Consider the following 57,671-nt stretch of genomic DNA (forward strand, 5'->3'; position numbering starts at 1 on the left):
TGAGGTTGAACATGTTACTCGTCTGTTAAGCATCCGGTCTCATCATTTAAGTGGAATGCAACTCGTTTAGTCGGATCTGTAATCATAGAAATCAGTTCTCGTATATTTACATCAACAACATTTATTTATGCCAGCACTTCACACCAAAAAAAACCAGACGCATGAACGTCTGGTTTTTCTCTTCCACTTATCCTGTCGTTACTTCACTACAAACTTCACTCGTGTTCCATCCGGATATATACTTAACTGATTCCCTACCCATGAACCTGCACCACGATTATCCTTCGGGGTAATGTACTGGATATCTGCACCTGTTCCTCCCTCAGCACACATCGCCATGGGCCACTCGTCACGATCCTTACCTTTTTTGACCGGAACACCCTTAAGTGATAAATCCCGATTGCCTTCCGCTCCATTACGATCAATGGTGCATACATCCGAATGCCCTGCCTTGATAGCAGCTTTAATATGTTTGGCTGTTTCGGGATAACGCTCTGAAGGGAACGTAATAGTATGGTCTACACTCTTATTAGTCCCAGCGAATGGATTAGGTATCTCCTCGGGCCATTCTCCCCCAGCCCAGGCATAGAGGGCTACCAGCAGCATCGCTACCACCGTCAGAACCTGCTTTTTGAAACCTTGTTTACCTTTACGCTTTCTTCTTGTGCGTCTCTTACTCATGCTGTGTCTCCCCCATTCAACACTTGCATTATAACAGAACGCCCGTTCGTAAAACAATCCAATATAATAAAAAACAGCCGAGACCGCCCGGCTGTCATGCTTGATTCATTATCCTACATTGGGAATGGCCTGTTGGCGCAGCAAGGGCAGTGTCACCTCAAACTGTGTACCTTTCCCTTCTGTACTCTCCACCGAAATCTGACCATTCATCAGTTCCAGCAGTTCTTTGCAGATGGTCAGACCAAGACCGCTTCCGCCAAATCGGCGCGCATGGGAGATGTCGGTCTGGGTAAATGCGTCAAACAATTGTTCGATCTGATGCTGAGGAATACCAATTCCCGTATCACGCACAGAGAATACCAGTACAACGGTATCCATCAGTTGTTGCCTCACATCCACCTGTAACTGCACTTCACCCTGTTCCGTGAACTTGATCGCATTACTCAGCAAGTTATCCAGTACCTGCCGAAGTCTTAGCGGATCACCGATAAGCACATCAGGAACACTCAGATCAGCATGGCAGAGCAAACGTATTTGTTTGTTCTGCGCCGCAGGCTCATGTGTCTTCACAATCTGTTGGATCAGCTTCAACGGCTGAAATTCAATGTTTTCGACATCCATTTTACCTCTGCCCAGCTTCGCCATATCCAGGCTATTGTTAACGATGTTCAGTAGTGCCTCACCCGATTGACGTGCAAGCTCCAGATATTCTTTCTGCTCATCCGTGGTTTCACCCATGCTGGCAAGTTCGATCATGCCCATAATGCCGTTAAGCGGGGTACGAAGCTCATGATTTAGCTTACCGATGAATTCCAATTGCCCTCTGCTGTTCATCTCAGCCATGGAAGTTGCAAACTTCAGCTGCTGATCGGCATACTTTCGTTCTGAAATGTCGTATTGAATCCCCACAAAATACAGACACTCTCCTGACTCATTAAAGATCGGATCAATATTCAGTTCGTTCCAGAACTTCTGGCCACTTTTTGTATAATTTAAGATATCAATCTTAATGGACTCTTGTTTTTTTAATGCATCACGAATCTGTATAACCGTCTCGGGGTCTGTATCCTGTCCTTGCAGAAACCGACAATTCTGTCCGACAGACTCTTCATACGTGTATCCTGTCAGCCGGGTAAAATGTTCATTTACATACATGAGCGGAAGCTCAGGCAGGGTAGCATCGACCACCGTAACGGAGGATTTCACCTTCGAGATGATAAATTCCCATTGTAATGAGAGTTGATTATGTTGGCTCATGCCTTCCTCCTTCATCTCACACACGTTCTTCCTCCTTCATCTCACACACGTTAATGTTTATATATTCAGCATTCGTACTTTATATGGAGATACAACTAACCAGATGGTATGTGTTGATATAAAAACAATATATTTTAATTGTAACACAGTTATTCAAGTCATGTGGTTTATGGGTAATAGTTGATAACTAACATTCGACAATAACCTAACTGTCATCAGGAGGAACATACATGAAATTTCTGTTAATTATCATCATTATTATTCTGATCGTAGTCATTTTTTCCAGACGCAAACGTTAAGATGAGATCCGTTATGTAAGTTAGGAAAGGAAGATGGGTATGAGAACCCTCTTTTTTATATTCATGGTACTATGCATCATCAATCTCTGTTTCCCAAAATTCGGCTGGTATCTGCGGTATGGCTGGATTTCCCGGGGTGAAACCGAGCCCAGCAGACCTTATATGGCTATGGTCAGAATGACCAGCCTGTTAATGTTGCTTATCGCCTTCACACTCGCTATGGCATGAACTATAGACATCCGAAGACAACTGTCCTATTGGGCAGTTTCTTTTTTTTGCGTTGAAATGACGGGAAAATGATAACTTTGTTTGTGGTGCAAAGATGACAATGCCCGTAATATAGACATATCGTTTCGGAAAGGACATCATTGGCATGAACATCGCATTTTATCCATACTGGGCCGCCAAAACGCTGCTCTCGCTCATTAATGTCATATATATCATGGTTATTACTACGTTTATTTATAGTCAGACTGGATCGGTACTCTACGCTGCCATGTTTCCATTCATTCGAATTATCGCACGCATAACAGCAGGATTTACTTTGCCATTACTTGTGAAGCGTTTCTCATTCTCCAGACTGCTGATCAGTATTCCCGTAGCCAAAGCATTCCTCATGACTGGGATAGCGATTTCGTTGAATCACTTGACCTCACAACTGCCACTTCTGTTGATCGGAGTTGTCATTCTATCCTTTTTGGAAGGCTGGGAATCTCCGTTACTGAATACTTTAACGCCACGGTTGGTTCAGGGAGAAGATCTGGTGAAGACCAATAGCCTCCTCTCTTTCTCCAATCAGACGGTGACCATTGTCGGGTACGCCATGACGGGATTTGCCGTGATGAACTGGGGAGCGTCACAGACCTTCTGGGCAGCTACAAGCCTGTCCTGGGCCGTTCTGATCTTCCTGATTGCTCTTGGATCGCTCACACGGGATATAGAACAACCCGAGAAATCGATCGTCACACAGAATGTACTGCGAAAAGGCTGGAGCATGCTTTGGAAGAATCCAACCTTACGACTGATCACACTTATGGACATCACCCAAGGTCTTGTGAGTTCCATCTGGATCGGAGCGATTACGCTGGCCTTTGCGAAAGAAGCTCTGGCACGAGGAGAAGGTTGGTGGGGACTCATTAACTCGAGTTACGCTGCTGGAACCATGCTTGGAGGTATTCTGGCTCTTGCTCTGGCCAAACGGATTCAGAAGCACCTGATCGCCAGCATGACCATGGGTTCTCTTCTCCTCAGCCTGATGACCATCGTTTATGGTCTCAACAGCCTGCCATGGCTCGCACTGGCGTTATGTATACTTATAGGCCCTGTCTACCAGATTCGTGATGTGGCTCAACAGACAGCGTTTCAGAGAAGGGTGCCCGCTGAATCCTTGTCTCAGGTATACGCCGCACATGGCGTCCTGATCTCCACGGTTATGAGTGTATCCATAGTCATCTTCGGTCTAGTCGTCGATCAACTAGACGTTCGATGGGTATACCTGATCGGTGGAGCCGTGTTGATCGTGTCTGCGATATGCTCTATATCGTTGAGCCGGGCTCACAGGAACGAGCATATTGCTAAACATACGAAAAATACTAGAGTAAAAGGCTGGGCAAAACCCAGCCCCTCCTCATCAAACCGTACGTGAGGTTTTCCCTCATACGGCTTTCCGATGTTCATCTTTCATGGGCATGCAGCATATTTGCTTTGGCCTCATGACCTAGTTTCCCCTATAAGAGTTGTTGAGTGTTTTCTAGCGTGTCGTTAGCCATTTTGGCATTCACGAACTCGTACCTCTTGGTGAAACGTGAACAAAGTAGGGCTCCTTCCCTCCCGCAGGTTGTGTTGTCCTGCGTTCCCAGGTAGTATGAGCCCCTCGGACTCCCTTCCTGCTGTTCACTCACTTCACCTTCTGGCTTATAGAGTACCACTTTACGGATTCATAAAAAAAAAAATCCGTGCAGGGGAGGGTCTCCCCAGTTCACTACATCCTCTTTCAGACCATGCCGCTCCCCTTACGCCGGAGGATTCTTCGCTGTCGCTCCAAGTTCAAAACAGCTTCCCTGGCCTTCGTCCATCTACACGAGACTCGGCTTCCTCTTTTCCCTCTTGCAAGGCCTTTTTGACGACGCGGCAGGATTCACTTGATGTTACGGCCTGGACTGTCGCTCGCCCTGTCTCTGACAGGTACTTTCGTCGATACGCTTTTACGCACAGATTTCTCCATACGCAAGTATCCTAGCTACACGGGGCTTGGCCTCTCCCGCGACCGGATTTTCATCGGCTAGAAGATGCGTGCTTAGCTGGGCACGCTGTAAATCAAAAAGACGAGCAACCTCTGCTCGTCCCTCACAATCTCAATCCAATCGATAATCTGTCAGCGGTTTTCCTTGTTTATAATACAAAGTGGGTGACAATATATTGAAGAAAATATGCACATCCGGCATGTACGCTTCTTCCAGAATAGCCTGCAACGACGATGCAATCCGATTATGAATCTCCTGATCACGTTGAAACATCAGAATCTCTATAGAAGCTGGAGAAGGTGTTAGCGCTTGTACATCATGACGCTCTGCCTTCATTCTCTCCTGTGGAATATGAGTAATTCGGGCCATCTGCTCTGTAATTTGGGGTACAACTTCCTCTAGCTGAGGACCTGTGAATCCTTTAAAGCGAATAAACGGCATTGCTATCCCTTCAATCTCTGTTAATAGTCTCTTATGTGATTTTAAGCACATTGTTTTCAGTTGTCAAATGTCATTGAGGGCATCTGTTGCTTCTTATAATAGGAAAAGCCCCGCTGGAGTCCCAGCGGAGCCATTGCCTGCACGATTTCTATACGTGACTTACAGCCAGAAAGATTTTGTGATGATCACGAGCAGGATGAAAAGCACGAGAATTGCACTTGTGGAAGTCCATCCGCCGCCGAATCCACCAACATTGCCACAACCGTATCCAACTTGACTCATTTGATTGGCCTCCTTTGAATTTCAAGGTATGCCATAACATATGCGTATTCCGCGGAAGTGACCGGGCGAATCGGCAAGTTCAGCAGCCCATTCATCTGGGATTCATGCTCGGTGACTTAAACGGATGGGGCGATGGTGATATTCACTCGGTTTTGTAGCGACTTCTGAGATGATAGGTCTGTACTCCCTCTTGCCAGAAGGATTGTACGAGTGCGTGTATCACTTCGGGATGCCAAAACAACTTCTCCATCAGGCGTTATACAATACGCGATCGGAATGGAGATCTCGCTATCACGATACGAACCATCCGCATGACTTGTCCCCATGACAATACATTGATGCTGCAAGGCAATCTGCCGAGCCTCTTCGACCCATTCACTATACTGCTCTTCACTGAACATCCCCACACCAATGGAATGCATAATGATATCCACACTTCCTATATTCTCGTTGCGAAATCCTTGCAGGACCAGCTCATCACACAACAACGTGCTTATTACCCAACCCTGTTCTTCAACCGTCTCAGCAGCTGTATACTTGGCTTTCTCCAATACAATCTCTCCAGCCTTATTAATGATAATAGATCGGTCCTTCGGACGTTCGTCCAGTCTACGATGACCTGATACAATCATGGTTCCATATTCAGCTGCCAGGCGACAAGCTTCCTCGACATTCTGGTTCAAATAACCTTCAGGAAAAAATAATACATCTGCATCTGGATATTGCTTGAGTTCGGCTTCAAGCTGCAGCACATGCTGTTCCAGCCTCGGTTGTGCAATGATAATCTTCATCTGGCATCCCCCATTCATAAATAAAAGCCGGTTCATACCCGAATAAGGTACGAAACCGGCTTAAAGGTTGTACGGACAGAACACTGCTCATCGTACTTCGCTTCAAGAGTAATTGGTTCTCATGTTATTGCTCGGTGAAACAATTACCTTTGCAGTTCAATGGTATGTAGTTAGGCATTTCTACGTTCAATACTATCATAGATGGCCTGCCCATCATAGCTTCGATCTGTAGAGATATCTTTCACAAAGAGGGCGCTGCCTGCAGCACTGTTTGCATTTCCAGACAGAACACTAAATGCCCCCACAACCCACATTAATGGATATAATGCAACGGATAAGGCTCTTTTCATGTCTTTGTCTCCTTTTCTGTTGAAATAGATGATTGGTTGAATATCCCATTAATACGATTACACCCCAATTAAGTTTCAATTTTATATACAACCATCACTATTTATAGACATATAGGAGACAAGATTTTAATTGTTGCGTTCAGCTCAACTCAAAACTCTGGAGTAACGCTGCCGCCTCTTCATGATCAGGTTCCAGGGCCAGTACTTTATGGGTATATGACAAGGTTTCTTCTTCCAGTTCAAGTTCATAACAGCACACAGCCAAATCGTACAAGACTGCCGGAGTATGGTTACTCGGATCTGCGACCAACGATATCTCCAGAAACCGTTTCGCATCCTCATACATATACATTTCATATAATAACTGCCCTGCCAGAAATGCCAGTCCCCCTTGCTGCTCCATCACATAGTAGGACGACCACATCGTATGAATGCCAGACTGAATATCGAGCATTTCCTCATCACTTGCATCAGGAAGAAGACTGGAAATGTGCGTAGCACTGTGAATCAAGAACTCAGCATCATATCCACCCAGACGCCAAAACGGCAAAATATGCTTCAACTCCATACTCTCTATTCGAGAGTCTACCCATTGTTTCATACTGAAAAAATCATCCGGTCCAAAACGTTCAACAAATCGATGGTAGGCCAGCCGAGTGTTCACATAACTGATCGGTTCGTCCACCATCAGCATGCACCCAACGTTCAGATCTTTATAATGATGCGTTGTGAATCGAGTATGTGCGCCCTGTTGTTCCAGGACATATTGAATGGCATGGTAGTTGGCCGTTAAAGAAAAACTCCCGTGAAGAACGAATTCAGGTGGCTCTGCGAACTTCCAGTTATCCAGTCGATGATCCCCTTTATCAGCGGTAATCAACACATAACCTGACTGAGACAGCTTGTTCAACCGTTCGAGACAGGACAAGCCGATTGCAGGGAAAAGGATGTGTGAATCCTCCAGCTCCGCCTTGTACAATGTGATCAGTTCCGAATACGGATAGTTATCTGCACTGTATTCGGGCGCCCGGCGATACTCGTAACTCAGTGTCATGTTCTTCAGCATCTCAGCGGGTTCAAGATCATGACGACGATCCGGAGACTGAACAAGCAGATCACACTCATATATCTCGCCGTCACCAATATAGATTAATTCCTGCGGAATGCTGTCAAAAAAGTAATTGGCAATCAACAACAACGGTTGTTTCAGATCGCCTGGCCGTATAACTGTACCCGCGACAACCAGTTTTAGCTCCGTATCCGCTACAGCGTCAAAACGCGCAAAATCCACTATACCTTGTTGAATAAAGGATTGCATGGATGGATGCTCTCTCCAACCTTGCACATTCTCCGCTACGAGATCCGTCATCACATATCTGAATGGAGGTAGCTCTATTCCAGCAAACTCCTTTAACTCAATCAGTTTAAGCAGGACTTGGTGTGCCAAACGCCCTACGCCCGCCCCAAGTTCCAGAATGGTCACGGTTTCGGTAATCTGTCCCTTGTTTGCGAGGTCCTGAAGAAATCCAAAAATCATCTCTGCATACGCCGTGGCAATCATCGGATTACTGGTAATATATTGAGGGACCTGATTCTCTGTCCAAGCCTCTAGCCCCTTCTGTTCATAATAAGCTCTCTGCCAATCCCAGACCGGAGCTTCGCTGTAACGAAAACGTTGACTTTCATTTGACGTCATTAAAATGGAAACCTGCTTTCTATAACTAATTTCATAAGATTCTCAGATGTTCACGGACTACTTGATTTCGAATACCATTCAGTCTCTGTAATGCATTATATCATAGAACCCTGTCTACTCGATGGAGTTGAGTTTTCCCCTTTAACAAGAAAAAAACCTGCTTTTGAGGGCAGGTCTGTGATGTCCTTCATTATTAGTCGGAAAACAAGACTCCGTCGAAGTTCTCAGGGCCTACACGCACTGTTCCCAACAAGTTGGAGCTAACAAATGCAGTGTACGTCAATTGAGGTGTAATTGGTGGGTTGAAGTCATCGGCAGAGAAGGTAATAATCTGAGGTGCCAGGATGCTCAAGCTAAACGTAGACGTTGCGGAATAGATAACAGGGTCTGTTGGCAAAGTTCCTCTGACAATCGTAATGGTTATACCAGCGACGGCTAATGGAAGTTGTACAGACACAGTTCCCTTGAACTGCACCCGCGGGTTTGCTCCAATGCCAGCAGTGGTTATCAAACCGATTTGTCCAAATAATTGAGGTGTGTTAATCACAAGGATTGGTATGGCAATTGAGTTAGCCAAACTCGCATTCTGCGAGGTTCTTGCATCAATAAATTGACTCATGAAATCTACCTCCTATTGGTTGGGATAGGATAGTATATGCGAGATTTGGTGTACGGCGTGGACATACACTGAATTGCGCAAAAAAGGGCAGATTAGAAAGACACTATTAACAAGTTACCTTTTTGACTCTAGCACCTAAATGAAGACAGAAAAAAACCCTTGCTAGGCAAGGGTTTTAAGAGTATGGGCCCTACAGGACTCGAACCTGTGACCAATCGGTTATGAGCCGACCGCTCTAACCAACTGAGCTAAGGGCCCTAGACATAATGTATAACGTGAAGATGATGGCTGTGAATCATCCAAGTGAAACTAAATTGCGGGGGCAGGATTTGAACCTGCGGCCTTCGGGTTATGAGCCCGACGAGCTACCGGGCTGCTCCACCCCGCGCCAGTAAGAAATATTAAAACAGCGACTTAATTAATATACACCATTCTATCCTAATCAGTCAAGGGGTAATGTCAGGGAATAAAACGAACACCATAACGACCTTTGCGTGAACGATAAACTTCGACTTCTGCCGGTTCATTGTGACCGTAGATCCACCCGTCCTGCTCCATTCGTTTAGCCAGACATCCTGCTTGAAATTTGGTTGCATACAACTTGCTGAAATATACCCAGTGCATACCGCTCGTCCTTTCCGGAGTCGTCATTTATTCCTGCTTTTTGTAGAATACCCCATTTCCATAAAAATAGCCGCCAAAGATTAAAATCTTCAGCGGCTATCCTTAAAATGTTGATGTGACTACATCATCAAATCTTATTGAAACGTAGCTTTAGGGTCTTTTTTCAATTTCTCTAACATCTCGTTACCTTTAGCTGCCCATTCGCCAAGCGCTTCTTTTGGTGTCTTTTTGTTCTCAAGTACTTGATTGAAATATTCCATGCCTTTTTCGTTTACTTGCCATAAGCCTGGGGATTTTTGATACAGTTTATCCAGGTTCGTATTCGTTGGTGGGATCGGCTTCAAAGAATAGAATGCTTGAATGTTATAATCCAGGCCATCTTTTGGCTTGATGAAGCTCTTCCGGGATACCATCTCATAGCTGCTACGCGCCTTGATTTTCGCCCAATCTTCACTGTTCATGTACTTGATCAGTTCCCAAGCATCATCTGGGTTCTGAGCCGCACTATTGATCGCCATCAAGTTGCTCAGATAAATGTTGCCTCCGATTTCAGGCGCTTCCGGGTGAACTGGAGGTGTGACTACATCCCAATCCACTTTCGTAAAGTCTTTCATCTTATCTGCATTTTTATTTGCATCAATTAATTGATTAATATAACTGTAATCACCAATAACCATGGCTGACTTGCCACTCAGGAACAGATCACCCTGCATTGGATTATAACGCCCACTCGGGTCCTGATCCTGTGGTTCGTCGCCTTTAGGAATAACTTTGTCAATCGCAAGTTTGCTGATCGTGCTCCATACTTTCTCCCATTGAGGAGAATCCACAGTCATTTTTTCAGCTTTGTCATCAAACGTCTTCAGCTGCAACGAGCTGTAGTACTGCTGCATGGAGTAGTACGGCGAACCACCCTGATATGTCGTGAAGGAGAAGCCAAATACATGATCTTTACCTTCACCTTTCGTTAGACGGGTACCCAGATTGAAAATATCGTCCCAGGTCATGTTGTCCGTTGGTGGTTCCACACCTGCTTTTTCAAACATACTCTTGTTATAGAACAAAGCCGATGAGGAGAACGTTGGTGTCAATGCATAAATGCTCTGATCCCCAAGGTCCTTAATTCCCTCCAGTACACTAGGCACGATATCACTGGTATCAAACTTATCTTCCTGCATCAGTGGGTCCAGCTGTTTCACCAGATTCTCCTGAATTAATGATTTCACTGTGGCGGTATCGGCCACGATAACGTCAACCGGGTTATCCCCAGTCATAATTTTCTTCAGACTTTCCATTGTATCTGGAACTTCCGGCTGTTCTTCCGTGTTGCCATACCCATACATACTGCTCTGATCAACAGCAGCTACAATTTCGATGGTTACATTGGGATGTGTCAATTCAAAAGCATCGGTAAATTGCTGACGGAAGTAACTGTCATCCTGTCCTCCCCACAACGTAGCCACACGTAATACACGCTGCTCCGTATCCTTGGCCTCACTTGCCGTACAGCCGGCAATCAGCGGCAGTGCCAGTGTTGCTGTAGCCATGACGGCCAGCACACGTTTTCCCCACATACTATTCTTCATTTCCCAGTTCCCCCTCTTAATTATCTTGGCGGTGTAATGACAATACGTTCACCGTCAAATTCCAATGTCGCCCGGTTATCAATGGATAAGGCCTCCAGATACTCTTTTGGCACCTGAAGTCGTCCTGCACGGTCTATAATGACAAATGCTTCATGGATGTCTGGCATACCCGGCTCGGACAAGTTATGCTCATCATCCAGATTCGGGTTACGCTTCACAAACTCTGTACTGGTCAAGCCGTCCCGAATCGCAACGATCCGGTCTACCTTGCCAGCAAGCGTCAAGTCATGAGTAACGATGACAATCGTTACACCAAGCTCCTTGTTCATTCTTCGAAAAATGCCCATGATCGTATCACATGTCTCGGAATCGACCGAACCTGTTGGTTCGTCTGCAAGCAGAATTTTGGGACGATTGGATAATGAGATCGCAATCGCTACCCGTTGCTGCTCTCCTCCGGACAATTGATGCAATTTGTTATGCATCCGATCCTTAAGGCCTACCCATTCGAGTAACTGTTTCGCATAAGCACGATCACGCTTACCTCCCAGAATCATGGGTGTCTCCACATTTTCCAGTGCAGTGAGGTAAGGCAGCAGGTTACGACCGTTATTTTGCCAGATAAAACCTACGGTATGACGCTTGTACTCGACCAATTGGGCATCTGTCATCTTCAGCAGATCCCAGTCTCCTACAACAGCTGTACCAGCAGTAGGACGATCAAGCCCGCCCAGAATATTCAACAGCGTGGATTTACCACTACCACTGTTACCGATGATCGCCATCATTTCACCTTGATTGACAGTCAGGTTGAGGCCCTGAAGGGCAACGACTTCCACATCGCTGGATTTAAAAATTTTGACAAGTCCTTCGCATTGGATCACGTTTACCTCTCCTCTCCCATTTTGACCGCCTGGTGAACCCGCAGTCTGCGAATCTGCCAGAGCAACATCGTTGCACCAATCACCAGCATCACTACGGTGACCCCGTAGAGTTGCAACATATCCTGCTGCTCAAACACAATCCGGAACGGAGGTACCTGAGCAGATACATTATCCGTCGTTTGCAGGAATGGCAGGAATAAACGACTGGATACCTGACCAATCCCAATACCTAGCAAGATCGACAGTCCCGCTGTGAACACCTGTTCCAGCAGTAGCATGCCGCTCAGTTGTGCCCGGGATAAGCCCATGGCCCGTAGTACACCAAACTGTACAACACGTCCGGACAGGTTAAAGAACCAGTACAGCACGTATCCGATCAATGAGATAATAACCGATACCAGGAACCCAAGGCTTAGAATCCCGAATACGCCACCTCGTGACGGATGTTTAGCCTGAGATACCAATTCGGTGCGTACGTCACGTACAGATGATAACTCAATGCCTTCTGCTGCGAGTTTCTCCATTAGTGGAGCCACTTTGGCATCCGGTTCCATTTTCAGCCACACCTCATAAGGAATCAGAGGCACCTGATCATAGATATAATCCAGATTCGCCACGAAGAATGGCATCTGATCTGGATACTGGGCTGGCCAGTAAGGAATGATCCCGAACACGACGAATTCAATCGCCTGCCCCTGTACACCCATGGAGACAAGATCTCCGGTTTTTAACTTAAATTTGTCAGCAAATTTGGAAGAAATCAATACAGCCCCTTCGTATTTACCAAGCAAGTCAAGGTACTTGTAGGGATGTGCCGGGAACAGATCGTTGCGGAACCAAGCCACTTGAGCAAAGTCCACATTATCAATTCCGACCAGCATTCCCTGTCCACCCGATTTACCAGAGACGATAATATTGCCCTTGGTCTGCAGCACTCTTGCTGCATGTTCAACACCATCTAATCTGCGGAATACTTCGAATGGAGGTTCAGAGTATATGACTTTCGATGGCTGAGAAGATCCACCGCCTCCACCTGGAGCACCTCCACCGCCATTTCCTCCGCCGGGAGCGCCTCCACCACCAGAACCGCCGCCTCCCCCTTGTTGACCTCCACCTGAACCGCCATTCTGTCCGGAACCCGGCTTAATCTCAGGCGTTCCTTCCCATACGGTCTGCATGATCACATCAGAACCATAACGGTACAGTGTACGCTCGGTGGAATTCAGATCAATCGTCCGGGCCGCAGCCGAGTTGTACACCCCAAGTCCCAGTGTTAATACCAGCAGGATCATCAATGGATAATAGGAAGACGATGAACGCGATAGCTGTGTTAATGTCAGGTACAACGGGACTGGGAGAAACTTGCGACCGATTAGCTGAATAAGCTTCAATATCCACGGGAACAAGCGCAGGAAGAATAATCCTAACGCAAAGATCGCGAGTGCGGGTACAAAGAACAGAAACGGCTGTACCTGCAGCTGATCGGTTGTCATACCGGTCTGGAAGGTTAACATCTGACGTTCATAGAACAGGTAGTATCCATAGCCGGCCAGACCCAGCAACACAACATCCAGGAACCAGCGTTGCCATACTGGAGCGCGGTCTGTACGCGCTTGTCGCCGCTTGGCTGATACAATGGTTGCCCGTGCATAGGTTATCGCAGGAATAAGTGATGCGATGATGGCAACAAGGACCGCTGCTACGCCCAGCAAAATAGCTTCTTTCGATATACCGATCGGAATGGACTTCCGGTCTACGAATGACAGGAAACCGCTTGCTGAGCCGATACTCTTGGCCATAAACCAACCGAGAAACGGTCCAATAATCAACGCAATAACGCCCAGGAATATGCCTTCAAGCAGGTAGAGAGAGAAGATCTGCCGAGCTGAAGCTCCACGGCTACGCAATACCGCAATATCACTCTCTTGCTTCTGTAATGACTGTTTGGCGTTCATCGCAATAAAATAAAAGACCATCGCAATCATCGGTGCTGCCAAAGTAAACAGCATGGTCTGCAATTGCAGACTTTGACTACGGAACTGCTTGAGCAGATCACCGAAGGTAATGTCTACTTTCGTATCTTTCAGCCGCTGATACAGATCGATATCCAGCCTTTCCAGCATGGAAGTCAGACCCGACAACTGGCTCGTTTGAATTTCTTTCAGATCAAAGGCATAATACCAGCGTGAATTCTGAAGTGGAATGCCTTTTTCCTTCAGTAAAACATCATTAAAAACCGATTCATCCACATAAAGTCCATTCATCATGCCGTCAAACCCCTGCACCCAATAAGGACTGTTCGGATCATCTGCCTTGAAGGAACCCGTAATCTTCACACGTAACGTGATATCAAGGCCGCTATACACCGGATATTCCAGAATATCGCCGATATGCAGATCGTTACGGTACATACCTTCTTCCAGCATAACTGCCTCGATAATATCGTCCTTGACCTGATTGCCAGGTTTCACTCCGGCAGAGTAATTCACCTGTGCATCCAGTCCACTCATCGTGCCCATACTCATACTGCGCACCCGGCTGGCGTCCACTTTCGTTGGATCTTCGGGGCTCACCTCTGTGCTGCGAATGGATCTGGAATTCACATACGTATGGAAAGGAAACCCGATGTCGCGAGGGACATCCTCACGAATATAACGATCTACTTCGTCCAGACCCCTTGTGTCTGTTTTCACACCACCAGGTGCCTGATAACTCATCAGCAACGAACCCGCTGGCAATCCCTCACTGTTATCCTGTAGCGTCTGCGCGACGACCCGTTTCAGCGCACCATCGGCATACATTGGAATACTGACGGTGAACGCAACCGCCACAATCAATCCGATCAGTGTGCTGAAGGTCATCCAGCGCGTGTTCCACATTTTGCGGAACAGCAACCGAAGCAATGGCAGCCCCATTAGCGTCCCACTACTTTCTGGCCTACGGTCAGACCTTTCAGAATCTCGACATCCGTCGACGTCTGCTGGCCAACCTCAACGTCCACTTCACGCTTGCTGCCATCACTCTCGACGACTTGCACGTACGTTCTTGAACCGATGGAGCGTAAAGCGGATACAGGAATCACAATCGCGTTCTCGGTACGCTGCGTTACGATGGAGACTGATAGAGGTGTGCCACGTTCCACGCCTTTTGGCATTTTTGCAAGTGTAACAATTACATATTGATCCAACGATTCTTTGACCGGAGGTGTTGCTCCTTCTCCCGATCCTCCACCACTGCCGCTTCCCGATGCTTCAGCGATAGGCATGACTTTAATTTTGCCAGCGACTTTACCCGCTCCATTAATGTCTACTTCTGCCTTCATACCCGCTGAGAACTTCTCCAGATCTTCCTTGGCAAAGGTAGCTGCCACAACCAGATTCGATGTATCCGCAATTGTAGCAATCGGATCATACGCTTTCACGGCTGCGCCCTTCTCTACCTGCACAGCAATAACAGTGCCTCCAAATGGAGCAGTCAACGTGGCTTTGCCCAGTTGTTCCTCCAGATCAGCGAGTTCCTGGCGTAGTTCTTCAAACGCAATCGTTGCTTCTTCGAACTCTACCGGGTCCATCTCATCCTTCTTGCGAAGTGTTTCCTTCATTTGAACTTCGGATTTGCGAATCTGCAGTTTCTTGCCACGGATCTCCTTCTCTACACTCTCCACATCGAGCACGGCGAGAAGTTGACCCTTTTTCACTTTATCCCCCGGTTTAACATTCAACTCTTTGACATGCATGCCATCGAGCGTGAAGTACACCTTCTCTTCCCGCTGACTCATCATCTTGCCGCTGCCACTTACTTTTTTCTCCAACGTTTCCGTCCGAACTTCATATTCCGGTTTCTTGGAGATCGTTGGCGGCGTAATTGGCGGAAGCACTTCTTCCTCTGTTTCTGACGGCAGCAATGAGCAGCCGGACATCGTTGCAACCATTATCGCACCAAGTACAATAACTGCTGCGCGTTTCCCCCTCTTCGGAGCGGCCCCTTTACTTGATAAATCTGCCGTCCGCCATTTCATAAACATGGTCCGCAACCTCCAAAATTGTAGGATCGTGTGTAGTCATACATATCGTTACTTGTTCTACTTCAATAATATTGCGGAATACGGCCATGACCTGTGCGCCCATCTTGGAATCCAGTTCCGCCGTAGGTTCATCCGCAAGCAACAATCGGGGTCTATGGGCAATCGCCTTGGCTATAGCCACACGTTGCTGCTCTCCCCCGGACATCTCGAAAGGACGGTGCTTCACCCGTTTGGATAATCCAACCAGATCCAGACAATGACCAACCCTGTCCTTCCATTCCGCTCGCGGTACATCCGCCATGCGCAGCGACAGTTCTACATTTTCCCAAGCAGATAATAAGGGCATGAGTGCATACGCCTGAAAAATAAAACCGATCTCCTTGCGCCGCAAAGCGGTCCGCCGTCGGTCTCCCCAATCCTGAAGAGGCTGGCCGGAGAATAGAATATCTCCGCTAGAAGGCTGATCCAGTCCACCCAGCATATTCAGCAACGTTGTTTTGCCTGAGCCTGATCGCCCCTTCAGCATGACCAGTTGTTGCGGGTTCACTTCCATATCAATGCCTTTGAGCACATGGATGATGCGACTGCCTGTCTGGAAACTGCGATGTACGTTACGCACCTCCAGTACAGGTCCATCATATGGAGGCAGCATATCCTTCTTCGGTTTGATCTTCTTCTGGGGTTCAACGGTAGTGACAGCAGCTGCAGCCACTTCATCCGAAGCGATTTCACTTTCAGGTAACGGAGGTTCACTCGTCGGGGGAACGTGCTCATTGTTGTATGTATTTTCTCCCGATTCCGTCGATACCTCCAGCGGTGTTTCCCCCTGTTGATGTTCATCGCCTGACTGGCTCTTGGCAGGTCTTTTTCTGAGAAATAAATTCTTCATGCCAGCAATCACGCTCATCCTTTCTTGAAATCCCGTTCATTTCTTCAAAAAACCTAAAATTAGAAATCTGTTCCATCCTACACTGAATTATAAACGACCGATCACAACTAAAAGTTACAAGCTTTTTACAACGGTAGGAGGGAAAAAGTTAATATTTTGATGAACAAACGAAAAAAGCACCCCATAGTGTGGGATGCCTCTTGTATATTCGATGGTTTTGCCGCTATGACGGCAATCATTACAATTTTGATACCGTTCATTCCTGAACATTTTTTTGGGGTATCAATGATATTATTTACCAAATGAAGAAGGATCTTCACGCCAGGATTTAAGCAATTCGAAATCAATCTCCTGAATCGTTCCCTGAGCCAAAGCCACATCCATCAGAGCCGTGTAATTGGACAGCGTCTGAAGTGGAATTCCTGCGGCTTCGAATGCTTTAACGCCTTTATCCAACTGGTAGCTGAAGATCGCAAGCACGGCGAGAGGTGTTGCACCTGCTACGCGTACGGCTTCGGCTGCTTTGATTGAGCTTCCACCTGTAGAGATCAGATCTTCGATGACAACCACTTTCTGGCCCTCAGTAATCAGACCTTCGATCAGGTTCTCCTTGCCGTGTCCTTTCGCTTTATCACGAATGTAGGCCATCGGCAGATTCAGTTTCTGAGCCACCCAAGCGGCATGCGGGATACCTGCGGTTGCCGTACCTGCGATGACTTCTGCATCCGGGTATTGGTTCCGAATAATCGTTGCAAAGGCTTCAGCGATATCGTTGCGAATCTCTGGATAGGACATCGTTAAGCGGTTATCACAGTATATCGGTGATTTGATACCGGATGTCCATGTAAATGGCTGCTGCGGACGCAACGCCACGGCTTTGATTTTCAAAAGTTGGGAAGCAATATGATTTGGAATCTCATTCAGTTCGATCATGCGTTCAACATCTCCTTCAAAATGGTTTCTGCCGCTTCTCGCGGATTGGGAGCGCCTGTAATGGGTCTGCCTACAACAATGTAATGACTGCCTCTGGCGATGGCTTCACCCGGCGTCAAGACACGTGTCTGATCTCCCAGACCACTACCCGCTGGACGAATTCCCGGTGTAACGGTGTGAAAAGCACTGCCGCACGCTGCCCGAATTGCGGGCACTTCCAGTGGAGAAGCAACAACCCCATCCAGTCCGGCCTCTTGGGCCAGTCCAGCATAACGAACCACTGCAGCTTCCACACTTCCCGGAATGCCAATCTCGGTATTCATCGTTTCCAGACTTGTACTGGTCAGTTGGGTGACTGCAATGATCTCGGGCTTGCTAAGGGAAGGATCGGCAGCGATTGCTGCCTCAGCACCTTCACGTGCAGCACGCATCATGAGAGCTCCACCCGCTGCATGTACATTAAACATGTCTACGCCAAGACGTGTGATACTCTCAGCTCCGCCACGAACGGTGTTGGGAATGTCATGCATTTTCACATCCAGAAAAACGGAGTACCCTTTGGATTTCAGCTCCCGAATAAAGTCCGGTCCTGCTGCGTAGAACAGCTGCATACCCACCTTGAGATAACAGGGAATGCCTTCAAGAGCTTGTACCAATGCTTTCGCTTCTTCCGCTCCAGGATAATCGAGTGCCACCATCAGACGGCCAGCCATTTCATTGAAATTCGTGTCATTCATCACCAGCGCTCCCCTCCACTTGCTCATTTTTTCCGTTTTTGTCCGTTATAAAGGACATCCCGCCAGCCCGCAGGCTGACTGATGTCCTTCATCAGAGACTTATTTATTTTACAAAGACAGGCATTGCTTCCGAAGAGAAGTTGATCGTTTGCAGCATGATCAGCAGCGCACGAATCGTATCCAGTGAAGTCATACATACAATGCCGTTCTCTACCGCTTCACGACGAATTCGGAATCCGTCACGTTGCGGTGTTTTGCCTTTGGTGAGTGTGTTGAAGACAAAGTTCGCTTCGCCGCTGCGAATCATATCCAGAATGTTCGGCGAACCTTCACTTAATTTGTTCACAGTCGTTACCGGAATGTTCGCCGCTTCTAGCGCAGCTGCTGTTCCGCCGGTAGCCATGATTTTGTAACCCAGTCTGTAGAAACCTTCGAGCAAAGGAACCGCTTCGTCTTTGTCTTTGTCTGCTACAGTTACCACGATCGCTCCGGTTGCCGGAATTTTCATTCCTGCACCGATGAGACCTTTAAACAACGCTTTAGCGTAATTCGGATCACGGCCCATAACCTCACCTGTAGACTTCATCTCAGGTCCGAGGGTTGGTTCTACACGACGCAGCTTCGCGAAGGAGAAGACCGGAACTTTAACAGATACATGATCCGATTCAGGCCACAGCCCGTCAACATAACCAAGATCTTTCAGTTTCACACCCAGAATGGCTTGTGTTGCCAAGTTCGCCATCGGAATGTTGGTTACTTTGCTCAGGAATGGTACGGTACGGGATGAACGCGGGTTCACCTCGATAATGTAAACTTGGCCATCATGGATAACAAACTGGATGTTGACCAGACCAACCGTTTTCAGTTCTTTCGCAATTTTGATTGTAATCTCTACAATTTTCTCTTTCAAATCCTGGGACAGGTGTTGAGGAGGATATACCGCGATGGAGTCACCCGAGTGAACCCCTGCACGCTCGATATGCTCCATAATTCCCGGAATCAATACCGTTTCACCATCACAGATGGCGTCAACCTCAACTTCTTTACCCATCATGTAACGGTCGATCAGGACCGGATGCTCCGGATTGATTTTAACCGCCTGTTCCATGTATGTCAGCAATTCAGCATCGGAGTATACAATCTCCATCGCACGACCGCCGAGTACATAGGAAGGACGAACCAGTACCGGGTAGCCCAGACTTTGAGCTGTTTCTACCGCATCATCAACGGAAATGACCGTTTTACCTTTTGGCTGTGCAATCTCCAGACGGGAGAGCAGACGCTCGAACTTCTTGCGGTCCTCCGCCTCATCGATGCTTTCCAGATCCGTTCCGAGAATGGTTACACCTGCATTACGCAGTGGTGCTGCCAGGTTGATGGCCGTTTGACCACCGAATTGTACGATAACCCCTACTGGTTTCTCCTGTTCAATCACGTTCATGACATCTTCGAAGAAGAGCGGTTCAAAGTACAGGCGATCCGATGTATTAAAGTCCGTAGACACCGTCTCCGGGTTATTATTGATAATGACTGCTTCATATCCTGCTTTTTGCAATGCCCATACTGCGTGTACGGTAGAGTAGTCGAACTCGATCCCTTGACCGATCCGGATTGGTCCTGAACCCAGCACCACAACTTTTTTCTTGTCTGAAGGGATAACTTCATTCTCTGTCTCGTAAGTTGAGTAGTAATATGGCGTTGTTGCTTCGAACTCAGCTGCACATGTATCTACCATTTTGTACACTGGGCGCAGGTTCTCTGCTTCCCGACGAGTTCTAACTTCCGCTTCAGTTGTTAATGTGCCTCCAGGTTGACCTTGCGCACGCAGTTCAGCAATGGCGCGGTCCGTGAATCCAAGGCGTTTTGCTTGATACAGAATGTCGGAAGACAATTCGGATTCTTCGCGAATGCGATCTTCGAATGCGATCAGACCTTCGATTTTGTCCAGGAACCACCAGTCAATCTTGGTCAGATCCTGTAGTTGTTGCAACGTATAACCTCTGCGGAATGCTTCGGCAATCAGGAAGATACGCTCATCATCCGCTTTGATCAGACGTTCATTCAAAGTAGCTTCATCCAGCGTTTCTGCATCCTTCAGGTAAAGGCGGTGTACGCCAATTTCCAGAGAACGAACTGCTTTGTGAATCGACTCTTCGAATGTCCGGCCAATCGCCATCACTTCGCCTGTTGCTTTCATCTGAGTTCCCAGTTTACGGTTCGCCGAGATGAACTTGTCGAACGGCCACCGTGGGATTTTGCTCACGATATAATCCAGCGTAGGCTCGAAGCAAGCATACGTTTGGCCTGTTACCGGGTTCACGATTTCATCCAACGTGTAACCCATAGCAATTTTGGCAGCCATTTTCGCAATCGGATAACCCGTTGCTTTGGAAGCCAGGGCCGATGAACGGCTTACCCGTGGATTTACTTCGATAACATAGTATTGGAAGCTGTGTGGGTCCAGTGCAAACTGTACGTTACATCCACCCTCGATGTTCAGGGCACGGATGATTTTCAGGGAAGCTGAACGCAGCATTTGATATTCACGGTCCGACAATGTTTGGCTTGGTGCTACGACGATACTGTCGCCTGTATGAACACCTACTGGGTCAAAGTTTTCCATGTTGCAGACAACGATACAGTTATCGTTTTTGTCCCGCATCACTTCATACTCGACTTCTTTCATGCCTGCAATGCTCTTCTCGACCAGACATTGCCCAATCGGGCTGTAACGAATTCCCGCTGCCACCGTCTCGCGCAACTCTTCTTCATTCGCACAGATTCCGCCGCCAGTTCCGCCCAGTGTATAGGCTGGACGCACGATGATTGGATAACCAATCTCATTCGCAAATTCAAGTGACTCTTCAAGTGTCGTTACGATTACACTCTCAGGTACAGGTTGTTCCAATTCACGCATGAGGTCACGGAACAGATCCCGATCTTCCGCTTTCTCGATGGATGTCAGTTGCGTTCCGAGCAATTTCACATTTTCACGTTCCAGCACGCCTGCACGAGCCAGTTCTACAGCCATGTTCAGACCTGTTTGACCACCCAGTGTTGGCAACAAGCCATCTGGACGCTCTTGACGAATGATTTGCGTTACAAACTCCAGAGTGATTGGTTCGATGTAGACTTTGTCAGCCATGTTCGTATCCGTCATAATGGTCGCCGGGTTGCTGTTGATAAGTACAACTTCCACGCCTTCTTCTTTCAGTGCCTGGCAAGCTTGTGTACCAGCATAGTCGAACTCGGCCGCTTGACCGATGACGATTGGACCGGAACCAATCACCAGGATTTTTTTGAGATCTTTGTTAATCGGCATGTTATTGTGCTCCTTTCACTGCGGCTGCCAGTACGGCTTGACGCGGCTTTTGCGGGTTAGTGATTTTGTGCTCGCGAATCATCTCGATGAAGCGGTCGAACAGATAGCTGTTGTCGTAAGGACCCGGAGCTGCTTCAGGGTGATATTGAACCGAGAATGCCGGGAATGATTTATGTTTCAGACCTTCAATGGTCTTATCGTTATTGTTGATATGTGTAACTTCCAGGTCTGTACTCTTCACAGACTCTTCGTTTACGGTAAATCCATGGTTCTGGGATGTGATGAAGCAACGTCCGCTCTCCAGTTCTTTCACCGGGTGGTTTCCTCCGCGATGTCCAAACTTAAGTTTTTCGGTGTCTGCTCCTGCTGCAAGTGCGAACAACTGGTGACCCAGGCAGATGCCGAAGATCGGGTATTCGCCAAGCAGTTCACTGATCATGTTAACTGCGTGAGGTACGTCTTTCGGGTCCCCAGGGCCGTTGGACAGTTGAATGCCGTCCGGGTTCAGGCGACGAATCTCGTCTGCTGTTACATCATGCGGAACAACGACAACGTCACAGTTACGTTTGCTGAGTTCACGCAAGATTCCTGTTTTCGCACCGTAATCTACGAGTACAATACGTTCAGCCGTTCCCGGGCTGTTGTAGACATGCTCCGTAGAAGTCATAGGCACCTGGTTACGCAGCTCGGCGATGGTGGTGTCTCCCATCATCTCCAGCAGTTCTTCCACAGGCTTCGATCCTGTTGTGAGAATTCCCTTCATTGTGCCGTGGTGACGAATCCGGCGAGTCAACATGCGTGTATCAATTTCGCTGATTCCTACGATACCGTATTCCTTGAGCAGATTGTCTACGCTGTATTCCGCACGCCAGTTGCTTGGCGTTGGCTCATGGCGACGCACGACGAAACCGTGCACGTATGGACGAATCGACTCAAAGTCATCACGCGTAATGCCGTAGTTTCCGATCAGCGGATACGTCATGGTTACGATTTGACCGCAATAGGAAGGATCCGAAAGCACCTCTTGATAGCCTGTAATTCCCGTATTAAAAACGACCTCACCTGTCGTTTCACCTTCAGCACCGAATGCTTTCCCGGTGAACAGTGTGCCGTCTTCCAACAATAATCTTGCCTGTGCCTGCATCCCATTTCACTCCTCTGTGTTTATCAACGTTGAATGCATTGGGGTTGAACTTTCTGGAAACTTCGTGCGGCTCCGTGGGCAGAAAACCCTTTGATCGCTGTTATCCCCGGATTACTTTGATCCCATTCTTCAAATGGAGTAATTCGGTGATAAAGGCGAACGCTTTGCTTCTTCGGGTTCTTTCTGCCCACTCCGCAGTTACGTTGGTGTCCAAGTTCAAAATCATGACATTCAACTTTGCTTTGTTTCGTATGTTAGACTCTCGGCATGATTTGCCTCGAGTTAGTTGAAAAGATGTTACTGGTGTACTAATTTTTCAATTTACTAAATTACCGTTTACTGTTGTACCGTGTTTTGCCATACGCTTTTGCCATCCACCCATGTTTGTGTGGCCCAGCCTTTCAGCTTCCAGCCTGTGAATGGTGTGTTTCTTCCTTTGGTTGCGAACGTTGCAGGATCAACTGCTTTTTCCTCGTTCAGGTCAATCATCGTGATATCCGCTGGTGCTCCCTCTTCAAGCTTGCCTGTATCCAGTCGGAATACACGTGCCGGATCAGCAGTCATACGTTTCACCAGGAAGTCCAAGCTCCAAAGTCCTGTTTCCACAAAATTCGTGTACAGCAGCGGGAAGGCTGTTTCGAATCCAACGATTCCGAAGGGTGCCAGCTCCATGCCTTTGGCTTTCTCTTCTTCACTGTGTGGCGCGTGATCGGTTACGATCATGTCCAGCGTACCGTCCAGCAAACCTTCGATACAAGCTTGCACATCACGTGGTGAACGTAGCGGTGGGTTCATTTTCCAGTTGGCGTCCATGCCCGGGATATCTTCATCCGACAACACCAGATGGTGCGGACACACCTCAGCAGTTACTTTAATGCCGATGGACTTCGCAAGACGAATCAAGCGAACCGACTGCTCTGTACTTACGTGGCAGACATGGTAATGAACTCCCGTTGCTTCTGCAAGCAGGATATCACGGCCCACGTGGATGGCCTCGGATTCATTTGGAATCCCTTTGATGCCGTGACGCTTCGAAAACTCGCCTTCCGTCACATATCCACCGACAACCAGTGAGTCATCTTCACAGTGTGCGATCACTGGCATATCCATGCTTGCCGCGAGGCTCATGGCATCTTTCATCATTTGAGCGTTTTGTACACCTACACCGTCATCCGTGAATCCAATAGCGCCTGCTTCTTTTAATGCGGCAAAATCGGTAAGTTCACGACCCAGCTCGTTTTTCGTAATGGCTGCATAAGGCAACACTTTAACCAGATCAGCTTCTTTGGCTTTATCCAATACCAGTTTCACAACTTCAGCTGTGTCTGTTACTGGTCTCGTGTTCGGCATGCAAGCGATCGTTGTAAAACCACCTTGTGCTGCTGAACGAGCACCTGTCTCGATCGTCTCTTTGTGTTCGAATCCAGGTTCACGCAGATGCACGTGCATATCGATCAATCCGGGAATGACCAGTTTGCCTGATGCGTCTGTCACACTTTGCGCTGACTTTTCGGCATCCAATACGGCTTGGTCTTCCAGACCAGCGATCTTTTTAATTTTACCTTCATCTATAATGATGGTTTTCCGTTCAAGTTCCCCTTGTTGGTTCAAGATGTTCGCGTTCTTTATAATCTGTAGCATAATTGCCCTCCGCTTCGGTTCTGTCCGGCTTACCAGGCAAGCCGGGTGATTTTCTTTATCGTGTACTCTCTTATTGCTCTATAAGAACTACCGTACCGTCAGCCTATGACCCACAGCCAGACCCTGTTACAGTTTCATCGCACGTTCCATAACCGCCATGCGGATTGGAACGCCGTTTGCCATCTGCGGGAAAATCCGTGATGCTTCACTCTCCACAACCGCGTCATCTACCTCGACGTTGCGATTCACAGGAGCAGGGTGCATGATAATGGTGCTTGGTTTTAGGCGTGATGCCCGTTCTTCCGTCAATCCGTAGTGTTCGCGATAATCCTCAGCTGAAGTAATTAAGCCATGTTGATGACGTTCCAGTTGAACACGGAGCATCATGACTACATCTGCATCCAGCGCTTCTTCGAGACCGACATAAGGAGCATGCTCTGCGAGTTCCGGTGCCTGCATCGTTTGCGGTGCACAGAAGCGTACATCTGCGCCAAACTTTTGCAGTGCCCACAGGTTGGAGCGCGCTACGCGGCTATGCAGAATGTCACCTATGATGGAGACACGCAAGCCCTTCAGTTCGCCAAATGCTTTTCGCATCGTGTAGAGGTCCAGCAGTGCCTGTGTAGGATGCTCATTGTTGCCGTCTCCGGCGTTCACGAGCGGAACAGTCACTTTCTGAGCCAGTTGCTGCAGAACGCCTGCCGGTTTCAACCGGATCACCCCTGCATCAATGCCCATCGACTCAAGCGTGCGCACCGTATCGTAGATGGATTCTCCTTTTTCCACACTGGATGCGGCTGCCGTAAAGTTCAGCACTTGTGCGCCCAGGCGTTTCTCTGCCATTTCGAAGGAAAAACGGGTACGTGTGCTGTTCTCGAAGAACATGTTCGCAACGAAGCGTGATTCCAGTACAGGAACCAGTTTCTCTTTCTGCGCTTCCCAGTGAGCTGCTCTGTTCAGAATCGACTCGATCTCTCCTCGGCTAAGTTCCTTCAATCCAAGCAAGCTCCGGTCTCTCAATGCTGGTTGTGTAATCATCATGCTTGCTCCCCCCGGTTCTGAGTGATTTTGACTTCGTCCTGTCCGTCCGTTTCCATGAGTGCAACCTCGATCTCCTCTGATTTGGAAGTCGGCACATTCTTACCGATAAAATCAGGTCGAATCGGAAGTTCCCGGTGTCCGCGGTCTGCGAGTACAGCCAGCTGAATGTTCTGCGGTCTTCCACAGTCCATCAGGGCATCCATCGCTGCGCGAATCGTACGTCCGGTATAGAGCACATCATCGAACAAAATCACTTTTTTGTTATGAATCGAAAGTGATTCAGGTGTCATAATCAACATATCCTTGCGATTCGCTTTATTTTCATCCAAGCGGTCATCGCGGTAAGGAGTCACATCCAGTTCTCCCCAGGGGACTTTGGCGCCTTCGATTTCTTCAATCTTGGCTGCGATCCGTTCTGCCAGGTAGACCCCGCGTGTACGGATACCCACCAACACACAATCGTCGATTCCTTTGTTTTTCTCCAATATCTCATGGGCAATCCGTGTTAATGCGCGGCGGATCGCCGTCTCATCCATAATGACATGTGTCTCTGTGCTCATGCGTTCAGCCTCCTCAGGATTTCCCTCCAGATCATGGCCCCGTGACGAGGAGAACAAAAAAGACTCCTTGCCGTGTTTATTGGCAAGGAGTCTCCGAACTTCAGACCGCTCTGAAGAAAGTTTACTCTCGGGGATGCATCGCTTCATTGCCGCAGCAAAAAACGATGTATCGTTCACGTTACCTTGCCAGTCTCACGGGACTGATTTAAAGGTGCTATTCATGTCGTTCATATTGCAGGACCTCACAGGGTTCTGTAATCAATATGTTCGTTTGTCTTCATGAATTATGACAGAAAGACAACCCCCTGTCAACACCTCACCATCGCAGGTGAAAATCCTCTGCTACGTTCTTCTTAGAATCAGCAGTTAGGCCGAAAAACATCCATGCACATTACATCTCATTGGTTATTCATAATTATACAACATTTCTGTATATTTATCCATAGAAAAATGAGAAATCCGATATAGCCAAAATAACCCTCTGACTATATTCAATGTTGATATATATCCCTTCATTTAGAACAAACGGTGCGTTTCCTCTTACGAAATATATGAAGGCTCTGCATTAGGTCCAAGTGAAATGGGTACAGTTTATAAACATGAACCCATTCCTAGATGCTTGAATAAAGCCAATATACATACGATTCACAAATATGAGTCATAGAAATAAGATACGTCCTACATTTATGTACATTTAGGAGGAAGTCATGCGTCACATTTGGCACGTTTACAAAACAGACTGGTTGCATATTCTGAAGGTTCCCACAGGTATATTTCTAATTGTGGCAATAATTTTACTACCCGGAGTATATGACTGGGTCAACGTGAAGTCCGTTTGGGACCCATACAGTAATACCCAAGGGATCAAAATTGCGGTGACAACTGAGGACAAGGGTGCGACTGTTGAAGGAACCAACGTTAATATCGGAGATGAATTGGTGTCGAGCCTGAAGCAAAACGAAAAGCTGGGCTGGACTTTTGTGGACCAGGCTGAGGCTAATCGGGGTATGCAAACTGGAGAGTATTATGCAAGCCTGCTCATTCCGGGGGACTTTTCATCCAAAATTACAGGCATCGTTGATTGGAAGCTGGAACGACCGGAAGTAATCTATACCGTCAATGAAAAGGTGAATGCCATTGCTCCAAAAATCACAGGCTCCGGTGTATCTGCGATAACAACGCAAATCAATGAGAATTTCACCGAAGCCGTTAGTGAGGCCGTTCTAACCAAGCTGAAGGAAGCCGGGGTTGAAATTAATGCGCAGCTTCCAACATTACGCAAGATGGAGAATGGCATTTTCACGCTGGAGAAGAATCTTCCGGCTATACAAGCCGCTGGTCAAAAGGTTCTGGAAGTAGAAAAAGCCATGCCTGAGATTGTAAAAGATGCTCAAAAGATCGTTGAAATCGAAAAGAAACTGCCTGAAATCAATGAAGCGGCACAATATGTGCTCAAGGTGCAGGAGTATTTGCCACAAATTAATGATGCGGCTTCCGAAGTGCTGGCTATCCAGGGGCGGATTCCCGATATACAAAAAGCTGTGGAACGCATTCAAGAAGTGGATGAAAACTTTGGTCAGGTATCAGGTGTCATCCAAACGGCACTGGATAAAACCGACAAAGCTCTGTCTATCGTCACGGCCGCAGAGCAAGATTTGGACAAAGTATCACAAATCGCTGGCAACGGGATTGAGCTGGCCGAAGGCTTGAATCAATTTGTGGATTCCAGTGAAGAAGCGTTTCAGGCGATTGGCCCAGCGATCCGCCAAAATCTACTGCTAGTGCAACAGATTACTAACGCTGCAGGGGACATATTTACACAATTGCAAAATTTGGATCTTAACAACCTGCCAACCGCAGAAGATCTCGAGCGAATTGCTACGCGTTTAGGGATTGCGGTAAAACTCGTCGACAGTATGGCAGAACTACTGGGCAACATCGACAACTTGCTTCCAAGCCAACCACTTGCCGATAAAATTACACAACTGAACACCGTTTCAGATAAACTTCAGTTGCAAATCCGCTTGGCTAGCATCATCAGTGATGCCATGCGTCGTAATACAACTCCACCGGCAGATGTCATCGCTCAGTTAAATACTCTCTCGAAGGACATTAGCAGCGGGATTGGCAATACCTTAAACACCTATGAAAGTGAAATATCGCCTGTACTTGCAGCTGGTGCGGATAAACTCAGGTCTATCCTCTCTACTTCAGCAGATACTCTACAAGGGGCAAAGGATCGTATTCCGGATATTGCTGACATTCTTGCATCAGCCAAAGAAGGGATTATGTTTGGGCAGACCGAGTTGACGAAAATCCAGAGCGAATTGCCTCAAATACAATTGAAGATCCATGAGATATCGGAGACACTCGCGAACAAAAGTGAAGGTTTTATCCAAGCTTTAAACACAGTGTCTTCATTAATTCGGACCGATCTGCCCAAGCTGGGAAGCAAACTGAACGAAGCCGCTGATTTTGTTCGTAATGATCTGCCTAATGCCGAGCAACAGATAGGCAAGGCATCCGATTTTGTACAGAATCAGCTGCCGCAGGTCGAAAAAGGAGTTCATCGTGTTGCCGCGCTTGTACGTGATGATCTGCCAGCATTGGAAAGTGCCATCAGCAAGGCTGCGGACAAGCTCAGGGAAGTTGAAGGTAATAACCAGTTTGCCGAACTTGCCAAGCTTCTGCGCGGCGACATTGAGGAAGAGAGTGCTTTCCTTTCGAGTCCCGTGCAAATCAAAGAACAGCAACTTTACCCGATTCCGAATTATGGATCGGCAATGTCGCCATTTTATGGCGTGTTGTCCTTGTGGGTCGGTTCAACGCTGCTGATCTCCCTGCTTCGTGCTGAAGCCGAAAATCCGGATGGCAAGTTCCGGGGATACGAGTTGTATCTCGGACGTCTTGCTACTTTTCTAACCATTGGATTGCTTCAGGCGGTATGCGTCACCCTGGGAGATATCTTAATCCTGGGTACTTACGTCGCAGATAAACTGTGGTTTGTCCTGTTTGCCATGCTGGTGAGTGCCGTATTTGTCACCATAACGTACACTCTGCTATCCGTATTTGGGAATATCGGAAAAGGGATAGCCATTATCTTCATGGTGTTCCAGTTCTCCAGCTCGGGCGGTACGTTCCCGATCAGCATGACATCACCCTTTTTCCAAGCATTGAATCCGTTCATGCCCTTCACATATGCGATTAGCCTGCTGCGTGAGTCGGTCGGCGGCATCTTGTGGTCTACTGCCATCAAAGATATTCTGTGGTTATGTATGTTCATCGCGCTGAGCCTCATCATTGCCCTTGCTTTGAAACGACCACTAAGCAGTCTCACCAAACGTTCAGCCGAGAATGCCAAGAAGACCAAGATTATTGCTTAACTCATGTGCTAGATACAAAACGAGATAAGGCCATTGGACTTTACATCCTATGGCCTTATCTCGTTTCCCTATATGAATCGATACATTTTGATTATTTCACTGAGCGTTCCTGTTCCAACTGATCATAGGATTGCTTGATTGTTGTTAATGTTTCTACATGGCGATAGATGTTGTTACTTGCCGTAACGATAACACATAACATGATCAAACCTATAACTACTTTTTTCCCCAATCCTCGACGGAGGCCGATAACGAAACCCCCACCCAACAGGAAGAACGCAAACAGATAATGTCCCGCATACAGGTACATATCATATTGAAATACAGCCAGACCGAAACCCACGACGACATGAAGCAAAAAGGCAAACAGAATATATGGCACAAGGGTCCACACTTCACGTTCACGAATGCCCTTAATGAAGCCTATGAGTGCCAGCAGCAAAATAAAGATCCCCGTAATCTGCACATAGATTGGATTGGATCGAGACAGATCCGTAACAAAGGCTGCCATGCCTGGGTCCAGTAAATGCATCTTCGGTGTCAGCATCGGATTGATGGTTAACATGTTTAATGCTTTCCAGTGAACTGCAAATTGGAATGGTGTTGCATAACTGGTCCCGCCATTTTGAATGCCCAACAGCCAGTTACTAACCCAGCTACGACCTCCGAATGCAACATACTGAACGCCTGTGAATACGGCAATGATTACAACTGCCAGTGCCATGATTCCAATGTACTTTTTCAAATTCGCCTTATTACGCCATCCATGCATATTGATGAATGTCGCAGCTGCAAACGGTACGATATTCGTCGAGGTTAGTCCGAAGTTAATCGATGCAAGTAACGCATTGGGTGAATAACGTACGTCCTGACGCTCACGAGTATACTGCATGTAAACCACCGAGAACAGGATAACGAACTGTACATACGGATATGAGTCCGGAATCAATGCGGTATACATTAAATAGGAACTGAAACCAAACAACAAAGCGAAAAGCAGCGGTGCGATGGTCGGCTTGTCTTCTTTTTGACTCAGAAACAGATACGCCAGCACCACCGAACCCGCATTCACCAACGATTGCAGGATTAGAAAGAACCAGTTGCCTCCCAGCAGCTTCGCTACAGCCGCAAGAGTAACTGCAAGAAAGGAAATCAGCGGATGAATAACAGAAGAACTGTTGTCGCCGTAATACATTGAGGGATCAAAGTTGAATAAGTTGATTGGGAACAGCGTCGTATTAAATGGGGTATACGTCCCAAGCATATCTGCATTATTTTCAATGTACAGAACATACGAGCCGTTCATTAAACCATAGAATAGAGCAAATCCCGCAAACAGGTAAAAAGCTGTCCAATTGGCTCTGCGATTATAAAATAAGTGATCTAAAAAGTTCATGCTTTCATTTCACATCCAATAAATTTTATAAAAAAACTATATAACTTGAGTGCTCATGTAAATAATCTTTAGTTCACCTTAAAACACCAATAAACATAGGCCACCCATAATACATGCCACACCTATCCAGCGTAAAGGACCCACCATCTCCTTAAATACCAACCGCGCGATGATGAGAGTCCAGACATATGTTAATGCATTGGCAGGTAGTACAACAGTTAATGGAAGAAACTTCAACAATACAATATTCAACAATGCACCTGTCCCATAGAATCCGAGTCCCATGAGCACATGTAGGCGATTGCGACTTGTCGCATAAGCTTTCAATCCGGCCCCGCCCAATGCACCGCACAACGTCATAACAATTAGCACAGCAACCATCCAGCTATCGATCAACACTGGTTAATGTCACCCCAATTCCAAGCAACACGACTGCTGTCAGCTTCTGCACCGTAATTTCTTCCCCGAGCAAGAAATATCCATAGATTAAGGCAAATACGTAACTGGCACACATCAGCGGATAAGCAACAGAGAGTTTTTCCAGAGCAAAAGCTTTGATCATCAAGATCGCTCCAACTCCATAACATAGAAAACCAACACCCAGGTAGATCCACTCGGTTAGTCCCCATTTCCAGAACAATTGACCCGTTGCTGTCAGAAATGCGGAGACGAGCATCAACCATTTACCAGTATGACGTGACTTTATTTCCCCCACGTTAATGCCTCCATGTCCGGAACACGCTTGTTAATAAAGTATCGTTGACTTACAAGTTGCATGACTGGAAGGTCGGATAAGGAGTCCGAGTAGGAACATGACTGGTCATAATCAATGACCATATTCTTCTCACTCAGATAAGCCTGAATTCGGCGTACCTTCTCTTCCCCTTTGCAATTGCTGCCATCAACTCTGCATGTGTAACCATTCTCATGACGGACAAGTTCAGTTCCAATTACATGATCCACCCAGGGAAAATTATTAAAGTATTTCATATAGGCATGCGGAGATGCAGTTACTAGCAAGACATGATACCCTGCTTCTTTGCGATGTTGCATCTCTACACTGGCCTCTGCAAAAATGGACGTACGCAAGCGAGTATCAAAGAAATGTTCGAGATCTTTTTCAGACATACGCTCAATTTCTTGAAAGTAGGATCGTTTGACTTGTTCAACCGTCATAAAGCCTGCCTTGAATAACACGGTATGTAATGCAATGACAGGTAATCTCCATACCTGCCACGGGTAACGGCGAACACCGTAATGCACAAATTGAAACATGGAATCACTACGTATGATCGTTTTATCAATATCAAAAATTGCGACTTTCGTGCTTTTCACCCTGATCCCCCTCAGCCTTTATTCAAAGATTGCAAAGATTGTAATAACACTTATCACATACAACATCACCGTAATTAATATAGGCTTGTCCTCAAACAGCACACGATCGGGCGAACCTCCCTGATTCTTCATATGGATCAGATACAGGTAACGGAACATGCCGTAAATGACCAATGGAATCGTCCACATCAGATGGATGGACCGATCTGAAGTGAATGTGAACAGCGAATAACTGATAATCGTAGCTGTGGTCACAATCGTATTGAATTGATCCAGCAACGTAACGGAGTAGTTATCCAAAACCTTACGGTGTGATCCCGTGTTTCCTTCCAGCAAAGTAAGTTCATTTCTTCTTTTGCCAATGGCCAGAAACAACGACAACAACATCGTACAGATCAAAAACCACGGCGTGAATGGCACATGGATCAGCACACCGCCTGCAATCGCGCGAAGTACAAAGCCGGCTGCAATGGTCATCATATCCAGGATAACGAGATGTTTCAGTACAAATGAATACGAGACATTCAACAGGAAGTAGACGATACATAACACCCCGAATAGAGGGTTCATCATGAAGGCCGTTCCTACGGAAAGGATTAATAGAATAATGCCAAACAACAAAGCATGACTCGGATTCACCTGCCCAGAAGCCATAGGACGATACTTTTTCACCGGATGCTGTCGATCCCTGTCCCGGTCTACAAAGTCATTTAAAATATACACACAGCCTGCAACAAGGCTAAATAGAATAAAACCAAGCAACGTCGCAAGAATGGTTTCAGTCCGAATCTCCTCAAAAGAGAATAGTAACGCAGCAAATAACAGCAGATTTTTAGTCCACTGTTTGGGTCTTAACAATCTGACTAATCCTGACACTGTACTACCTGTTCCTGTAGCCGGTGAGGACACCGTACTGGTTCGTGATGATAACAATTGTAATAACTCCCTTCAACAACAACTTCTGTATATAACAAATAACGTAAAGATCTAATCATATGTTGCTTGTATAATTTTGTAAAGGGAGTAAATTAAAAAAATCTAATATGGGCATAAAAAAAGAGACCGTTTCCGGTCTCTTTTTTAGTACGTAATTAAACTATTGGGTAATGCGATTAAAATTCAAATTGTACGTCGCTCAAACGACGTTTGATCTCAGCGATAACACGTTTCTCTTCCTCTTCACCCTTAGCTTCAAAGGTAACGGAGAAACGAACAAAGTTACCTGCATCATCCCAAGGTACGGACGAGATCAGTTTCTCACGGATCAGGAATTGGGAGAAATCTTCGCCGGATTCGAAGCGACGTCCGCCAACCACACCTTTTGGTGCTTCAACATACAGGAAGAAGGAACCTTTAGGTTTTTCAGCCTGGAAGCCCAGTTCGTTCAGTGCGGCAACGAGCATGTCGTGACGACGGGAATATTTCTCTGCAATCTTTTCGGTGATCTCAGGGTGATTCAATCCATAAGCAGCTGCCTTTTGAATCGCGATGAACTGACCAGAGTCATTGTTGTCCTTTACGTCGCTGAATGCTTTGACTACAAGCGGGTTACCCGCTACGAATCCGATTCTCCAACCCGTCATGTTGTAGGACTTGGACAGAGAGTGCAACTCTACGCCGACATCCTTCGCACCAGGTACCGACAGGAAGCTGAACGGTTTTTTGCCATCGTACGTCAATGCTGCATAAGGAGCATCATGGACAACGACTACATTGTATTTCTTCGCCCACTCCACGACTTCAGTGAAGAATTCCACTGTGGCACTTGCGCCAGTCGGATTGTTCGGATAGTTCAGGTAAAGCAACTTCGCACGTTTTGCGATGTCTTCCGGAATAGCTGTCAGATCAGGCAAGAAATTGTTTTCCTTCGTCAACTGAATGTTGAACACTTCTCCGCCCAGATACTTGGTATGTGTACCCATAACCGGGTAACCTGGAACGGTCATGATGGTCACATCACCCGGATTGATAAAGCATGAAGGCATCATCGCCAAAGCCGGCTTGGAACCAATGGAGTGCACGATTTCGGTATCTGCATCGATACCTTCTACGTTGAATACGTTTTTCAGGTAGGACGCAGCAGCAGTCTTGAATTCAGGAATACCATTATCGGCATAACCACGGTTCTCAGGTCTGGAAGCTTCTTCTGCAAGTGCAGCTACAATGCCTGCATCCGCCATTTCGTCTGGTTCACCTACACCAAGGTCAATCAGTTCCACATCGGGAAAATCTTTTTTGGCCGAAGCTTTGGCACGTTTGATTTTCTCGAATTTATAAATGTTCGTGTCTTTACCATAGTTGGAGCCACCGATACGGTCGGCAAAATTAGTCTGAATGTAAGTTTCTTGATATTTATCGATACTCATAACGTTGTTCATCTCCTCATTTGACGCAAATTTCTACACTTTAATATGAAGCATTTGCGTGATCAAAGCCATGGACAAAGTATCCGAACATTTGTACTTTCTTGGAGCTGTTAACGACTGCGTAGCGAAGCAAGCACGTCTTCCATATCCTGCGGAATCGGAGCTGAAAATTCAAGGTATTCTCCCGTTGTTGGATGCACAAATCCAAGAATGGCCGCATGAAGAGCCTGTCCTTGCATTTTGATGCCTTTATTCCGTCCATAAGTTGGATCTCCTACAAGCGGGTGACCGATAAATTTCATGTGAACCCGGATCTGGTGGGTACGTCCTGTCTCCAGTTTCAATTCCAGCAAGGTATAGTCATTGATGCGCTCTGAAACGGTAAAATGCGTAACGGCATGTTTACTGTTGCGTTCCGTGACTGTATACATTTTGCGATCATTAGTATCGCGTCCAATCGGTGCATCAACGGTCCCTTGATCATGATTAAGATGACCATGAACGAGCGCAATATACCGTCTGTTCACCGTATGGTCTTTCAACTGCGCAGCCAATGACGAATGCGCACGATCGTTCTTGGCAGCCATAATTAGGCCGGAAGTATCCTTATCGATGCGATGCACAATACCCGGGCGCAACTCTCCATTGATACCCGAAAGGTCTTTGCAGTGGTACATGAGTGCATTGACGAGTGTTCCAGACGTATGTCCTGGTGCAGGGTGCACTACAAGACCACGCTGTTTGTTGATCACGATCAGGTCGCTATCTTCATATACCACTTCCAGCGGAATATCTTCGGCAATGATCTCGACGGCAGCCGGTTCAGGAATCTGTAGTACAATCAGATCACCTTCGGATAACTTGGCATTGGCTTTGACTACAGCACCATTTACCGTAACCATCCCGTCTCCGATCCACAATTGAACTTGGGAGCGAGATACGTTATCCACAGCTTCCGTAATATATTTGTCAATTCGTTCTTTCTTATGTTCAGCGGCAACGGTCCATTCCATACGCTCATTGCCATTCATTAGTTCTTCGTCGTTGATCTGTTCCTCATTCGGATTACTCATGGTGTTCATTCCCTTCAATCTTCGCGGCTGCTTTTTCGCGCCGTCCTTCAAGCAACGTCTCCACAATGATCAACGCTACACCGATACAGATTGCCGAGTCGGCGATGTTGAAAATGGGAAACGTGTAACTTCCAAAATTAAGCTGTACAAAATCCACAACTTCTCCGGTCAGTGCCCGGTCAAGGAAGTTGCCAATTGCTCCACCGAGCACCAAGCTAAGCGCCACAGGCAGCAATTTGTGCGGGGTATCTTTTACCTTTTGCAAATACCAAATCAAGGCAACGACCACAATCACCGTAACCACAATAAAGAACCAACGCTGGTCTTGCAGAATGCCAAAAGCTGCACCTGAATTACGATGTGATGTGATGACAAAGAAATTGCCGATGACCGGAATTTCTTCTCTGAGTTCCATCCGGGTTGCAATCAGGAACTTGGTTCCCTGATCCAATAAAAATACGATAAAAGCGAGGATATAATACACCACGTTTGTTTGTCACTCCGTTCTTGTCTTTTCCAAACGATACCAGGCTTACGCCAGACTTGTTTATTGTAGCACAGCTGTTTGGAAATCGTCCACGACGCGCTACATCGCAATCCTCATGGCAAAAACGATAACATTTCCCTTCTGTAATCTTGCCCTTAATGGCACATCCTACAATAGAGTCAAAATCCGGATTCCAGACGAAAGCAGAAGGGGGAAAATCATGTCACATTTCACTGCTAAACAACTACAATTTTTACGTTCCCAACTGATAACCGATAAGCGCGATATTGAACATAGACTGTCGGAGAACGAACATTATGGCCTTGGAGACTCCCTCAAACTACAGACAGGTGAATTATCACCGATTGATAACCATCCTGGTGACATAGCCACCGAGGTGTATGAACGCGAGAAGGATATCTCCCTGCTGGAACACGATGAATTCCAATTGGAGCGTATCGATTCTGCACTGCACTCCATCGAAGAAGGACATTATGGTACTTGTGCGGTCTGCCAGCAACCCATCCCTTATGAACGTATGGAAGCCGTTCCCTACACGAAATATTGCAAAAAACACCAACCGGAAACCGTTGTCTCCGAAAACCGTCCTGTCGAGGAAGAATTCCTTGCCCCCGCATTTGGACGAACGAGTCTGGATGAACGGGATGACCAAAATGGCTTCGATGGTGAGGACACCTGGCAGATTGTTGAGAGCTGGGGCACATCGAACTCACCAGCGATGGCTGAAGGACGTGATATCGACAGCTATGACGTTATGGCGATTGAAGCCACAGATGAAGTGGAAGGTTGCGTTGAAGCGTACGAAAGTTTTGTGGCAACGGATATCTACGGTCATGACGTCTCCATCGTACGCAATCGGCAATATCGCAAGTACCTGGAGAACCGTGAAGGCGATGGTCTGTTAGAAACGGATGTGGAGACGGATGACACGTTTTAATTGCACTTGGATATCATTTGCTTCATTCGATTTTTTCGCTTAATCGCTTAGTAGGTGTTCATATCCAGCTGACGCTGCACAATGCGCACAATATCAGCGATGTAGTCTCCAACAATAGGAAGATTAAGCGCCCCAAGCAGCTGTAAAACATAAATGATCGTTGCTGCGAAAAAGGTAAACCCAATTGCGATCCCCACACCTCTTGCGGCTCCAGACAACAGGTTCAATCCGATTAATTTCCACGGCCTGTTCAGCAATTCCGTGTATTGCGCAATCCGGGAACGTTCCAGTTCATTCGCCAGACGGTTCGTCAGGGTATGTAACTCTTCGATTTTGTCATGTGAATTCAGTTCATCTGATGTTGATGGTGAATTGGATGTGGATTGCTTGTCATGTTCGCTCATGTTTTGGTCAGTTCCTTTGATCAATATAGATTGACTGCACTATAAAATCATTGCCTTTTTGCCTAAAAAACAAACGAGCCCAGAACCAGGGAATATGTCCCTGCCTCTGCGGCTCGTTTATTTTCACGCTATATTCTGTCAATGTTGAATATTACATACTTCGAATTACGCCTCGATGTAAATACCGATCGATTTGCCTCCAGCTTCAATGCGTTCCATAGACTCATTCGAGCCGAATGTAACTTCGGTTACGAGAACATTTTCACGCAACACATCATCAAACGCCTGAATAGCTTCCTGAAGGGATGCATCTACATCCAGCGTCAAACGTACTCTTTTCTCAATCGGCAAGTCCAGTCGTTTCCGGGTATCCTGCACAGCACGAACCACTTCACGGACCCAACCTTCCTGTTCCAATGCTGCCGTGATTTCGGTATTGAGTGCCACCGTCAGACCGTAACCTGATGCTGAGGCAAAGCCTGATTTGGCCTGTTTATCGACCAACAATTCTTCGCTCGTCACTTGCAGCTCTTCTCCTTCTGGAGAAACGATGTTCAGTACACCTTCCGAAACCACTTTACGCGTCTCATCGGCAGACATTCCCTTGAAGAAGTTTTGCAGGAACCCTACGCTTTTGCCGTATTTTTTACCTGCGACCTTCAGGTTCAGCTTCAATGTAAAGTCAACGAATTCCGCATCATTATGCTCGGTACGGATTCCTTTTACATTGATCTCTTCTTTGATGATCTCTTCGTAACTTGTCAGGTCAAATCCTTTATCCAGGGAAACGATCAATTCGGACAGCGGCTGACGTGTCTTGATGCCTGTTTCGTTACGAACGTTACGGGCAAGTTCGACCACGCGGCGAGCCGTCTCCATATCCTGTTCCAGTCCTGCATCAATCAGTGCTTCGTTAGCTAACGGATAGTCTTCCATGTGCACACTCTCACCTGTTGCAAGGTTCAGATAGATGTCTTCTGCCAGCATCGGTGTGAACGGAGCAACCAACTTCGCAGTAGTCACCAGTACCTCAGTCAATGTACGGTAAGCGTCCAATTTATCCTCTGTCAGGCCACTTCCCCAGAAACGGTCACGGGAACGACGGATATACCAGTTACTCAACTCATCAACAAAAGCTTCGATCGCTTTGGAAGAGTTCAAATAGTCGTTAACCAGCAACGCTTTTTCTACAACCAGGATCAGGCTGTTCAGTCTTGACAGAATCCAGCGATCCAGCTTGTGTGCGGACAGTTTGAACGGGTGCTCCTGTGGATCAAATCCATCAATGGTAGCATAAAGCGTCAGGAACGCGTGGGTGTTGACGAGCGTATCCACCATTTTAGATTTTGCTTCGCCGACGATGCCTTTGGAGAAACGTTTGCTGTTCCACGGTGCACTGTCAGACAACAAAGCCCAACGGAATGCATCAGTACCGTATTCTTCAATGACTTCCCAAGGATCGATAACGTTACCTTTGGATTTGGACATCTTCTGTCCGTTCTCGTCAAGAACGTGTCCTGTAGCCATAACCGCTTTGTAAGGCGCTTTGCCTGTCAAAAGGGTGGAAACTGCCAACAAGCTGTAGAACCAGCCACGTGTCTGGTCAATCCCTTCACAGATCATATCCGCAGGATACTGCTGTTCGAATACTTCTTTATTTTCAAATGGATAGTGCTGCTGGGCAAACGGCATGGAGCCGCTGTCGAACCAGACATCAATCACTTCCGGTGTACGTTTCATTTCATATTTGCCACAAGAGCTCATGACTTTAACGTCATCCACATAAGGTTTATGCAATTCAAGATTCTCAGGCACGTCGCCTACCGCACGGGCACGCAATTCTGCAATGCTGTGTGGAGCAAATTGTTCCCCAGTCTCCTCGCACACCCAGATGTTCAGCGGAGTTCCCCAATAGCGATCACGGCTGATATTCCAATCCACCAGATCCTCAAGGAATTTCCCGAAGCGACCTTCCCGAACATGACCCGGGAACCAATCCACTTCACTATTGTTAGCAATCAGTTGGTCCTTGATGGCTGTCGTTTGGATAAACCAGCTATCCATTGCATAGTACAGAAGCGGTGTATCACAACGCCAGCAGAATGGGTAGCTGTGCTCATATTTTTCTTTGCTGAACAAACGTCCATGCTCCGACAGATATCTCACGATATCAATATCACAATCCTTCACGAAACGTCCGGCAAAGTCAGTAACCTCAGCGACAAATTTGCCTTCCAGGTCCACCATGTTCACAAAGCTGATCCCATTCTCACGGCATACACGGTAGTCATCTTCACCGTGGGCAGGAGCCATGTGTACGATACCCGTACCACTTGCATCCGTTACAAAGCCTGCGCCCAAGATGATGTTGGCTTTCTCAGCCTGTACGTACTTGAATGGAGGATCATACGTTTTGCCAACAAGGTCAGCACCTTTCAGCGCACCAATGATCTCATACTCACCTTTGGCATCTTTCATCACTTTCTCAACCAGATTGGTTGCCATGATGTACACTTCGTTGTCTTGACGAACACGGGAGTAGTCCATCTCCGGATTCACGGCAAGTGCAACGTGCGAAGGCAATGTCCAAGGCGTTGTCGTCCAGGCGAGTACGAATTCTCCGCTGTCATTCAGTTTGAATTTCGCTGTAGCGCTCAAGTCTTTGACGTCTTTGTACCCTTGTGCAACTTCATGGGAACTCAGTGTCGTCTGACAAGATGGACAATACGGGCTCACACGATGACCACGATACAGCAATCCCTTCTCGTGGATCGTCGCCAGGATGTTCCATACACTCTCGATGTAATTGTTATCAAGGGTGATATATGGGTTATCCATATCCGTCCAATATCCGATACCTTCCGTCAGGTCACGCCATTGTTGCTCGTACTCGAATACGCTCGCTTTACATTCGTTAATGAATTTCTCCACGCCGTAATCTTCGATTTCCCACTTGTGGGAGATGCCGAGCTTCTTCTGCACACCCAGTTCTACAGGCAGACCATGTGTATCCCAGCCCGCTTTACGAACGACACGGTAACCCTTCATCGTGTTATACCGTCCAACGAAATCCTTGATTACGCGTCCCAGTACGTGACCGATATGCGGTTTACCGTTCGCTGTAGGCGGCCCTTCATAAAATACGAAGTTTGGCTTGCCCTCCCGGTTTTCGATGGATCTTTTGAATGTATTCTCCGTTTTCCATTTATCTAACACGCGTAATTCTCTGGCGCGTGCCTTCTCTTTGACGTCAACTCGTTGCATGATGATCAACTTTCCTTTCTTTGGTTAGATTGTGGACCGTCCACAAAAAGCGTTTCAATCCCCCTAAATCCCCCTTGCCAAGGGGGACCCCATAGGAGCTCCGCCCTCTGGACACCCGGGATGGGTTGTCGTTGGGGATCGGTGGTGCTTATGGGCGAAGGTTTATGTGCGTAGTGGCGGCCATTCTGCGGTTGTTCCCTGCGTGAACGCCGCATGGCCTTACCGCGAGGCGGGTGTTGCCGGGCGCTTCGCTCCCCCGGCGTGCGGCTCTCTTCTTGAGGACCCTTCGGGCCTCATGAACATTCGCCTTGGCGAAACCTAAGTGCCAGGTGCTCCGCTCTCCCGGCAGGTGTCTCTCTCCCTGAGGTCCCTTCGGGCCTCATGAACGTTAGCCTTTTTTGGACACAAAAAAGCCACGTCCCTGGAAAGGGACGAGGCTATACTCGCGTTACCACCCTAATTCTGTTCATCACAAACCACATCCAAGCAAGCCTGGGTATGCTCTGTCATCAACAGCGCTTATGCCCCACTATACTACCGCAGGGTGCCGTTATAACGTACGGCTTACGGTTCGGCTTACACACGGTAATCAAGATCACCGCTTCAGCGTCACTTCTCCGGGGAGATATTCGGCTATAACTCATCCATTGGTTTGCACCAACCACCAACTCTCTGAGGGATGAGATCATAACGTACTGAACCCGTCATGGAATCACTATTCATTATGAATATAGTTATAGCCTCTTTGCAGACAAAAGTCAACCAGGCGACAGACTAATAAATTTCTTTCATCTCCCGCTCACGGTCACGCACTTCCTGCTCCCGGCTCTCAAGCACTTCCCAACCATCCTGAGTCAACAGTTCAAGCTGCGCTTCAACAAGCGTGCGGAAACGGGCACGATAAATCGAGGCCTGCTTTTTCAGTTCTTCCACTTCCAAAGCAATTTTGCGAGATTTGCCCAACGATTCGTTCACGATCCGGTCTGCATTTTTCTCTGCTTCCTTCACGATCAACTGCGCTTCTTTCTTCGCATTACCCTTCACATCATCAGCAGCTTCCTGCGCAATGATGATCGTTTTGCTAAGCGTCTCTTCAATTGTGGAAAAATGATCCAGTTTCTCCTGAACGGACAGCAACTGATTGCTCAGCTCTTTGTTCTCGCGAATGACGCCTTCGTAATCTTTGATGACTTGATCCAGGAATTCATTGACTTCATCCTCGTCATACCCGCGCAAACGTCGGGAAAATTCCTTGTTGTGTATGTCCAGCGGCGTTAATGGCATGCTGTCCACCTCCTGTTAAAGTTCCTTCCCGTCCAGAGAAGGTTTGCAGCATATGGGTACCACCCAAGGGGCCGTATCGTTGATGACTAACCTTGGCAACGTATACGGAATGCAGGATCAGAATTGCATCCTCCAACGTTCATGTAAAGCTTTGACTTAATGTTTATCGGATACACCGCGTATTTTCTACACCTTTATGATAAACATTTCGACAAGAAAGCCAATTTTCCTGCAACAGACTCAGGCAAATTTGCCGATTTTCACTCGGCAACGCCCTTTTTTGGTCATCCCATCCTGTTCCATAACCTTGAAACGGCCAAATCCCTGAATCGATACAACATCACCCGCTTTTAGCGATTTGGAGGGATCTTCCTCAACTTTCCAGTTTACACGGCAGCGACCAGCTTTGATCGGCACCAGCACTTTACTGCGACTAAGCCGATACACATCTGCACAGATTCCATCCAAACGAAGCGAAGCGACCGTAATGTCCATCGTCTCCAGTTTGTTCTCTGACCAACGCATCTGATCCAAAGGAAGTAACTCCGTGAACACATGTAACCGATGCACCTGATTCAGTTGAAGCGATAAAAAAGCGCCGGTTTCCGCCGCCACCACTGTATGGCAACCGTCCTCCAGCACTTGGATATCCCCGATCTTTCCACGTTTCATCCCAAGCCCGAGCAGGGAACCCATATAGTCCCCATGCTCCAGCTCCGAGATTTTCTGATCATCAGACGTAATGCTCAGCACCTGCATACCCATATCCTCATCATCCAGATACATATAATCAGGTGCAACCAGCGCACGCTTGCGCTCAGCAGCCTCATAACCACCATCCAGACGAATCTGAACGTCATTACGACGATTGGCAAGAGTTTGTAAAATAAAAACCTGCCTTGGGTCAAGAAAGTCAGTTAGCTTCATGTCATGATACTTGCCTGCCTGCTCAACCCAGTCCGATGCTTTATCTACAAAATCCCGCTCATCATGGCTAAAATGTTCGTAAATTTCACCGCTCATCTATAGTCACCCTACCCTAATATGCAAAATACCGAAGTATGGAGATCAGCCCATTAAGCGCCAGTTGAAGAACAATCAGCGCCACAATCGGGGAAATATCCAGCACCCCGAACAAAGGCGGTATAAATCGACGAAACGGACTTAGGTATGGTTCCACTAATTTGCCTAGCCATTCACCGATAAAGCTCTCCCGTGCATTGGGAAGCCATGACATCAATATGTAGACGATGACCATGTAAAAGTAAATTTGATATGCAAAACCCAAAATATTAACTAACGACTCCAAAAACGGCTCACCTCATTCTGTTATAATCTTGCTCGCTGTCAGCCAGTATTTCCGTAATTGATCCCTGAATTTCAACCGTATCTGGCGTGCAGAGAAAAATGTTTCCGCCGATTTTGGAAATACCGCCACCCAATGCGTATACCGTGCCACTCAAAAAATCAATAACGCGCAGCGCTTGGTCCTGACGTATTCGTTGCAAGTTCACCACAACGGTACGATGCGAACGCAGATGGTCGGCAATCTCCTGAGCCTCGTCGTAAGAACGCGGTTCATACAGGACAACTTTAACATTTTTCTGGGAATGAATGCTCACCACATTATTCCCCCTTTGGTTTCTACGTTTATCGAGACTGGAAGTTTCAGCTTCCTGCTGTTCAGGTTCATTTTCCTCCTGCGCAGCCATCCGTTCACGTTCCACAATCTCTTCCTCTTCCTGAAGTCCGAGGAAATTCATAAATTTATTCATTACGCCCATCGTGAACCCTCCTCTTTTCCTACGAGAATCGATCCCAGTCGTACCCAGGTTGCACCTTCTTCAATGGCCACTTCAAAATCATTGGACATCCCCATCGACAGTTCAGTCAACGGTTCTGCTGTAAGGGCTTGTCCATTCAATTGATCTCTCAGCTCACGCAATCCACGAAATACGGGACGCGTCAGCTCCGGATTTTCCTCATGAGGTGCCATGGTCATCAGGCCGACGACCTTGAGATTGTTGAACGAACGAATATCACGCAAAAATGAACTTGCCTGTTCCGGTTGTAAGCCATACTTGCTCTCTTCACCCGAAATATTCACCTGCAAAAACGTTTCCACTTGTATGCCAAGTGAAGCTGCTTTCTTATCCAACTCCTTCGCCAATGACAAACGATCCAGTGAATGTATGTAACGAAACTTGCCAATCACGTCTTTCACCTTGTTCGTCTGCAAATGACCGATAAAATGCCAGGTACCCTGCTGACCAAAAGCTTCCCATTTGGCCTGTGCATCCTGCCACCGGTTTTCTCCAATATGCTCAAGACCATGATTCAGCACCGATCCCGTTGTTTCAAGTGAGACATACTTCGTGACCGCAATCACATTCACATCATCACGTTGACGGTTACTGCGCCGACATGCATCCTCGATCTTCTGATTCACCTGTTGTATACGCTCCTCCAAAGACACAGAGGGTCACCTCTCTTCCAGCCCAATCCAGCTCGCCATCCGCCCTGTAACACCATTTTCTTTCCGGTAGGAGAAAAAGAGTTCGGGATGACAACTTGTACACCATGTTGTACATTCGATATGATCCGGCATTATTCCTGCTTTCATCATAATGTGTCGATTACATTCTTTCAAGTTTAACATCGTTTTACCGTTATTCACGGCTCGATATGCTTGTTTAGAAGCAGAATCCTTGTATTTATCATTAACCGGAGAATCATCAAACCAAACTCGTACATGCTGCATAACCGCCTCATCTACTTCATAACAGCAATCCCCAATGGACGGACCGATGGCAGCACGAATATCCTGTCTACGGCTTCCATACTCCCGTTCCATCGTCTCCACCATGGATACGGCTATACCCGCGACTGTACCTTTCCAGCCAGCATGAGCAAGACCTACAGCCTGCTGCACAGGGTCATAGAAATAAAGCGGAACACAGTCGGCATAGAAAGAAGTCAGCAGCACCCCAGGCACATTCGTGACCAATCCATCTGTATCCTGCAATGCAGATGGACGATCAAATAATCCCCTGCTCCGATCTTCAGTTGTAATTACAGCTACATGTTTGCCGTGCACCTGCTCTCCACAGGTCCATGCTTCTGCTGCAAATCCAAGCTTCTCGGTTACAAGCCTGCGGTTGTTAAGTACATCTTCAGGATCATCCCCCACGTGATAAGCACAATTGAGCGTAGCATAGGGAACATTTCCGACTCCACCATGTCTTGTCGTGAACCCGACATTCAACTTTTCAAACTGCTGTCTCCAAGGCTCAACATATAATAATAACGGGTCAGAACCGAAATCTGAGTTAGGATTCTCTGTCCGTTCACGTAATTCCTTATTCAATACAAAGGGTTCCATTATCTCACCTCACCACTTCCAGTGTACCAAATGAGCCACATTCTGTCTCATTTATATCGTTCGACGCTGATTACGTTCCGAACGTTCGATGCGTTCCACACGTTCTGTGCGGTTATGTTGCTGTTCATCATACAGACGCGCTTCCCGATCACGCTCGTCATACGTGTTCTCCTTTACTTCATCCATCTTCACCAGAATCACATCTGAACCAATCTTCACAATATTTCTCCAGGGAATGACCAAGTCCGTTCCCCCTCCAAAGAGACCCATGAAACGGCTGTACCCTGGTACAACAATCGCTTCAATTCGTCCCTGCTTCAGATCAAGCTCCAGGTCACTGATCTGACCTAGACGTTTGCCATCCGTAATGTTAATAACATCCTTTGTCTGAAAGTCCGAGATTTTCATACCTCGTGCCGCTACTTCGCTCGTATTTACTTTCATTCAATTCCGCCCCCTGTTATTCCTCATCTGTCCGTTCCTCACGCTTCTATACAATATATGTTTCAGGGGCGAAAAATGTCCTGTTTTTCATCGAATGTAGAAATCGCCAAAAACAAAAAGACGACCAACGGTATACACTGCCCCGATTGATCGTCCTCCTGCTCTTGCATCGTGTTACGACTTTACATGTTTTTGCATCTGCTGTATCGCTGATTTCTCCAGACGTGATACCTGAGCCTGGGAAATGCCAATTTCATCAGCCACTTCCATCTGGGTTTTCCCTTCGAAAAACCGCATCGACAGAATCATTTTTTCCCGCTGACCAAGACGATGCATCGCTTCCCGAAGCGCAATTTCCTCGATCCACGACACATCCTTGTTTCTGTCATCGCTGATCTGATCCATAACATAGATCGGATCTCCACCATCATGATAGATCGGTTCGAAGAGCGAGACCGGGTCCTGAATGGCGTCCAATGCAAAAACAACATCTTCCTTCGGCACATTCAGTACTTCCGCAATTTCGAATATCGTCGGTTCCCGAGAGTTTTTATTCGTCAGGCTGTCACGGACCTGAAGTGCTTTGTAAGCAATGTCCCTCAAGGAGCGAGATACCCGAATCGGGTTATTATCACGCAGGTATCGACGGATTTCACCGATAATCATCGGCACCGCGTAGGTTGAAAATTTGACATTCTGGGATAAATCAAAATTATCAATGGCTTTCATCAGGCCGATGCAACCAACCTGGAACAGATCATCGACAAACTCCCCCCGATTGTTAAAACGCTGAATGACACTGAGTACCAGACGCAGGTTGCCATTCACTAATTTCTCTCTTGCTGAGCGATCATGGTGTTGCTGAAGGGAATGAAACAATTCCCGCATTTCAGTGTTGGTGAGGACAGGCAATTTTGCGGTGTCCACGCCACAAATCTCGACTTTGTTTCGGGTCATCGTGATTTACCTCCCAAGGAGAAACATTAATGTACATTATCTCCGGGGCAGGCTTTTTTATTCGTACTTGGCATCCTTGCCAGTAATACCCATTCTGACCGGCGATGTATTTCAGACCATTTTATTGAACTCCTTACGGAGTCTTTTAATGATTCTTTTTTCGAGTCGAGAGATGTAGGATTGGGAGATTCCAAGTAGATCCGCTACATCTTTTTGAGTCTTTTCTTCCCCATCCGTCAAGCCAAAACGAAGCTCCATAATCATTCGCTCGCGCTCCGTTAATTTTTCCAGTGCCTTGTGTAAAAGCTTCCGGTCTACTTGCTCTTCAATATTCCGATAGATTGTATCGTTTTCTGTACCCAATACATCGGATAATAATAGTTCATTTCCATCCCAATCAATGTTGAGCGGTTCATCAAAAGAAACTTCAGTTCGGATCTTACTATTGCGTCGTAGGTACATCAAAATTTCATTTTCGATACAACGTGAAGCATAGGTTGCCAGTTTGATTTTCTTTTCCGGGTCAAATGTATTGACTGCCTTAATCAATCCGATCGCTCCAATGGATACCAAATCTTCAATATTGATTCCTGTATTCTCAAATTTACGTGCGATGTATACCACCAGACGAAGGTTACGCTCAATGAGCATCGCACGAATGGCCGAGTCTCCCGAGGATAATTTTTGCAGCAAAAATTCTTCCTCTTCCCGTGTCAATGGCGGCGGAAGTGCCTCGCTTCCCCCAATATAATAAATCTCTTCACTTTTGAGCCCCAACAAAAATAACAGACGGTAATATTGCAGCTGCGCCACCAGTTTCCATTTTACAAGCATGTACGTTCCTCCTATACCACATTCAGCGGCTTTTCTGTTGCTCCCGCAGAGAGAGCCGTAGACTGCGCAGAAGCAGCGTCTTGCACAAGTTCAGGATGAATCACGGCCTGGTATTTCCCATCCGACGACAAAACACCTCCATCCAGCCCAATTAATACCCTTGTCGTCTCATAACATGTTTCCTCCATCGTCACCTTCACCCGGTCCGGCTTCATCGCCAGCATAAACGCAGTCCCTTTGTTAATGCCCCGATAGGGCACAAGCCGCAGTCGATCCTGCCACTGAAAACTTTCCTGATCAAGCTCCATAATAAGGTTGTCCGGCGCCTCGTCCTTGAGTCTTCCCTTCCATGAAGCCGGCAGCATGTCTTGCCATAACGAAACCTCCATCACCATGACCGGCATGCGCGATAAGGGATCGGTGAGTTGATTGCCCGTATCCAGAAGGCCTGTACAAGAAATGACTACCTCATCGATGCAGACCTCAACTTTACCCAAATAGGTCGTCATGCGATCCGTTTTCCGTTTCGAACTCTGCACAGCTTTGAATAATAACAGGACGGCAAAAAATACAATAAACGTGAACCAGAAGGCAATCTTCAGATCAAATGACATCCCGCCAGAAGCCGTGAACCAAATGCCGTTAAACAGCTCTCCGGAGCTCTGAAGCATGTAATGCACACCCAGAATACCTCCGGCAGCGACAAAATTAATCACATAGAAGGTACCGAGCGTCCTCGCAAAAGCCTGCAGACCCTTAAAACCAAAAGCAATAATAAGCATGACCAGCGAGAATCCGAACTTGATCAAAAAGGTGAACATAAAATCAAACTCCGGTACAAACATCATGACCACGTATAATGCGCCCACAATGGCTGATAGCAACCATCTCCACCAGACCAGTTTTGTTTTGCGCATCCAAGCGGTCAGTCCGATGAGTGCGCCGTCAATACAAAGGTTCGTCAAAAAAATAAGATCCACATACACAACCAAACTCTTCACCTACCTGCAACCAACATATCGAAATAGTGGTATTCCGATATTCTTGAGCATATTCACAAGTATACGGAGCCCCCTGTTCAAAGTCTGTCTAATCATGGGGGTGTGTTTCCAACTTTTTTTGTCGGAATTACTCAGGCCCGTTGTTCAGAATTTGTTCAATGCTGTATGTTATGATATCTAAAAAAACAGAAAAAACCCGGCCACTCCATCAGGAGCACCGGGTTTTCGATAAATCGATATGCGTATTAATCGTTGTTATTATTGCGTGAACGATTGCGTAAAAATGTCGGAATGTCCAGCTGATCATTGCTCGGCTGATTTCCGAATGGACGCAGGTTCGGCGAACGCGTATCCGTCGTCTCCGCTGTTGCTGGAGCTGGTTTACGTCCTGGTGGTGGTGGTGCAGGTTTATCTTCAAAACCAGTTGCAATAACCGTAACCTTAATTTCTTCTTTGAGGTCTTCGTCAATGATGGCACCAAAGATCATATTCACTTCCGGGTCGGAAGCAGACGTTACGATCTCTGCCGCTTCGTTCACTTCATACAGGGACAGATTAACGCCCCCCGTAATGTTCATGATTACGCCGCGAGCACCTTCAATAGAAGTTTCAAGCAACGGACTCATAATGGCTTTCCGTGCTGCTTCTGCGGCACGATTCTCACCAGTTGATTCACCAATTCCCATAAGGGCAGAACCACGTTCATGCATAATCGTTTTGACGTCAGCAAAGTCAAGGTTGATCAGACCCGGTACAGCGATCAAATCAGAGATACCTTGTACAGCTTGACGAAGTACGTTATCCGCTTGACGGAATGCTTCAAGCATAGGTGTCTTTTTGTCTACGATTTCGAGCAAACGATCATTAGGAATCACGATCAGTGTGTCGACTTTTTCTTTGAGCGCTTCAATACCTTGCTCTGCATGGCTGGAACGCTTGCGTCCTTCAAATGTAAATGGACGAGTTACGACACCAACTGTTAGTGCACCACACTCTTTAGCGATTTCGGCAATAACCGGAGCCGCACCTGTACCTGTACCTCCGCCCATACCGGCCGTAACAAATACCATGTCTGCACCTTTCAACGTGTTCATGATCAAATCGCGGGACTCTTCCGCTGCTTTTTTACCTACATCCGGGTTGGCGCCAGCGCCAAGACCACGAGTCAATTTATCACCGATTTGCAATTTATGCTCGGATTTCGCCAGGTGTAACGCCTGAGCATCCGTATTTACCGTAATAAATTCAACACCTTGTACACCATTTTCAATCATACGGTTGACTGCATTGCTTCCGCCGCCGCCTACACCGATGACTTTAATCTGAGCCAAGCTCTCCATCTCGAAATCAAATTCCAACATATTATTCCATCTCCCCCTCAATGTGCATGGATGGCCCGTCCAATTTTTGATTTGAACCGAATCAATTTCATATATCGACGAACGAAAGCGTTTATTTTAGTACCGGCGCATTCAGACGGCTTCAAGAATGTATGAAATGGATCCAACCTGTTATATAAATTCACTGAACATATTCTTCAGCCGTTCGAACAGACCGGGTTTTTGCTCCGATTCCTGTGCCGTATTAGGCTTCGGACGGTTGGTCGGTTTCTTGTTGTTATTATTATTGTTATTTCCACCGCCGTTGTTGGTCGAGGGACGAATGCGCAAACTGCGAATCACACTGTGCAATATGCCGACTCCGCTTGTGAAACCAGGGTCACGCACACCAATATAATCCGGAACTGCAACTCGTACCGAAGCAGCAAGCTCATGCTGAGCCACCTGCAGAACCCCTGGCATAGAGACCGTACCCCCCGTTAGTATATAACCTCCAGGAAGCTCGTTGTAACCAAGGCGCTTCACTTCTTGAGAGATCATCTGGAATATTTCCTGAACCCGAGGTTCAATAATAGCCGCCAGATCCTCCTGTGAAAACTCCTTGTCTACATTACTGCCGATTCGGGTTACTTTGAACATCACATCCGCAGCAGCATCATCCAACCAGGCGCAGCCATATTTCAGTTTCACTTTCTCCGCTTGATCCGTTAACGTGCGTAAGCCATAGGCGATATCATTCGTTACAAACTCCCCGCCAATAGGCAACGTTGATGTTGCGACAAGACTGTCTTCTTCAAAAATGGCGATGGTTGTTGCACCTGCTCCAATATCAACAAGCACGGAACCCATCGTTTTTTCATCTTTGGACAAAGCCAGTTGACCCGCTCCAAGCGACATGAGAACCAGATCGCTTACTTTCAGACCCGCTTTTTCCACGCAGCGCAAAAGATTATGTATCGCGGTTTTTGCACCCGTAATGATCGTCGCTTCAACTTCCAGACGAACACCAATCATACCACGGGGGTCCTGTATGCCCTCCAAGCCATCTACAACATATTGCTTGGCGACAACATCAATAATTTCCCGTTCCGGCGGAACTGCAATCACTTCGGCTGCCTTCAACACCCGCTCCATGTCTTCTTCTCCGATTTCACGATCCTCGTTAGACACAGCCACGACGCCGTGACTGCTCATCAGTCCGATATGATTTCCCGAGATTCCAACATACACTTCGGATATTTGAATACCTACCATACGTTCTGCATGATCCACTGCGTTGCGAATCGACTGCACCGTCTGATCGATATCTACGATTACACCTTTGCGAATTCCCTCCGAGTCGGCAGATCCAACTCCTATAATATTAAAGGTTCCATTATTCATTTCCCCAATAATAGCGCGAATTTTGGATGTACCGATGTCCAAACTAACAATGATGTCATTGTTGCTCAAGTCTGTGGCACCTCCTGACTCCAATAGTAAAATACGTTCGGATTTAAACACTCTTAAAACATATTCAACACACTTCAGGCTTTCCCTCTTTTTTCTACAATGTTTTTGGGTGTCAAAATCTGGTTGTGAGACATAAAACCTTGAAGAAAAAAGAAGGAGGCAACTCATGTGCCATAAGTTCAAGTGTATCATTTTTTCTTCTTCTCAGAAAGAACAAGTTTCATTGCTCTGACGGGGCCAAACCCCGACCCGCCTAGGCTTTCATATTAAGTTCAGCCTCATAATGGCAAAGATCAGGGGGTTGCTCCCGGTTCAGCCTCATCTTCCGGGTCATCCGGAATGAAAGGTACATAGGTATCTGCTTCAAGCATAGTGATTTTCCCAGGCCGTTCAGTCTCAATCACCTGATTCAGATACTCCACTTTATCCGATAAAAGTGAGACGGTTGTAATCACTTCAAACTGTGATTTGGTATATATCCGAATCTGATCCGGAAATGAAGGCGTAGGATTCGGAATAATCTCCGAAATATCCGTCGTCAATTCGTTTGGAATTTTAGCCAGCGTCTCGCTTAGCTCGGCTTTGAGCGGATCATCCGCCTTCCATTGGGTCAATATGGGCTTCTCTACAGCAACACCGATCGTTGCCGGGACCGTCAAGCTTGTCCCGCTGGCCAGTATCGCTTTTAGCGTACCATCAGAACCAAGTTCATACGCAACCGTGGCATATTCCTCAACTTTGATATGAATAATACCTGGGAATTGCTTGTCCACGGTAACGGTTGAAATCGCCTTGATACTCTTGAGACGCTCAATAACCTCGGCAGCAGTTGTCCCAAAAAATTGATCGCCTTCTCTCAGACCGCTTTTTTCCAGCAGTTCTGAAGTCGCTGTATATACATTACCCGTAATTTCAATTGCCGAAATCCGACTCATGGAAGAACGAAAGAATAATACAGCGAGCAATACAATAAAAAGTAATAATAGAATAATTACAATTTTGCGGCTTGTGTTTCCTTTTGGCCGATTCTTCTTCAGAACCGGAATTTGACTTTTAGGCATAAGTAGCGCTCCACAAAGCCTCAGGTCCCCTCCCTTCAAGAAGGGGACGCCAAGGACGTTAATTGGCAAAATCCAACTGTTTCGAAACGGGCGACTGTCGCTCAACCGATGCTCCAAGACTCTGGAATAACTTCTCGATCTGATCGTATCCCCGGTCAATATGATGCACTTGCTCCACAACCGTTTTGCCTTGAGCAGCCAGACCTGCAATAACCAGAGCTGCACCTGCACGAAGATCGGTTGCTTCTACTGTTGCCCCGTATAGACGGGGAACACCACGGATAAATGCTGCGTTCAGATCGACTGAAATATCAGCCCCCATCACATTCAGCTCATCCACATGTTTGAACCGGCCCTCGAATACCGTTTCCTTCATCACACTGAATCCGTCTGCCAGACTGAGCAGCACCATGATTTGCGATTGCAGATCTGTCGGAAACGAAGGATACGGAGAAGTCACAATACGGTCTACTGATTTTGGACGGCTCATACAGCTCACCGTCATTATATCATTGCAGACTGTGATTTGAACACCAGTGCGCTTCAACACATGTATAAGTGAAGTAAGATGAGCCGGATTGCAGTGTGTAAGCGTAACATTGCCTCGTGTTGCGGCGGCTGCAATCATCACGGTTCCAGCAACGATTCGATCCGGTATAATTTCATACGAACAAGGCTTCAGTTTCTCAACGCCATTAATCGTGATCGTATCCGTTCCTGCACCAATGATGCTTGCACCCATAGCATTCAAGAAGTGCTGCAGATCCTGTATTTCAGGTTCTCTTGCGGCGTTGCATATGGTTGTCGTGCCTTTCGCCATAACGGCTGCCATCATGATATTCTCGGTCGCTCCCACACTCGGGAAATCCAAATGAATATCTGTACCCACCAGATTCTTCCCATGACAGATAATCTGTTGGTCCTGCTCCTCAATCAAAGCTCCGAGCGCTTCCAGGCCCCGGAGGTGAAGATCAATTTTGCGTTCTCCAATGGCACAGCCCCCTGGCTGGTACACTGACACTTGCCCAAACTTAGCCAGCAATGGTCCCATCAAAAAAATGGAAGAGCGCATCTGCTTCATTAGATCTTCTGGCACATCATATGACCGGATAGACGAGGTGTTAATCGTCACTGTTCCCTGTTCATGCCGACACGTGCATCCAAGCCGTTCCAGGATATACAGCATCACTTCAATGTCCAGCAAGTGTGGAACGTTATGCAGTGTAACTTCTCCATCTGCCAACAAACTTGCGGCCATAATCGGTAAAGCGGCATTTTTTGCTCCATGGATGCGTATGGATCCTGAGAGGGGTTTCCCGCCTTCAATCACCAATTTGTCCAATGTATCACCTCCGGGGTTTACCGCTCACCCACTACGAAGACTTCCGGTACCAGGTTAATACCGTTTTGAGATGATATAGTGCTCTGAATCTGCTGCATTAGGGTGATAACGTCCTCTGCTGTTGCTTGCCCTGTATTGACAATGAAATTGGCATGCATGGTGGATACCTGTGCGCCTCCCTGAGTCAACCCTTTCAGCCCTGCTGCTTCAATCAGACGGGCTGCATGATCACCCGGGGGGTTCCGGAACACGCTGCCTGCACATGCCATCTGCAGTGGCTGTGTGCGGCGCCGGCGATCTTTGTAAGCCGCCATGGCTTCCGAAATGACTTTGCGCTCTCCCTGCTGAAGTTCGAATGTAGCTTCCAGCACGATGCCTCTCCGGTCATGCAGAACAGAGTGGCGGTAGGCAAAATCCATGTCCTCCTTGCTGTAACGTACCAATTCCCCTGTCTCCAGTACAATCTCAGCGAATTTGAATATCCGTGACACATCCGATCCATGAGCACCTGCGTTCATGTATACGGCTCCACCGACCGTGCCGGGGATACCGCTGCCGAATTCCAGACCGGTCCATTCCTTTTTGGCAGCAACCACACTGAGTTTAACAAAAGAATGCGCCGCTCCGGCGGTTACGCCGCCTTCGTGAAACTCGGCATAATCAAAGCCTTCGCCCGGTTTCACAACAACACCACGTATTCCTTTGTCTGACACCAGCATGTTTGAACCCCGTCCAAGTTGCATCCACGGAATCTGATGCTTGTGAAGCAATTGAACGAGATGTATCATCTGCTCTTTATTCTCCGGAATGACCAGTGCATCTGCAGGACCGCCGATCTTCCATGTGGTGTATTTGGCTAGCGATTCGTTTTCAAGAACTCTGCCAACATTATGCTGGGACAGTATCGATATCCACTGGTGCATGTGTGCATCCTCCTTTGCTTCAAACCGATGAACACGATATGTTCTGTTGCTACAGAACGTGTTCTGGCGCCATGGAACGATGGTCACGATTTATACGGTATCTTATGTCAGTCCCGTCTTGTGTGTGACAATCGCCCACAAACGCACTTTATCGGCGTGCAGCAAGACGCTGAATTTCACGCACAAGCACTTCAGCTGCATCCGGTTTCCCCAGTTTCCGGGAGGCTTCAGCCATTCGTTTTCGTCCAATTTCATCATTCATAATCCCGGCGATGGCTTCATACAGTACTTTGCCTGTAAGATCCTTCTCCAGCATCGTGAGCGACGCACCTCCACCTTCAAGCTTGCGTGCATTGGCTTCCTGATGATTGTTGGTCACGTTAGGTGACGGAATCAGGATCGAAGGAATACCCAGTGATGTAATCTCCGCAAGGAATGATGCTCCAGCGCGGTTTACAATCAAGGATGTGCAAGCAAGTACCTCAGGCATATTATGCACGTAAGGCAGAACATGCAGGTGATTTGGCATTGTACCCAATGAACTGCGGATGGCTTCACGCGTTTCATCAAAATAGGTATCCCCTGTCACGTAAACCACATGTACATCATCCAGCTGTTCCAGCATTGGAGCCATGTCCACCATGGCTTTATTGATTGCTTTTGCTCCACGACTGCCACCGACCACAAGAACAACACGGCTGTTCATCGGGACACCTAACGTGGCAAAACCACGATCACGGCTAGCCTGAGCTACCGTAGTCGCTCGCGGATTACCGGTGTAGATCACCTTTTTCGCACCCGAAAACGATTTTTCAAGACCTTCAAAGCTAACCGCAACCGTGTCCACATAACGCATCAAAAATTTGTTAGTTAGACCCGGAATGGCGTTCTGTTCATGAATTATACTCGGAATCCCCAGTTTTGTTGCTGCATACACCACAGGTCCACACACATATCCACCCGTACCAATCACAACATCCGGTTTGAATTCCTTCAGCATTTTTTTGGACTTGCGTACACCTTGGATGAAACGCATGACCGTTTTCAGGTTGTCGATGGACAATTTGCGCCGAAAACCGGTAATATCAATGGATTTAAAAGGAATATTTTCCTGGGGGACCAGTTTGCTTTCCAGCCCTCTGGTTCCGCCAATATATAGAAATGTCGAGTCCGGGTTCTCCGCCTCGCATTGTCTTGCTATGGCAACGGCCGGATAGATATGTCCACCCGTACCGCCACCGCTAAGAACGACTCGCATCGCATAGTCACCTCGCATAACGGGATAAGTTCACTAAAATGCCCAGTGCTGTGAGCATGAGGGTTAATGATGATCCGCCGTAACTGATCAGAGGTAAGGTAATACCCGTGACTGGCATCATTCCAATGACAACACCAATGTTAATAATGACCTGTACGGCGACCATACCTACGATACCAACACCAAGCAGGCTGCCGAAGGCATCCGGGACGGTCATGGCTACACGCATTCCTCTCCACACCAGCACCAGAAACAACAATAATACAATCATTCCACCTATAAAGCCGAGTTCTTCGGCCAAAATACTAAAAATAAAGTCCGTTTGCGGTTCAGGTACATAACTGTACTTCTGCCGGCTCATACCCAGTCCCAAACCCGCCAGCCCACCTGGACCAATCGCGTATAACGATTGAATGATCTGATAACCGGCACCCAGCGGATCGGACCATGGGTCCAAAAACGCTGTGATACGCTGCAACCGATAGGGGGCTGCTGCGATCAACGCTGCAAATCCGGCTACGCCGCCAAGAGCAAGCAAGCTTAGATGTTTCATTCGTGCTCCGGCTGTAAAAATAATAAGCATCGATGCGCCCATCATCACGGTGCCTGTCCCCAAATCAGGTTGCAGCATAATAATACCAAAAGCCAACCCGATCAATCCCAGCGGTGGCAGAAGCCCCGTTGTAAAGGTTTTGATTTTGCCTGGCTCCTTGCTCAGCCAGTGAGCAAGAAACAGAATCATGCCCAGCTTCATGAATTCTGAGGGCTGGATACCGAACGAACCTATACCCAGCCAACTACGTGCGCCGCCGCGAACCACTCCGATGCCAGGAATGAGCACCGCAATGAGCATAATAAAACAGGCAATCAATATTGGCTTGGCATATTTCCTCCACACCCGGTAGTCTACATTAGCAGTTACGAACATGGCCACAAGCCCAAGCACCGCAAACAGGGCCTGTCTTTTTACAAAATAAAATGAATCGCCATAATCATGAAAGGCAAGCACCGAGCCCGCGCTATATACCATTATGATGCCGATGGCAAGCAATGCCAAAATACAAGTCAGCAACCAAATATCTGGTGCCGGTCGCGTCTGTTTCATCAGGAGGCCACCCCTTGCATGGAAGTAGGGGCTTTTCCACCCCCCTACTTACAAGTTATGCGCCGCCTCTTTAAAAATGCGTCCCCGCTCTTCATAGGAAGCAAACATATCCCAACTTGCACATGCCGGGGATAACAAAACGACATCACCAGCAGTGGCAAGTTTCGATGCTTCCTGCACAGCAACGGTTAACGTCCGGGCAGCGTCCTCCTCATTATCGACGACCTTAATTTGCTTTAATCCGGCAAGTTCCGCGACCTTGGCAATTTTTGTCCGTGTCTCTCCAATTGCAACGACAGCTTTTACCCGTTCTTGGAACAAAGGTAACAATTCCATCATGTCTGATCCACGATCCAGCCCTCCGGCAATTAACACGACCGGTTCCTTGAATGAATTCAGGGCCATGACCGTAGCCTTCGAATTGGTCGCTTTGGAGTTGTTGTAGTATGCAGATCCATTATGCTCTAGAACATATTCAAGTCGGTGTTCAACTCCCTTGAAGTCTGCAAGCGGAACAGCCAGCACCGCAGGATCAGCTCCTGCCGCTACGGCGATAGCCACAGCAGCCAGTGCATTTT

54 protein-coding genes, 2 tRNA genes and 1 other annotated feature (2 of these 57 cut by a window edge) are annotated in these 57,671 nt (G+C 47.2%); of the genes, 5 read left to right on the forward strand and 51 right to left on the reverse strand.

The features are described 5' to 3' along the window. Positions 1-70, forward strand: partial view of a hypothetical protein gene (locus tag MHI06_RS20145; protein WP_340398887.1) — the 3' end only. The gene continues 155 nt to the left of window position 1, outside the view; 70 of the gene's 225 nt are visible here — the last part of the coding sequence; the start codon falls outside the window, past its left edge; the stop codon is at positions 68-70. Positions 71-198: 128 nt separating this feature from the next. Here MHI06_RS20145 and MHI06_RS20150 read toward each other — a convergent pair whose 3' ends face one another. Further along, positions 199-681: a NucA/NucB deoxyribonuclease domain-containing protein gene (locus MHI06_RS20150; RefSeq protein WP_340398888.1), complete on the reverse strand. Its 483-nt coding sequence runs from the start codon at positions 679-681 to the stop codon at positions 199-201. Positions 682-789: 108 nt separating this feature from the next. Next, positions 790-1,938, reverse strand: a complete 1,149-nt coding sequence (locus MHI06_RS20155) for an ATP-binding protein (protein ID WP_340398889.1) — start codon at positions 1,936-1,938, stop codon at positions 790-792. 672 nt (positions 1,939-2,610) lie between these two features. Here MHI06_RS20155 and MHI06_RS20160 point away from each other — a divergent pair. Then, the gene (locus MHI06_RS20160) at positions 2,611-3,882 is read left to right on the forward strand and encodes an MFS transporter (RefSeq protein ID WP_340398890.1); all 1,272 of its coding nucleotides are present in this window, start codon (positions 2,611-2,613) and stop codon (positions 3,880-3,882) included. A gap of 499 nt (positions 3,883-4,381) precedes the next feature. Continuing rightward, on the forward strand, positions 4,382-4,522 hold the full coding sequence (locus MHI06_RS20165) for a hypothetical protein (protein ID WP_340398421.1): 141 nt from the start codon (positions 4,382-4,384) through the stop codon (positions 4,520-4,522). Positions 4,523-4,591: 69 nt separating this feature from the next. Here MHI06_RS20165 and MHI06_RS20170 read toward each other — a convergent pair whose 3' ends face one another. The 21 genes from MHI06_RS20170 to pyrR all read right to left on the reverse strand — a co-directional run bounded on the left by MHI06_RS20170 (position 4,592) and on the right by pyrR (position 26,044). Continuing rightward, positions 4,592-4,921: a DUF1904 family protein gene (locus MHI06_RS20170; RefSeq protein WP_340398891.1), complete on the reverse strand. Its 330-nt coding sequence runs from the start codon at positions 4,919-4,921 to the stop codon at positions 4,592-4,594. Positions 4,922-5,080: 159 nt separating this feature from the next. Next, positions 5,081-5,203 carry a sporulation protein YjcZ gene (locus MHI06_RS20175; RefSeq protein WP_083679583.1) on the reverse strand — a complete coding sequence of 41 codons (123 nt, stop codon included), beginning with the start codon at positions 5,201-5,203 and terminating at the stop codon, positions 5,081-5,083. Positions 5,204-5,319: 116 nt separating this feature from the next. Continuing rightward, positions 5,320-5,994 carry a hypothetical protein gene (locus tag MHI06_RS20180; protein ID WP_340398892.1) on the reverse strand — a complete coding sequence of 225 codons (675 nt, stop codon included), beginning with the start codon at positions 5,992-5,994 and terminating at the stop codon, positions 5,320-5,322. 170 nt (positions 5,995-6,164) lie between these two features. Beyond that, the gene (locus tag MHI06_RS20185; RefSeq protein ID WP_340398893.1) at positions 6,165-6,344 is read right to left on the reverse strand and encodes a hypothetical protein; all 180 of its coding nucleotides are present in this window, start codon (positions 6,342-6,344) and stop codon (positions 6,165-6,167) included. A 139-nt stretch (positions 6,345-6,483) separates the two neighbouring features. Beyond that, positions 6,484-8,040, reverse strand: coding sequence for a tetratricopeptide repeat protein (locus tag MHI06_RS20190; RefSeq protein WP_340398894.1), 1,557 nt, complete (start codon positions 8,038-8,040; stop codon positions 6,484-6,486). A 193-nt stretch (positions 8,041-8,233) separates the two neighbouring features. Beyond that, on the reverse strand, positions 8,234-8,659 hold the full coding sequence (locus tag MHI06_RS20195) for a hypothetical protein (protein WP_340398895.1): 426 nt from the start codon (positions 8,657-8,659) through the stop codon (positions 8,234-8,236). A gap of 184 nt (positions 8,660-8,843) precedes the next feature. Beyond that, positions 8,844-8,917 (reverse strand) — tRNA-Ile (locus tag MHI06_RS20200). Between the two features lie 56 nt (positions 8,918-8,973). Next, a tRNA-Met gene (locus MHI06_RS20205) sits at positions 8,974-9,047 on the reverse strand. 71 nt (positions 9,048-9,118) lie between these two features. Continuing rightward, positions 9,119-9,310 (reverse strand): hypothetical protein, encoded by a 192-nt coding sequence (locus MHI06_RS20210; RefSeq protein WP_047843730.1) that lies wholly within the window; start codon positions 9,308-9,310, stop codon positions 9,119-9,121. A gap of 107 nt (positions 9,311-9,417) precedes the next feature. Then, positions 9,418-10,869, reverse strand: a complete 1,452-nt coding sequence (locus MHI06_RS20215) for an extracellular solute-binding protein (protein ID WP_340398896.1) — start codon at positions 10,867-10,869, stop codon at positions 9,418-9,420. A gap of 20 nt (positions 10,870-10,889) precedes the next feature. Continuing rightward, complete coding sequence (locus MHI06_RS20220; protein WP_340398897.1) at positions 10,890-11,753, reverse strand: ABC transporter ATP-binding protein; 864 nt, start codon at positions 11,751-11,753, stop codon at positions 10,890-10,892. Positions 11,754-11,755: 2 nt separating this feature from the next. Then, positions 11,756-14,668, reverse strand: coding sequence for an FtsX-like permease family protein (locus tag MHI06_RS20225; RefSeq protein WP_340398898.1), 2,913 nt, complete (start codon positions 14,666-14,668; stop codon positions 11,756-11,758). Next, positions 14,668-15,777, reverse strand: coding sequence for an efflux RND transporter periplasmic adaptor subunit (locus tag MHI06_RS20230; protein ID WP_340398899.1), 1,110 nt, complete (start codon positions 15,775-15,777; stop codon positions 14,668-14,670). The genes MHI06_RS20225 and MHI06_RS20230 overlap by 1 nt, the downstream gene beginning before the upstream one ends. Continuing rightward, positions 15,740-16,684: an ABC transporter ATP-binding protein gene (locus MHI06_RS20235; RefSeq protein ID WP_340398900.1), complete on the reverse strand. Its 945-nt coding sequence runs from the start codon at positions 16,682-16,684 to the stop codon at positions 15,740-15,742. The genes MHI06_RS20230 and MHI06_RS20235 overlap by 38 nt, the downstream gene beginning before the upstream one ends. A gap of 273 nt (positions 16,685-16,957) precedes the next feature. Continuing rightward, positions 16,958-17,599 (reverse strand): orotate phosphoribosyltransferase, encoded by a 642-nt coding sequence (gene pyrE, locus MHI06_RS20240; protein WP_340398901.1) that lies wholly within the window; start codon positions 17,597-17,599, stop codon positions 16,958-16,960. Then, a complete protein-coding gene (gene pyrF / locus MHI06_RS20245) occupies positions 17,596-18,336 on the reverse strand; it encodes an orotidine-5'-phosphate decarboxylase (RefSeq protein WP_340398902.1) in 741 nt (246 codons plus the stop codon). Before pyrF ends, pyrE begins: the two co-directional genes overlap by 4 nt. 103 nt (positions 18,337-18,439) lie before the next feature. Then, the gene (gene carB, locus MHI06_RS20250) at positions 18,440-21,658 is read right to left on the reverse strand and encodes a carbamoyl-phosphate synthase large subunit (protein WP_169481597.1); all 3,219 of its coding nucleotides are present in this window, start codon (positions 21,656-21,658) and stop codon (positions 18,440-18,442) included. Position 21,659: 1 nt separating this feature from the next. Further along, complete coding sequence (gene carA / locus MHI06_RS20255; RefSeq protein WP_047843735.1) at positions 21,660-22,802, reverse strand: glutamine-hydrolyzing carbamoyl-phosphate synthase small subunit; 1,143 nt, start codon at positions 22,800-22,802, stop codon at positions 21,660-21,662. A gap of 336 nt (positions 22,803-23,138) precedes the next feature. Further along, positions 23,139-24,443, reverse strand: coding sequence for a dihydroorotase (locus tag MHI06_RS20260; RefSeq protein ID WP_340398903.1), 1,305 nt, complete (start codon positions 24,441-24,443; stop codon positions 23,139-23,141). Between the two features lie 126 nt (positions 24,444-24,569). After that, the gene (locus MHI06_RS20265; protein ID WP_264928847.1) at positions 24,570-25,481 is read right to left on the reverse strand and encodes an aspartate carbamoyltransferase catalytic subunit; all 912 of its coding nucleotides are present in this window, start codon (positions 25,479-25,481) and stop codon (positions 24,570-24,572) included. Then, complete coding sequence (gene pyrR, locus MHI06_RS20270; protein ID WP_340398904.1) at positions 25,481-26,044, reverse strand: bifunctional pyr operon transcriptional regulator/uracil phosphoribosyltransferase PyrR; 564 nt, start codon at positions 26,042-26,044, stop codon at positions 25,481-25,483. Before pyrR ends, MHI06_RS20265 begins: the two co-directional genes overlap by 1 nt. A 707-nt stretch (positions 26,045-26,751) precedes the next feature. Here pyrR and MHI06_RS20275 point away from each other — a divergent pair. Continuing rightward, positions 26,752-29,427: a YhgE/Pip domain-containing protein gene (locus MHI06_RS20275; RefSeq protein WP_340398905.1), complete on the forward strand. Its 2,676-nt coding sequence runs from the start codon at positions 26,752-26,754 to the stop codon at positions 29,425-29,427. A gap of 91 nt (positions 29,428-29,518) precedes the next feature. Here MHI06_RS20275 and MHI06_RS20280 read toward each other — a convergent pair whose 3' ends face one another. The 8 genes from MHI06_RS20280 to lspA form a co-directional block, all read right to left on the reverse strand. Further along, positions 29,519-30,823, reverse strand: a complete 1,305-nt coding sequence (locus tag MHI06_RS20280) for a DUF6080 domain-containing protein (RefSeq protein WP_340398906.1) — start codon at positions 30,821-30,823, stop codon at positions 29,519-29,521. A gap of 78 nt (positions 30,824-30,901) precedes the next feature. Then, positions 30,902-31,222 carry an EamA family transporter gene (locus tag MHI06_RS20285; RefSeq protein WP_340398907.1) on the reverse strand — a complete coding sequence of 107 codons (321 nt, stop codon included), beginning with the start codon at positions 31,220-31,222 and terminating at the stop codon, positions 30,902-30,904. Next, on the reverse strand, positions 31,209-31,538 hold the full coding sequence (locus MHI06_RS20290; RefSeq protein WP_340398908.1) for an EamA family transporter: 330 nt from the start codon (positions 31,536-31,538) through the stop codon (positions 31,209-31,211). Before MHI06_RS20290 ends, MHI06_RS20285 begins: the two co-directional genes overlap by 14 nt. Next, complete coding sequence (locus MHI06_RS20295; RefSeq protein ID WP_036614827.1) at positions 31,526-32,158, reverse strand: HAD-IB family hydrolase; 633 nt, start codon at positions 32,156-32,158, stop codon at positions 31,526-31,528. Before MHI06_RS20295 ends, MHI06_RS20290 begins: the two co-directional genes overlap by 13 nt. An 18-nt stretch (positions 32,159-32,176) precedes the next feature. Then, entirely contained in the window at positions 32,177-33,067 is an 891-nt protein-coding gene (locus MHI06_RS20300) for a decaprenyl-phosphate phosphoribosyltransferase (RefSeq protein WP_340402154.1), read from the reverse strand. Between the two features lie 203 nt (positions 33,068-33,270). After that, positions 33,271-34,524, reverse strand: a complete 1,254-nt coding sequence (locus MHI06_RS20305; protein ID WP_169481604.1) for an LL-diaminopimelate aminotransferase — start codon at positions 34,522-34,524, stop codon at positions 33,271-33,273. A gap of 110 nt (positions 34,525-34,634) precedes the next feature. Further along, entirely contained in the window at positions 34,635-35,606 is a 972-nt protein-coding gene (locus MHI06_RS20310) for an RluA family pseudouridine synthase (RefSeq protein WP_340398909.1), read from the reverse strand. After that, positions 35,590-36,084 carry a signal peptidase II gene (lspA, locus tag MHI06_RS20315; RefSeq protein WP_062835441.1) on the reverse strand — a complete coding sequence of 165 codons (495 nt, stop codon included), beginning with the start codon at positions 36,082-36,084 and terminating at the stop codon, positions 35,590-35,592. The genes MHI06_RS20310 and lspA overlap by 17 nt, the downstream gene beginning before the upstream one ends. Positions 36,085-36,304: 220 nt before the next feature. Here lspA and MHI06_RS20320 point away from each other — a divergent pair, with 220 nt between their 5' ends. After that, a complete protein-coding gene (locus MHI06_RS20320; protein ID WP_340398910.1) occupies positions 36,305-37,042 on the forward strand; it encodes a TraR/DksA C4-type zinc finger protein in 738 nt (245 codons plus the stop codon). A 47-nt stretch (positions 37,043-37,089) separates the two neighbouring features. Here the strand turns inward: MHI06_RS20320 and MHI06_RS20325 are convergent, their stop codons facing one another. From MHI06_RS20325 to murD, 20 genes are all read right to left on the reverse strand, one after another. Beyond that, entirely contained in the window at positions 37,090-37,446 is a 357-nt protein-coding gene (locus MHI06_RS20325) for a DUF5665 domain-containing protein (RefSeq protein WP_340398911.1), read from the reverse strand. Between the two features lie 165 nt (positions 37,447-37,611). Next, positions 37,612-40,710, reverse strand: coding sequence for an isoleucine--tRNA ligase (gene ileS / locus MHI06_RS20330; protein ID WP_340398912.1), 3,099 nt, complete (start codon positions 40,708-40,710; stop codon positions 37,612-37,614). Between the two features lie 424 nt (positions 40,711-41,134). Then, positions 41,135-41,427 (reverse strand) — a binding site (T-box leader). Between the two features lie 57 nt (positions 41,428-41,484). Further along, positions 41,485-41,994: a DivIVA domain-containing protein gene (locus MHI06_RS20335; RefSeq protein WP_017687316.1), complete on the reverse strand. Its 510-nt coding sequence runs from the start codon at positions 41,992-41,994 to the stop codon at positions 41,485-41,487. 240 nt (positions 41,995-42,234) lie between these two features. Continuing rightward, positions 42,235-43,017, reverse strand: a complete 783-nt coding sequence (locus MHI06_RS20340; RefSeq protein WP_169481608.1) for a YlmH/Sll1252 family protein — start codon at positions 43,015-43,017, stop codon at positions 42,235-42,237. A gap of 16 nt (positions 43,018-43,033) precedes the next feature. Continuing rightward, positions 43,034-43,303, reverse strand: coding sequence for a YggT family protein (locus MHI06_RS20345; protein WP_017687314.1), 270 nt, complete (start codon positions 43,301-43,303; stop codon positions 43,034-43,036). A 7-nt stretch (positions 43,304-43,310) separates the two neighbouring features. After that, positions 43,311-43,778, reverse strand: a complete 468-nt coding sequence (locus MHI06_RS20350) for a cell division protein SepF (RefSeq protein WP_062835447.1) — start codon at positions 43,776-43,778, stop codon at positions 43,311-43,313. Continuing rightward, positions 43,769-44,470, reverse strand: coding sequence for a YggS family pyridoxal phosphate-dependent enzyme (locus MHI06_RS20355; protein WP_169481610.1), 702 nt, complete (start codon positions 44,468-44,470; stop codon positions 43,769-43,771). Before MHI06_RS20355 ends, MHI06_RS20350 begins: the two co-directional genes overlap by 10 nt. Positions 44,471-44,476: 6 nt before the next feature. Beyond that, on the reverse strand, positions 44,477-45,376 hold the full coding sequence (gene pgeF / locus MHI06_RS20360; protein ID WP_340398913.1) for a peptidoglycan editing factor PgeF: 900 nt from the start codon (positions 45,374-45,376) through the stop codon (positions 44,477-44,479). A gap of 51 nt (positions 45,377-45,427) precedes the next feature. Further along, the gene (locus MHI06_RS20365) at positions 45,428-45,820 is read right to left on the reverse strand and encodes a YlmC/YmxH family sporulation protein (RefSeq protein ID WP_017687310.1); all 393 of its coding nucleotides are present in this window, start codon (positions 45,818-45,820) and stop codon (positions 45,428-45,430) included. 174 nt (positions 45,821-45,994) lie between these two features. Further along, positions 45,995-46,777, reverse strand: coding sequence for an RNA polymerase sporulation sigma factor SigG (gene sigG / locus MHI06_RS20370; protein WP_017687309.1), 783 nt, complete (start codon positions 46,775-46,777; stop codon positions 45,995-45,997). A 111-nt stretch (positions 46,778-46,888) separates the two neighbouring features. Continuing rightward, positions 46,889-47,611, reverse strand: a complete 723-nt coding sequence (gene sigE / locus MHI06_RS20375) for an RNA polymerase sporulation sigma factor SigE (RefSeq protein WP_017687308.1) — start codon at positions 47,609-47,611, stop codon at positions 46,889-46,891. 11 nt (positions 47,612-47,622) lie between these two features. Next, entirely contained in the window at positions 47,623-48,603 is a 981-nt protein-coding gene (gene spoIIGA, locus MHI06_RS20380; RefSeq protein ID WP_340402155.1) for a sigma-E processing peptidase SpoIIGA, read from the reverse strand. Positions 48,604-48,857: 254 nt separating this feature from the next. After that, entirely contained in the window at positions 48,858-49,973 is a 1,116-nt protein-coding gene (ftsZ, locus tag MHI06_RS20385; RefSeq protein ID WP_017687306.1) for a cell division protein FtsZ, read from the reverse strand. 150 nt (positions 49,974-50,123) lie between these two features. Then, positions 50,124-51,404: a cell division protein FtsA gene (gene ftsA / locus MHI06_RS20390; protein WP_169481612.1), complete on the reverse strand. Its 1,281-nt coding sequence runs from the start codon at positions 51,402-51,404 to the stop codon at positions 50,124-50,126. A 293-nt stretch (positions 51,405-51,697) separates the two neighbouring features. Then, positions 51,698-52,465: an FtsQ-type POTRA domain-containing protein gene (locus MHI06_RS20395; protein WP_340398914.1), complete on the reverse strand. Its 768-nt coding sequence runs from the start codon at positions 52,463-52,465 to the stop codon at positions 51,698-51,700. A 58-nt stretch (positions 52,466-52,523) separates the two neighbouring features. Next, positions 52,524-53,807 (reverse strand): UDP-N-acetylglucosamine 1-carboxyvinyltransferase, encoded by a 1,284-nt coding sequence (gene murA, locus MHI06_RS20400; protein ID WP_145323170.1) that lies wholly within the window; start codon positions 53,805-53,807, stop codon positions 52,524-52,526. 17 nt (positions 53,808-53,824) lie between these two features. Then, a complete protein-coding gene (gene murB, locus MHI06_RS20405; protein ID WP_169481615.1) occupies positions 53,825-54,730 on the reverse strand; it encodes a UDP-N-acetylmuramate dehydrogenase in 906 nt (301 codons plus the stop codon). Between the two features lie 148 nt (positions 54,731-54,878). Beyond that, entirely contained in the window at positions 54,879-55,988 is a 1,110-nt protein-coding gene (gene murG / locus MHI06_RS20410) for an undecaprenyldiphospho-muramoylpentapeptide beta-N-acetylglucosaminyltransferase (RefSeq protein WP_340398915.1), read from the reverse strand. Positions 55,989-55,995: 7 nt separating this feature from the next. Continuing rightward, a complete protein-coding gene (spoVE, locus tag MHI06_RS20415) occupies positions 55,996-57,093 on the reverse strand; it encodes a stage V sporulation protein E (RefSeq protein ID WP_340398916.1) in 1,098 nt (365 codons plus the stop codon). Positions 57,094-57,141: 48 nt separating this feature from the next. Further along, positions 57,142-57,671, reverse strand: partial view of a UDP-N-acetylmuramoyl-L-alanine--D-glutamate ligase gene (gene murD / locus MHI06_RS20420; RefSeq protein WP_169481618.1) — the 3' end only. Its footprint extends 892 nt past the window's final position; only the last 530 of its 1,422 coding nucleotides appear in the window; its start codon lies beyond the right edge, outside the window — the gene reads right to left on this strand; it ends in the stop codon at positions 57,142-57,144.

Origin of the sequence: Paenibacillus sp. FSL H8-0079, assembly GCF_037991315.1 — a bacterium.
In the GTDB taxonomy this organism is placed as follows: Bacteria; Bacillota; Bacilli; order Paenibacillales; family Paenibacillaceae; genus Paenibacillus.

Bases quoted from the DNA above. Each gene is read 5' to 3' on its own strand.
- MHI06_RS20150 (WP_340398888.1), bottom strand. From the start codon at position 681: ATGAGTAAGAGACGCACAAGAAGAAAGCGTAAAGGTAAACAAGGTTTC.
- MHI06_RS20155 (WP_340398889.1), bottom strand. From the start codon at position 1,938: ATGAGCCAACATAATCAACTCTCATTACAATGGGAATTTATCATCTCG.
- MHI06_RS20160 (WP_340398890.1), top strand. From the start codon at position 2,611: ATGAACATCGCATTTTATCCATACTGGGCCGCCAAAACGCTGCTCTCG.
- MHI06_RS20165 (WP_340398421.1), top strand. From the start codon at position 4,382: ATGTTACGGCCTGGACTGTCGCTCGCCCTGTCTCTGACAGGTACTTTC.
- MHI06_RS20170 (WP_340398891.1), bottom strand. From the start codon at position 4,921: ATGCCGTTTATTCGCTTTAAAGGATTCACAGGTCCTCAGCTAGAGGAA.
- MHI06_RS20175 (WP_083679583.1), bottom strand. From the start codon at position 5,203: ATGAGTCAAGTTGGATACGGTTGTGGCAATGTTGGTGGATTCGGCGGC.
- MHI06_RS20180 (WP_340398892.1), bottom strand. From the start codon at position 5,994: ATGAAGATTATCATTGCACAACCGAGGCTGGAACAGCATGTGCTGCAG.
- MHI06_RS20185 (WP_340398893.1), bottom strand. From the start codon at position 6,344: ATGAAAAGAGCCTTATCCGTTGCATTATATCCATTAATGTGGGTTGTG.
- MHI06_RS20190 (WP_340398894.1), bottom strand. From the start codon at position 8,040: ATGACGTCAAATGAAAGTCAACGTTTTCGTTACAGCGAAGCTCCGGTC.
- MHI06_RS20195 (WP_340398895.1), bottom strand. From the start codon at position 8,659: ATGAGTCAATTTATTGATGCAAGAACCTCGCAGAATGCGAGTTTGGCT.
- MHI06_RS20210 (WP_047843730.1), bottom strand. From the start codon at position 9,310: ATGACGACTCCGGAAAGGACGAGCGGTATGCACTGGGTATATTTCAGC.
- MHI06_RS20215 (WP_340398896.1), bottom strand. From the start codon at position 10,869: ATGAAGAATAGTATGTGGGGAAAACGTGTGCTGGCCGTCATGGCTACA.
- MHI06_RS20225 (WP_340398898.1), bottom strand. From the start codon at position 14,668: ATGGGGCTGCCATTGCTTCGGTTGCTGTTCCGCAAAATGTGGAACACG.
- MHI06_RS20230 (WP_340398899.1), bottom strand. From the start codon at position 15,777: ATGTTTATGAAATGGCGGACGGCAGATTTATCAAGTAAAGGGGCCGCT.
- MHI06_RS20235 (WP_340398900.1), bottom strand. From the start codon at position 16,684: ATGAGCGTGATTGCTGGCATGAAGAATTTATTTCTCAGAAAAAGACCT.
- pyrE (WP_340398901.1), bottom strand. From the start codon at position 17,599: ATGATCGAACTGAATGAGATTCCAAATCATATTGCTTCCCAACTTTTG.
- pyrF (WP_340398902.1), bottom strand. From the start codon at position 18,336: ATGAATGACACGAATTTCAATGAAATGGCTGGCCGTCTGATGGTGGCA.
- carB (WP_169481597.1), bottom strand. From the start codon at position 21,658: ATGCCGATTAACAAAGATCTCAAAAAAATCCTGGTGATTGGTTCCGGT.
- carA (WP_047843735.1), bottom strand. From the start codon at position 22,802: ATGCAGGCACAGGCAAGATTATTGTTGGAAGACGGCACACTGTTCACC.
- MHI06_RS20260 (WP_340398903.1), bottom strand. From the start codon at position 24,443: ATGCTACAGATTATAAAGAACGCGAACATCTTGAACCAACAAGGGGAA.
- MHI06_RS20265 (WP_264928847.1), bottom strand. From the start codon at position 25,481: ATGATTACACAACCAGCATTGAGAGACCGGAGCTTGCTTGGATTGAAG.
- pyrR (WP_340398904.1), bottom strand. From the start codon at position 26,044: ATGAGCACAGAGACACATGTCATTATGGATGAGACGGCGATCCGCCGC.
- MHI06_RS20275 (WP_340398905.1), top strand. From the start codon at position 26,752: ATGCGTCACATTTGGCACGTTTACAAAACAGACTGGTTGCATATTCTG.
- MHI06_RS20280 (WP_340398906.1), bottom strand. From the start codon at position 30,823: ATGAACTTTTTAGATCACTTATTTTATAATCGCAGAGCCAATTGGACA.
- MHI06_RS20305 (WP_169481604.1), bottom strand. From the start codon at position 34,524: ATGAGTATCGATAAATATCAAGAAACTTACATTCAGACTAATTTTGCC.
- MHI06_RS20310 (WP_340398909.1), bottom strand. From the start codon at position 35,606: ATGAACACCATGAGTAATCCGAATGAGGAACAGATCAACGACGAAGAA.
- MHI06_RS20320 (WP_340398910.1), top strand. From the start codon at position 36,305: ATGTCACATTTCACTGCTAAACAACTACAATTTTTACGTTCCCAACTG.
- MHI06_RS20325 (WP_340398911.1), bottom strand. From the start codon at position 37,446: ATGAGCGAACATGACAAGCAATCCACATCCAATTCACCATCAACATCA.
- ileS (WP_340398912.1), bottom strand. From the start codon at position 40,710: ATGCAACGAGTTGACGTCAAAGAGAAGGCACGCGCCAGAGAATTACGC.
- MHI06_RS20335 (WP_017687316.1), bottom strand. From the start codon at position 41,994: ATGCCATTAACGCCGCTGGACATACACAACAAGGAATTTTCCCGACGT.
- MHI06_RS20340 (WP_169481608.1), bottom strand. From the start codon at position 43,017: ATGAGCGGTGAAATTTACGAACATTTTAGCCATGATGAGCGGGATTTT.
- MHI06_RS20350 (WP_062835447.1), bottom strand. From the start codon at position 43,778: ATGGGCGTAATGAATAAATTTATGAATTTCCTCGGACTTCAGGAAGAG.
- pgeF (WP_340398913.1), bottom strand. From the start codon at position 45,376: ATGGAACCCTTTGTATTGAATAAGGAATTACGTGAACGGACAGAGAAT.
- MHI06_RS20365 (WP_017687310.1), bottom strand. From the start codon at position 45,820: ATGAAAGTAAATACGAGCGAAGTAGCGGCACGAGGTATGAAAATCTCG.
- sigG (WP_017687309.1), bottom strand. From the start codon at position 46,777: ATGACCCGAAACAAAGTCGAGATTTGTGGCGTGGACACCGCAAAATTG.
- sigE (WP_017687308.1), bottom strand. From the start codon at position 47,611: ATGCTTGTAAAATGGAAACTGGTGGCGCAGCTGCAATATTACCGTCTG.
- ftsZ (WP_017687306.1), bottom strand. From the start codon at position 49,973: ATGTTGGAATTTGATTTCGAGATGGAGAGCTTGGCTCAGATTAAAGTC.
- MHI06_RS20395 (WP_340398914.1), bottom strand. From the start codon at position 52,465: ATGCCTAAAAGTCAAATTCCGGTTCTGAAGAAGAATCGGCCAAAAGGA.
- murB (WP_169481615.1), bottom strand. From the start codon at position 54,730: ATGCACCAGTGGATATCGATACTGTCCCAGCATAATGTTGGCAGAGTT.
- murG (WP_340398915.1), bottom strand. From the start codon at position 55,988: ATGCGAGTCGTTCTTAGCGGTGGCGGTACGGGTGGACATATCTATCCG.
- spoVE (WP_340398916.1), bottom strand. From the start codon at position 57,093: ATGAAACAGACGCGACCGGCACCAGATATTTGGTTGCTGACTTGTATT.